Annotated in this window: 51 protein-coding genes (1 of these 51 running past the window's edge); 18 read left to right on the top strand and 33 right to left on the bottom strand. The window is 70.2% G+C overall.

The features are described 5' to 3' along the window. Positions 1–57: 57 nt before the first annotated feature. From ACFQ9V_RS05590 to melA, 8 genes are all read right to left on the bottom strand, one after another. A complete protein-coding gene (locus ACFQ9V_RS05590; RefSeq protein WP_382458176.1) occupies positions 58–2,178 on the bottom strand; it encodes an acyl-CoA dehydrogenase in 2,121 nt (706 codons plus the stop codon). A 200-nt stretch (positions 2,179–2,378) separates the two neighbouring features. After that, complete coding sequence (locus ACFQ9V_RS05585) at positions 2,379–2,831, bottom strand: DapH/DapD/GlmU-related protein (RefSeq protein ID WP_382458175.1); 453 nt, start codon at positions 2,829–2,831, stop codon at positions 2,379–2,381. Positions 2,832–2,978: 147 nt separating this feature from the next. Further along, complete coding sequence (locus ACFQ9V_RS05580) at positions 2,979–4,769, bottom strand: glycoside hydrolase family 3 protein (RefSeq protein WP_382458174.1); 1,791 nt, start codon at positions 4,767–4,769, stop codon at positions 2,979–2,981. 103 nt (positions 4,770–4,872) lie between these two features. Then, complete coding sequence (locus ACFQ9V_RS05575; RefSeq protein ID WP_382458173.1) at positions 4,873–5,751, bottom strand: carbohydrate ABC transporter permease; 879 nt, start codon at positions 5,749–5,751, stop codon at positions 4,873–4,875. Positions 5,752–5,759: 8 nt separating this feature from the next. Beyond that, on the bottom strand, positions 5,760–6,719 hold the full coding sequence (locus tag ACFQ9V_RS05570; RefSeq protein ID WP_382458172.1) for a carbohydrate ABC transporter permease: 960 nt from the start codon (positions 6,717–6,719) through the stop codon (positions 5,760–5,762). Between the two features lie 19 nt (positions 6,720–6,738). Beyond that, positions 6,739–8,091 carry an ABC transporter substrate-binding protein gene (locus tag ACFQ9V_RS05565; protein ID WP_382458171.1) on the bottom strand — a complete coding sequence of 451 codons (1,353 nt, stop codon included), beginning with the start codon at positions 8,089–8,091 and terminating at the stop codon, positions 6,739–6,741. Positions 8,092–8,125: 34 nt separating this feature from the next. Then, positions 8,126–9,025 carry an SIS domain-containing protein gene (locus ACFQ9V_RS05560; RefSeq protein WP_382458170.1) on the bottom strand — a complete coding sequence of 300 codons (900 nt, stop codon included), beginning with the start codon at positions 9,023–9,025 and terminating at the stop codon, positions 8,126–8,128. 125 nt (positions 9,026–9,150) lie between these two features. Beyond that, positions 9,151–10,479 (bottom strand): alpha-galactosidase, encoded by a 1,329-nt coding sequence (gene melA, locus ACFQ9V_RS05555; RefSeq protein ID WP_382458169.1) that lies wholly within the window; start codon positions 10,477–10,479, stop codon positions 9,151–9,153. A 114-nt stretch (positions 10,480–10,593) separates the two neighbouring features. On the opposite strand from melA, the gene ACFQ9V_RS05550 reads away from it, so the two are divergent. After that, complete coding sequence (locus ACFQ9V_RS05550) at positions 10,594–11,406, top strand: DeoR/GlpR family DNA-binding transcription regulator (protein WP_382458168.1); 813 nt, start codon at positions 10,594–10,596, stop codon at positions 11,404–11,406. Between the two features lie 30 nt (positions 11,407–11,436). Here the strand turns inward: ACFQ9V_RS05550 and recQ are convergent, their stop codons facing one another. Next, positions 11,437–13,437: a DNA helicase RecQ gene (gene recQ / locus ACFQ9V_RS05545; RefSeq protein ID WP_382458167.1), complete on the bottom strand. Its 2,001-nt coding sequence runs from the start codon at positions 13,435–13,437 to the stop codon at positions 11,437–11,439. A gap of 185 nt (positions 13,438–13,622) precedes the next feature. Here recQ and ACFQ9V_RS05540 point away from each other — a divergent pair, with 185 nt between their 5' ends. Together ACFQ9V_RS05540 and ACFQ9V_RS05535 are read left to right on the top strand one after the other, a co-directional pair. Beyond that, positions 13,623–14,468, top strand: coding sequence for an EamA family transporter (locus ACFQ9V_RS05540; RefSeq protein WP_382458166.1), 846 nt, complete (start codon positions 13,623–13,625; stop codon positions 14,466–14,468). Positions 14,469–14,526: 58 nt separating this feature from the next. Continuing rightward, a complete protein-coding gene (locus ACFQ9V_RS05535; RefSeq protein ID WP_382458165.1) occupies positions 14,527–16,080 on the top strand; it encodes an amino acid permease in 1,554 nt (517 codons plus the stop codon). 104 nt (positions 16,081–16,184) lie between these two features. On the opposite strand, the gene ACFQ9V_RS05530 is transcribed toward ACFQ9V_RS05535, so the two are convergent. Next, a complete protein-coding gene (locus ACFQ9V_RS05530; protein WP_382458164.1) occupies positions 16,185–16,646 on the bottom strand; it encodes a MarR family winged helix-turn-helix transcriptional regulator in 462 nt (153 codons plus the stop codon). After that, the gene (locus tag ACFQ9V_RS05525) at positions 16,630–18,372 is read right to left on the bottom strand and encodes an MFS transporter (RefSeq protein ID WP_382458163.1); all 1,743 of its coding nucleotides are present in this window, start codon (positions 18,370–18,372) and stop codon (positions 16,630–16,632) included. Before ACFQ9V_RS05525 ends, ACFQ9V_RS05530 begins: the two co-directional genes overlap by 17 nt. A gap of 279 nt (positions 18,373–18,651) precedes the next feature. Between ACFQ9V_RS05525 and ACFQ9V_RS05520 the strand changes: the two genes are divergently transcribed. Next, positions 18,652–20,775, top strand: coding sequence for an NPCBM/NEW2 domain-containing protein (locus tag ACFQ9V_RS05520; protein ID WP_382458162.1), 2,124 nt, complete (start codon positions 18,652–18,654; stop codon positions 20,773–20,775). 77 nt (positions 20,776–20,852) lie between these two features. Here the strand turns inward: ACFQ9V_RS05520 and ACFQ9V_RS05515 are convergent, their stop codons facing one another. The 4 genes from ACFQ9V_RS05515 to ACFQ9V_RS05500 are packed head-to-tail and all read right to left on the bottom strand — an operon-like array spanning position 20,853 to position 26,078. Continuing rightward, complete coding sequence (locus ACFQ9V_RS05515; protein ID WP_382458161.1) at positions 20,853–22,991, bottom strand: alpha-galactosidase; 2,139 nt, start codon at positions 22,989–22,991, stop codon at positions 20,853–20,855. Positions 22,992–22,996: 5 nt separating this feature from the next. After that, entirely contained in the window at positions 22,997–23,890 is an 894-nt protein-coding gene (locus ACFQ9V_RS05510) for a carbohydrate ABC transporter permease (RefSeq protein ID WP_382458160.1), read from the bottom strand. Continuing rightward, positions 23,887–24,792, bottom strand: coding sequence for a carbohydrate ABC transporter permease (locus ACFQ9V_RS05505; protein ID WP_382458159.1), 906 nt, complete (start codon positions 24,790–24,792; stop codon positions 23,887–23,889). Before ACFQ9V_RS05505 ends, ACFQ9V_RS05510 begins: the two co-directional genes overlap by 4 nt. Further along, positions 24,789–26,078 (bottom strand): ABC transporter substrate-binding protein, encoded by a 1,290-nt coding sequence (locus tag ACFQ9V_RS05500; protein WP_382458158.1) that lies wholly within the window; start codon positions 26,076–26,078, stop codon positions 24,789–24,791. Before ACFQ9V_RS05500 ends, ACFQ9V_RS05505 begins: the two co-directional genes overlap by 4 nt. Before the next feature lie 155 nt (positions 26,079–26,233). Here ACFQ9V_RS05500 and ACFQ9V_RS05495 point away from each other — a divergent pair, with 155 nt between their 5' ends. Beyond that, positions 26,234–27,100, top strand: a complete 867-nt coding sequence (locus ACFQ9V_RS05495) for an AraC family transcriptional regulator (protein WP_382458157.1) — start codon at positions 26,234–26,236, stop codon at positions 27,098–27,100. Between the two features lie 34 nt (positions 27,101–27,134). Here the strand turns inward: ACFQ9V_RS05495 and ACFQ9V_RS05490 are convergent, their stop codons facing one another. After that, the gene (locus ACFQ9V_RS05490; protein WP_382458156.1) at positions 27,135–30,521 is read right to left on the bottom strand and encodes a DUF5107 domain-containing protein; all 3,387 of its coding nucleotides are present in this window, start codon (positions 30,519–30,521) and stop codon (positions 27,135–27,137) included. A 278-nt stretch (positions 30,522–30,799) separates the two neighbouring features. Between ACFQ9V_RS05490 and ACFQ9V_RS05485 the strand changes: the two genes are divergently transcribed. Both ACFQ9V_RS05485 and ACFQ9V_RS05480 read left to right on the top strand, forming a co-directional pair. Further along, a complete protein-coding gene (locus ACFQ9V_RS05485) occupies positions 30,800–31,411 on the top strand; it encodes a hypothetical protein (RefSeq protein WP_382458155.1) in 612 nt (203 codons plus the stop codon). Beyond that, positions 31,408–32,163 (top strand): PspA/IM30 family protein, encoded by a 756-nt coding sequence (locus ACFQ9V_RS05480; RefSeq protein ID WP_382458154.1) that lies wholly within the window; start codon positions 31,408–31,410, stop codon positions 32,161–32,163. The genes ACFQ9V_RS05485 and ACFQ9V_RS05480 overlap by 4 nt, the downstream gene beginning before the upstream one ends. A gap of 286 nt (positions 32,164–32,449) precedes the next feature. Here ACFQ9V_RS05480 and ACFQ9V_RS05475 read toward each other — a convergent pair whose 3' ends face one another. From ACFQ9V_RS05475 to ACFQ9V_RS05455, 5 genes are all read right to left on the bottom strand, one after another. After that, positions 32,450–33,064 carry a hypothetical protein gene (locus tag ACFQ9V_RS05475; protein ID WP_382458153.1) on the bottom strand — a complete coding sequence of 205 codons (615 nt, stop codon included), beginning with the start codon at positions 33,062–33,064 and terminating at the stop codon, positions 32,450–32,452. 5 nt (positions 33,065–33,069) lie between these two features. Beyond that, a complete protein-coding gene (locus ACFQ9V_RS05470) occupies positions 33,070–33,648 on the bottom strand; it encodes a helix-turn-helix domain-containing protein (RefSeq protein WP_382458152.1) in 579 nt (192 codons plus the stop codon). 188 nt (positions 33,649–33,836) lie between these two features. After that, positions 33,837–34,691 (bottom strand): toll/interleukin-1 receptor domain-containing protein, encoded by an 855-nt coding sequence (locus ACFQ9V_RS05465; RefSeq protein ID WP_382458151.1) that lies wholly within the window; start codon positions 34,689–34,691, stop codon positions 33,837–33,839. A 28-nt stretch (positions 34,692–34,719) separates the two neighbouring features. Beyond that, positions 34,720–35,580 carry a hypothetical protein gene (locus ACFQ9V_RS05460; protein WP_382458150.1) on the bottom strand — a complete coding sequence of 287 codons (861 nt, stop codon included), beginning with the start codon at positions 35,578–35,580 and terminating at the stop codon, positions 34,720–34,722. A 77-nt stretch (positions 35,581–35,657) separates the two neighbouring features. Continuing rightward, positions 35,658–36,287, bottom strand: coding sequence for a hypothetical protein (locus tag ACFQ9V_RS05455; protein ID WP_382458149.1), 630 nt, complete (start codon positions 36,285–36,287; stop codon positions 35,658–35,660). A 103-nt stretch (positions 36,288–36,390) separates the two neighbouring features. On the opposite strand from ACFQ9V_RS05455, the gene ACFQ9V_RS05450 reads away from it, so the two are divergent. Next, the gene (locus ACFQ9V_RS05450; RefSeq protein ID WP_382458148.1) at positions 36,391–36,663 is read left to right on the top strand and encodes a hypothetical protein; all 273 of its coding nucleotides are present in this window, start codon (positions 36,391–36,393) and stop codon (positions 36,661–36,663) included. Between the two features lie 57 nt (positions 36,664–36,720). Here ACFQ9V_RS05450 and ACFQ9V_RS05445 read toward each other — a convergent pair whose 3' ends face one another. After that, on the bottom strand, positions 36,721–37,239 hold the full coding sequence (locus ACFQ9V_RS05445; protein ID WP_382458147.1) for a hypothetical protein: 519 nt from the start codon (positions 37,237–37,239) through the stop codon (positions 36,721–36,723). A gap of 60 nt (positions 37,240–37,299) precedes the next feature. On the opposite strand from ACFQ9V_RS05445, the gene ACFQ9V_RS05440 reads away from it, so the two are divergent. From ACFQ9V_RS05440 to ACFQ9V_RS05425, 4 genes are read left to right on the top strand one after another with little or no spacing between them, the layout of a single operon-like run. Beyond that, positions 37,300–37,650: a hypothetical protein gene (locus ACFQ9V_RS05440; RefSeq protein WP_382458146.1), complete on the top strand. Its 351-nt coding sequence runs from the start codon at positions 37,300–37,302 to the stop codon at positions 37,648–37,650. Further along, entirely contained in the window at positions 37,647–38,048 is a 402-nt protein-coding gene (locus ACFQ9V_RS05435; protein WP_382458145.1) for a nuclear transport factor 2 family protein, read from the top strand. Before ACFQ9V_RS05440 ends, ACFQ9V_RS05435 begins: the two co-directional genes overlap by 4 nt. A gap of 3 nt (positions 38,049–38,051) precedes the next feature. Beyond that, a complete protein-coding gene (locus ACFQ9V_RS05430; protein WP_382458144.1) occupies positions 38,052–38,702 on the top strand; it encodes a cyclase family protein in 651 nt (216 codons plus the stop codon). A 29-nt stretch (positions 38,703–38,731) separates the two neighbouring features. Beyond that, positions 38,732–39,295 (top strand): Chromate resistance protein ChrB, encoded by a 564-nt coding sequence (locus ACFQ9V_RS05425; RefSeq protein ID WP_382458143.1) that lies wholly within the window; start codon positions 38,732–38,734, stop codon positions 39,293–39,295. A 27-nt stretch (positions 39,296–39,322) separates the two neighbouring features. Here ACFQ9V_RS05425 and ACFQ9V_RS05420 read toward each other — a convergent pair whose 3' ends face one another. The 5 genes from ACFQ9V_RS05420 to ACFQ9V_RS05400 form a co-directional block, all read right to left on the bottom strand. Then, on the bottom strand, positions 39,323–40,372 hold the full coding sequence (locus ACFQ9V_RS05420) for a COG4280 domain-containing protein (RefSeq protein WP_382458142.1): 1,050 nt from the start codon (positions 40,370–40,372) through the stop codon (positions 39,323–39,325). A gap of 128 nt (positions 40,373–40,500) precedes the next feature. Then, on the bottom strand, positions 40,501–41,169 hold the full coding sequence (locus tag ACFQ9V_RS05415; RefSeq protein WP_382458141.1) for a phosphatase PAP2 family protein: 669 nt from the start codon (positions 41,167–41,169) through the stop codon (positions 40,501–40,503). Between the two features lie 90 nt (positions 41,170–41,259). After that, positions 41,260–41,736: a hypothetical protein gene (locus tag ACFQ9V_RS05410; RefSeq protein ID WP_382458140.1), complete on the bottom strand. Its 477-nt coding sequence runs from the start codon at positions 41,734–41,736 to the stop codon at positions 41,260–41,262. A gap of 119 nt (positions 41,737–41,855) precedes the next feature. Beyond that, positions 41,856–42,320, bottom strand: coding sequence for a hypothetical protein (locus tag ACFQ9V_RS05405; RefSeq protein WP_382458139.1), 465 nt, complete (start codon positions 42,318–42,320; stop codon positions 41,856–41,858). A 173-nt stretch (positions 42,321–42,493) separates the two neighbouring features. After that, positions 42,494–43,471, bottom strand: coding sequence for a zinc-binding dehydrogenase (locus ACFQ9V_RS05400; RefSeq protein WP_382458138.1), 978 nt, complete (start codon positions 43,469–43,471; stop codon positions 42,494–42,496). Positions 43,472–43,661: 190 nt separating this feature from the next. On the opposite strand from ACFQ9V_RS05400, the gene ACFQ9V_RS05395 reads away from it, so the two are divergent. After that, entirely contained in the window at positions 43,662–44,402 is a 741-nt protein-coding gene (locus ACFQ9V_RS05395) for an MgtC/SapB family protein (RefSeq protein WP_382458137.1), read from the top strand. A gap of 19 nt (positions 44,403–44,421) precedes the next feature. On the opposite strand, the gene ACFQ9V_RS05390 is transcribed toward ACFQ9V_RS05395, so the two are convergent. Together ACFQ9V_RS05390 and ACFQ9V_RS05385 are read right to left on the bottom strand one after the other, a co-directional pair. Further along, positions 44,422–45,429 carry a LacI family DNA-binding transcriptional regulator gene (locus ACFQ9V_RS05390; RefSeq protein ID WP_382458136.1) on the bottom strand — a complete coding sequence of 336 codons (1,008 nt, stop codon included), beginning with the start codon at positions 45,427–45,429 and terminating at the stop codon, positions 44,422–44,424. A 43-nt stretch (positions 45,430–45,472) separates the two neighbouring features. Continuing rightward, positions 45,473–46,549 (bottom strand): glycerophosphodiester phosphodiesterase family protein, encoded by a 1,077-nt coding sequence (locus ACFQ9V_RS05385; protein ID WP_382458135.1) that lies wholly within the window; start codon positions 46,547–46,549, stop codon positions 45,473–45,475. A gap of 192 nt (positions 46,550–46,741) precedes the next feature. On the opposite strand from ACFQ9V_RS05385, the gene ACFQ9V_RS05380 reads away from it, so the two are divergent. From ACFQ9V_RS05380 to ACFQ9V_RS05370, 3 genes are read left to right on the top strand one after another with little or no spacing between them, the layout of a single operon-like run. Then, positions 46,742–47,650, top strand: coding sequence for a carbohydrate ABC transporter permease (locus ACFQ9V_RS05380; RefSeq protein WP_382458134.1), 909 nt, complete (start codon positions 46,742–46,744; stop codon positions 47,648–47,650). After that, positions 47,647–48,549 carry a carbohydrate ABC transporter permease gene (locus ACFQ9V_RS05375; RefSeq protein ID WP_382458133.1) on the top strand — a complete coding sequence of 301 codons (903 nt, stop codon included), beginning with the start codon at positions 47,647–47,649 and terminating at the stop codon, positions 48,547–48,549. Before ACFQ9V_RS05380 ends, ACFQ9V_RS05375 begins: the two co-directional genes overlap by 4 nt. 37 nt (positions 48,550–48,586) lie before the next feature. After that, entirely contained in the window at positions 48,587–49,966 is a 1,380-nt protein-coding gene (locus ACFQ9V_RS05370; RefSeq protein WP_382458132.1) for an ABC transporter substrate-binding protein, read from the top strand. Positions 49,967–50,020: 54 nt separating this feature from the next. Here ACFQ9V_RS05370 and ACFQ9V_RS05365 read toward each other — a convergent pair whose 3' ends face one another. After that, on the bottom strand, positions 50,021–50,410 hold the full coding sequence (locus ACFQ9V_RS05365) for a MarR family winged helix-turn-helix transcriptional regulator (protein ID WP_382458131.1): 390 nt from the start codon (positions 50,408–50,410) through the stop codon (positions 50,021–50,023). Between the two features lie 89 nt (positions 50,411–50,499). Here ACFQ9V_RS05365 and ACFQ9V_RS05360 point away from each other — a divergent pair, with 89 nt between their 5' ends. Then, positions 50,500–51,981, top strand: coding sequence for an MFS transporter (locus ACFQ9V_RS05360; RefSeq protein ID WP_382458130.1), 1,482 nt, complete (start codon positions 50,500–50,502; stop codon positions 51,979–51,981). A gap of 90 nt (positions 51,982–52,071) precedes the next feature. Here the strand turns inward: ACFQ9V_RS05360 and ACFQ9V_RS05355 are convergent, their stop codons facing one another. Then, positions 52,072–53,463 carry an APC family permease gene (locus ACFQ9V_RS05355; protein ID WP_382458129.1) on the bottom strand — a complete coding sequence of 464 codons (1,392 nt, stop codon included), beginning with the start codon at positions 53,461–53,463 and terminating at the stop codon, positions 52,072–52,074. A 56-nt stretch (positions 53,464–53,519) separates the two neighbouring features. Next, positions 53,520–55,208, bottom strand: a complete 1,689-nt coding sequence (locus tag ACFQ9V_RS05350) for an amidohydrolase (RefSeq protein ID WP_382458128.1) — start codon at positions 55,206–55,208, stop codon at positions 53,520–53,522. Positions 55,209–55,331: 123 nt separating this feature from the next. On the opposite strand from ACFQ9V_RS05350, the gene ACFQ9V_RS05345 reads away from it, so the two are divergent. Further along, complete coding sequence (locus ACFQ9V_RS05345; protein ID WP_382458127.1) at positions 55,332–55,952, top strand: TetR/AcrR family transcriptional regulator; 621 nt, start codon at positions 55,332–55,334, stop codon at positions 55,950–55,952. A gap of 6 nt (positions 55,953–55,958) precedes the next feature. Here ACFQ9V_RS05345 and ACFQ9V_RS05340 read toward each other — a convergent pair whose 3' ends face one another. Beyond that, on the bottom strand, positions 55,959–56,193 hold the 3' portion of the coding sequence (locus ACFQ9V_RS05340) for a hypothetical protein (RefSeq protein WP_382458185.1). The gene runs 674 nt beyond the window's last position; only the last 235 of its 909 coding nucleotides appear in the window; the start codon falls outside the window, past its right edge — the gene reads right to left on this strand; the stop codon is at positions 55,959–55,961.

The following is a 56,193-nucleotide window of genomic DNA, read 5'->3' as shown; positions in this document are numbered from 1 at the left end:
TGACAGGACACGCCGCCTCGCGAGCTCGCGAGGCGGCGTGTCCTGTCAGTTCGTTGGTCAGCGGTGCTTCGTCGGCGCCTTCTCGGGAGTCGGGAGGGTGCCGTCGGCGCGGCGGGCGGCGTAGTACGCCCGCGCCTCGGCCTGGCGCTCGGCCTCCGCGCCGCTCGCGATCTTCGCGCGCACAAGTTCAGGGCCGTACCCGAAGGCGTCGACCAGGTCGACCGCGTGCGGGCGGATGCGGGTCAGCAGCCGGTCGATGTACGCCGACACGGCCTGCGCGCGCTGCGGCGAGAGGCGGCCGTGGATGAGGTACCAGGCCAGGTGCTTCTCGATCAGCCCGAAGCCGAACAGATCGCGCAGCCAGGTCAGCACCTGCTTGGTGCCGGCGTCGGGAGCCTGCTCAAGAGCCTCGGTGAAGGCCTCCCACTGCAGCAGCTCGCCGTGGGCGCGGGCCGCCTCGATGAGCTCGTTCTGCTGCGAGTTGAACAGGTCGGCCGCGGCCTTCTTGCCCAGCTTGGAGGCCGGGCGCAGCCGTCCGCCGATCTCCGAGATCATCGTCTCGACGCGGTCGGTGAGCAGCTCGCGCTGGGTCGCGGACTCCTGCAGCCAGTTGACCGCACGCGCCGTGGAGCCGAAGTCGCGCACGGTCTGGCCGACGCTGCGCAGGCCCGAGCCGTGGTACGCCTTACCGGCCGCCTGCACCACGACGTACCGCGCGAGCGCCCCGGCGTCGGCCTTCGCGAACTTGCGGCTGAAGTCGGTCAGCAGGCGCTTGGCGACGAGCTGCAGGAGGACGTTGTTGTCGCCCTCGAAGGTCACCCAGATGTCGAGGTCCTGGCGCAGCGAGGTGATCCGGTTCTCGGTCAGGAAGCCCGCGCCGCCGCAGGCCTCGCGCGCTTCCTGGAGGGTCTCCAGCGCATGCCAGGTGCTGAGCGGCTTGAGCGCCGCCGCGATGGTCTCCAGGTCCTGGCGGTCCGCGTCGGTGTCGGTCTTGCCGCTGAACACGTCGTCGAACTTGTGCAGGAACATCTCGTGCGCGAAGCTCCCCGCGTACGTGGTGGCCAGCAGCGGGAGCAGCCGGCGCTGGTGGCGCTGGTAGTCGAGCACGACCTCCTCGTCGGTGTCGCTGCCCGCGGTGAACTGGCGGCGCTGGTCGCCGTAGGTCAGCGCGATCTTCAGGCCGATCTTGGCCGCGATGGTCGCCGAGCCGTCGAGCGAGACGCGGCCCTGGACGAGCGTGCCGAGCATGGTGAAGAAGCGGCGGCCCGGGCTGGAGATCGAGGAGCTGTAGGTGCCGTCCTCCGCGACGTCGCCGTAGCGGTTGAGGAGGTCGGTGCGCGGGATGCGGACGCCGGTGAAGTGCAGCCGGCCGTTGTCGATGCCGTTGAGGCCGCCCTTCTGGCCGTCGTCCTCGCCGCCGATCCCGGCCAGGAAGTCGCCGTTCGCGTCGCGGATCGGCACGTAGAAGGCGTGCACGCCGTGGTTGACGCCCTTGGTGACGAGCTGTGCGAACACGACCGCGGCGGTGGCGTCGACCGCCGCGTTGCCGAGGTAGTCCTTCCACGCCCCGCGGAACGGGGTGTCGAGGACGAAGTCCTTCGTCTCCGGGTCGTAGGTCGCGGTGGTCGCGATCGCGGCGACGTCCGAGCCGTGGCCGGTCTCCGTCATGGCGAAGGCGCCGGGGACGTCGAGCGACATGATCGCCGGGAGGTAGGTCGTGTGGTGGTACTCCGTGCCGAGGTGCAGCACGGCCGCTCCGAACAGGCCCCACTGCACGCCGGACTTGATCTGGAGCGACGGGTCGGCCGCGACGAGCTCCTCGAACGCGGCGATGTTGCCGCCGTGGTCCTCCATGCCGCCGACCGCCTTCGGGAAGGCGCGGTGCACCTGGCCGTGGTCGACCAGCAGCTTGAGCTGCCCGAAGACGCGCGTGCGGTGGTCGGCGACGGACAGGCCCTCCACCTTCTGCATCTCGGGCTGCGAGGAGAGCGCGCGGGAGGCCAGGCGGACCTCCGCCCAGGTGCCGAGGAGCTGGCGGCCCAGCGCCTCCACGTCGACGTGCGGCGCGGCGCCGGCCGGAGCGGTCGCGGCTGCTGCTGCGGCCGCTTCGTTCTCGGCCGCGTCGACGACGGGGGTGGTGCGGGGCTTCTCGGGTGCGCGCTCTGCGGTGTCAACCATGAGTGTCCTCTTCGATGTCTCGGGGTCATCGTCACGCTACGACCGGGCGGCGACCAGGAGAAACCGTCGGTGCGGAGGCGACAAAAACGGCCCGCGAGGTCCGCGGGCCGTTTGTGGGAAGCTCCAAATCGCCGTCCCGAACGTCATCGGGTATGGACAAGACGGGCCGGTGGTTGTTACGGGCTCACGCCGGTAACGCCTCAGGCGGCCCGGCGGGTCGGGCGCGCCTCGCGGGGCAGCGACGCGAGGGCCGCGCGCGCGGCGGACGCCCCGCGCAGCTCGATGACGGTCCCCGGCGCGAGCTGGTCGTCGCGGTCGACGCGGGCGCCGTTGCCGATCATGGCGTTCTCGCCCACCTTCACGTTGCTGCCGATGCGCACGCCGCTGCCGATGACGCAGCCCTTGCCGATGTGGACGTTGGCGCCGACGAAGGTGCGGTCGCCGATCGTCGCGCCGGAGTCGATCCAGCTCCCTGCGCCGATGTAGGCGTCCAGCCCGACGCGGGCGTCGGCCTCCACGTAGGCGGTCGGCTCGATGCGGGCCGAGTCGGCCACGCGAGCTGTGGGAGAGACGAGTCCCTTGCCGTTCGCGTGCCGCCTGTACTTGATGATTGCGCCGGTCTCGTCCTCGAGTTCTTCTATCCTGCGTGCCACTTCATCCCTCCTTCGAGATCGTCGCGAGATTATGCCACCTGACATAACCGTGAACGGGGGTGAAAGATTCCCTGATCGCCCCACGGAACGGGGACTGTACGCCTGTGATCCGGGGGCGACCAGGGGGGATGCTTGGAACTTGCCGAGCTAGTAGCTCAGGCCGTGGCCGAAGCGGAACAGCGGGTCGGCGGTGTCGAACGGCACATCCGGGCGGTTCTCGAGCACGGCGGCCATCGACGACGGCAGGTCCATCGGGAGGCGGCCCTGCGGCGCGGCCTCCCCGAACAGCACATCGAGCAGGGCCGCGGAGCTCGCACCGAAGTCGGCCGCGAGGGCGCGCACCTCGCCCGCGAACGGCGTGAGGATGGCCGGGCGGTCGAGGAACACCTCCAGCACGGTCGGCACCGCGCGGGCGATGGCGAGCACCTCGTCCACCGTCTCCTGCGCGAAGTCGAGCGATCCGGCGTGGAAGAAGTTCTCGAACATCGTGGAGCGCTGCTCGTACGGCGCGTGCAGGCGCACCAGCGCGACGTCGGCCTCCTCCGGGGTGGCGACGACCGTCGCGTAGCCGGCAACGGCCTCCGGGTCGAAGCCGTGCACGAACACCTTCGCACCGCGGGCGAGCGGGAGGACGCCCTCGTTCTTCAGCAGGGTCACCGAGGCGCGCTGCGCGGCCTCCCCCGCCGCGACGAAGGCCGCGCTGCCGACCACCGCGGCCGCGCGGGCCGGGTCGACGGTCGGCGCGTCGAAGAGGCCGAGGCGGAACTTCTCGCGCAGCAGGCGGCGCGCCGAGACGTCCAGGCGCTCCTCCGCCAGGTCGCCGCTGCGCACGAGCTCGATGAGGAGGCCGGGGATGGCCTCCCCGCCGAACTGGTCGGCCCCGGCGTCCAGGATCTTCTGCATCCGCTCGCGCGTCGACAGGTGCTCGACGCCCCAGGCGCGGGCCGGGAACAGCTGGCCGCCGATCTCCGCGTCGGTGAGCAGCCCCCAGTCGGTGCACACGATGCCGTCGAAGCCGTAGCGCTCGCGCAGCAGACCGGTGACGACGGACTTGTTGAAGCCGAAGCCGACCTCCTCGTACTCGGTGCCGACCGGCATCCCGTAGTACGGCATGATCTGGCTGGTGCCGGCCTCGAACGCGGCCTCGAACGGCTTCAGGTGCGTCTCGAACGCGCCGCCCGGATAGACCTGCTCGCGCCCGTACGGGAAGTGCGGGTCCTCGCCGTCCTTCTGCGGACCGCCGCCGGGGAAGTGCTTGGTCATCGTCGCCACGGAGTCCGGGCCGAGCTCCGCGCCCTGGAAACCGCGGATGTACGCGGCGCCGAGCCGGGAGGTGAGGTCCGGGTCCTCGCCGAAGGTGGCGACCTGGCGCGCCCAGCGCGGCTCGGTCGCGAGGTCGATCTGCGGGTGCAGGGCGACCCGGATGCCGACCGCGGTGTACTCCTGACGAGCGATGTCGGCGAAGCGCTCCACGAGCTCCTCGTCGCCGATCGCGGCGAGCCCGAGCGTCTCCGGCCACTGCGAGAACGGGCCGGCCATGATCGCGGCGCCGGGGTTGTCGCTGAACGAGTGACGCGGGTCGGTGGAGAGCGTGACCGGGATGCCGAGGCGGGTGCCCGCCGCGACCTCCTGGATGCGGTTGTGCCACTCGGCCATCTCGGCGGCCGAGCTGGCGGCGCCGAAGACGTTGAAGTGCGACATGTGCCGGTCGCGGATCATCTCGGCGCTGTCCGCGATCCCGAACAGCGGGTTCGGGCCGGCGACCGTGCCGCCCTCGCCGATGGTGATCATGGTCTGGAAGAACAGGCCGGCCTTCTCCTCCAGGGTCATCTGACCGAGCAGGTTCTCGACGCGCTCGTCGAGCGGGAGGCCCGCGTCGCGGTAGCGCGGGTCGACGGGGAGGTCGGCGGCGGTCTCGGTGGTGGTCGTGTCGGTCATTCGCACTCCTTCGGGCGTCACGGGTTGACGGTTCCGATCATAAACCGACTGCTGCTTGGTTTTTCCCGTGAGTCTCGCGTGCCGCCCCCTCCAGCGCGCGCGCTCAGCCCTTGAGTCCGGAGAACGTCATGGTTGCGATGAAGTGCCGCTGCGCGAACAGGAAGAACAGGATGAGCGGCAATGTGGCGACGACGTTGCCCGCCATGATCAGACTCCAGTCGGTCTGGTGCGTGCCCTGGAAGTTCGCGATGCCGAGCTGGAGGGTGAACGCCTGCTGGTTGTTGATCGCGATGAGCGGCCAGACCAGGTCGTTCCAGGCGCCCAGCAGGGTGAAGATCGCGAGCGTCGCGAGGGCCGGCCTGGCCAACGGGAGCACGATCCGGAAGAAGATCTGCCAGCGGTTGCAGCCGTCGATCGCCCCGGCCTCCTCCAGCTCCACCGGGAGGGAGAGGAAGAACTGCCGCATGAGGAAGATGCCGAACGCAGTCGCCAGCCACGGCACGATCGCCGCTCCCAGCCCGTTGAGCAGGCCGAGGGTCGCGAACAGGATGTACGTGGGGATCATCAGCAACTGCGTCGGGATCATGATCGTCGCGAGGATCATCAGGAACCCGAAGTTGCGTCCGGCGAACTTCAGTCGGGCGAAGCCGTAGCCGGCGAGCGAGCAGAGCACCACGTTGGACACGATCGCGGTCGTCGAGACGATGACGGTGTTGCCGAGCCACAGCATGATGTCGGTCGTGCCGAACAGCTTGGTGTAGCCGTCCAGGGTGAAGTGCGACGGGAAGAACGGCGGCGGGAAGGCCACCAGCTCCTTCGCCGGCGAGAACGACGCCAGCGTCATCTGCAGGAAGGGCACCAGGAACAGGATCGCGATCGGGAAGAGCACGAAGTGCCAGCCGCTGAGCCGGCGCCTCCTCCGTCCGCGGTCGCCGGTCTGCGCGGCCACCCGCTCGGTCGCCGAGGAAACCTGGTCGAGCACGCTGACCATCAGATGGCCTCCGATCCCCGGCGCCGCGAGTACAGCACGACGCCGATCGTGATGACCAAGGTGACCGCGAACAGCACGTAGGCGGCGGCCGAGCCGTAGCCGAACTGCAGCGCGTGGAACGCCTTGTCGTAGAGGAAGTACACGATCGTCTCCGTCGCGTTCAGTGGGCCGCCCTTCGTCGTCGTGTAGACGAGGTCGAAGAGCTGGATGGCCTCGATGGTCTGCCAGATCGTCACGAACACGGTCACCGGCGCCAGCTGCGGCCAGACGATCCGCCAGAAGGTCTGCCAGCGGTTCGCGCCGTCGATGCGGGCGGCCTCGATCAGGTCGGCCGGCACATCCTGCAGCGCGGCGAGGTAGATCACCGTCGTGAACGCCGCGGCGCCCCACAGCGACATGATCGCGATGACCAGCATCGCCTGGTGCGGGTCGTCCAGCCAGCCCTGCTGCGGCAGGCCCAGCACGCGGAGCACGTTGTTGACGAGTCCGAACTGCGCGCTGAACAGGTACGTCGACAGGATGCCGGTCGATGCAGCGGAGGCCACGAACGGGACGAAGATGGCGGTCCGGTAGAAGCCCATCCAGCGGATCCGCCGGTTGAGCGCGACGGCGAGGAACAGTCCGAGCAGCACGGAGGCCGGCACGAACAGGAGGGTGAAGCCGACCGTGTTGAGCACGGCGTTCCCGAATTCGGCGTCGCTCATCAGGTTCGCGTAGTTCTGGCCTCCCACCCAGGTCGCCGGGCTGAAACCGTTCCAGTTCTGGAACGACAGCACGAACGCCCACAGCGCCGGGAAGATCGAGAGCCCCAGGATGATGACGGTCGCCGGGGCGACGAAGCCCCAGCCGGTGAGGGCTCGCGTCAGGCCCTGCCTGCGACGGTAGCGACGACTGCGCTGCGCGCCGTCCGGAGTCCGCCGCGCCGGGATCCCGGAGCGGGGGACGGTGGTGTCTGCCATGACCAGATCCTCGGCGTTCCTACTTCTTCGCCTGGGCGTCGGCCGTCTTGGCGGCCTCGTCGAGCGCCGCGGCCGGCTCGCCCTGGCCCTGCAGGACCTCCGAGATCGCCTTGCCGATCGCGACCGAGAGGGAGGCGTAGCTCTGGGTGGTCGGGCGCGTCTCCTTCACGTTCTTCGAGTTGGCGACGAAGACGTCGTAACCGGGGTACTGCGCGGTCTGCTGCTGCACCGCGGTCGACGACGCCTCGGACGACCGCAGCGGGAGGTTGCCCTGCGCCACGTTGAAGCGCTCGTCCTGCGCTGCGGACGTCAGCCACTGCGCGAACTGGGTGGCCCAGTAGGCGCGGTTCTTGTCGTGGTGGTCGAACAGCGCCCAGATGTCCGGGCCGGACACGGTCTGGTGGTCGCCCTTCGTGCCGGGGAGCTGGACGACGCCGTACTTGGTGCCGCCGGTCTTCAGGTCGGAGAGCTCCCACGGGCCGGAGGTGATCATCCCGATGCGGTTGCTGACGAACAGCTGGCCGAACTTCTCATCGGTCTGGTCGAGGTAGACGCTCTTGTCGTCGACGGCCATCGACCGCAGGAAGGTCAGGGCGTCGTCGCCGGCGGTCGAGTGGAACGCCGCTGTGCCGTCGCTGTTGAGGATGGAGCCGCCGTTCTGCCAGAGGTGCGGCCAGAACTGCCAGGTGGTCTCCTCGCTGCCCGACACCGAGTAGCCGTAGCCGTAGATGTGGTTCGCGGTGTCCGTGAGCTTCTTCGCTGCGGCCCGGAAGTCGTCCCAGGTCCAGTCGGCGGTCGGATAGGCGAGCCCGGCCTTGTCGAACAGGGTCTTGTTGTAGATGAGGCCGATGTTGTCCACGACGGCCGGGAAGCCGATGATCTTCGACCCGGACGGCTGAGCGGTGCCGCGTGCGGCGGCCGTGAACTCGTCCCAGTTCACGCCCGGCTTCTTCACGTCGGCGGAGATGTCGAGCGTGCGGCCCGACGCCTCCAGCTGTCCGGCCCAGGACCCGAACGCGTACGACATGTCGGGATACTGGTTGCCGGCGAACCCGGCGGAGAGCTTCTGCAGGAGGCCGTCGGTGGAGGACGCGCCAGGCGACATGTCGATGGTGACGTTGGGGTGCGCCTTCTCGAACTCCTTCGCGAGCCCTTCGATCGTCTTCTCTGCGGCGTCGGCCTGGCCCGACCAGACCTGGATGGTGACCTTGGCGGACGGGTCAAGGGTGGTCGCGCCCTGGGTGCCGCTGCAGCCGGCCAGCGCGACGAGCGCCGCGGTGGCGGTGAGGGCGACGGCGGTGCGGACGGCGGCGGTGCGGACGGTGCGGGCGGGGGCGGTGCGGTGGGGGTGCTTGCCAAATCGAGGTAGCATCATCGGTTCCTCTCGGGTTCTCTTCGGTCGCTGCTCAGCCGAGCACGATCGAGCGGGTCAGGTGTCGGGGTGAGTCGGGGTCGAGCCCGCGTCGCTCGGCGATCGCGACGGCCAGCCGTTGCGCGTTCGCGAGCTCGATGAGCGGGTCGGAGATGCTGGTCCGGACGGTCGCGCCTGTGTGCTCGATGTCCTCGACGAGGCTCGGCTCGCTGCGGCCGATGAGCCAGACCAGGGAGCGGTCGTCGGCGACGGCGAGCGGGCCGTGACGGTAGTCGAGGAGCGGATACGACTCCGCCCACGCCTGCGCGGCCTCGCGGATCTTGAGTGCGGCCTCCTGGGCGAGCCCGTAGGTCCAGCCGCTGCCGAGGTAGACGAAGTGTTCGAGAGCCGTCGTGTCGATGCCGAGCGGGCGGGCGAGCGCGGCCTCGGCCTCGTCGGGGAGGCCGCTGACGTCCTCCCCGAACGCGGAGCGCGCCAGCACGAGGAACGTGGTCGGGAACCGGGTCTGGACGACGGACTCCTCATCGGCGAAGTCCAGCAGCAGCACGTCGTCGGCGCGCTCGGCGACGGGCGAGTCGGCGACCCCGGTGACGGCGATGGTGCGCACGCCCTCCGGGAGGCCGTCCATCGCCTCGATCGCCTCGGTGGTGGTTCCCGAACGGCTCAGGATCACGACGGCGTCGTAGTCGCGCCACGGCCAGGGCTCCGACGCGTACGCCGCGTCGGTGATCCCGAATCCTGACTGCTCGCGCAGCGCCGCGAACGACTCGGCGACGAAGGCGGAGGTGCCGCAGCCGAGCACGAGCACACGCGCTCCGGGGAGGGTCAGGAGCTCTCGGGCCCTGTCGGCGTGCCGCTCGAGGGCTTCGCGCCAGACGGCGGGCTGGCTGGCGATCTCACGGGAGGTCAGGGTCTCGCGGGGGGTCGGTGTCACTGGGTACTCCTGGTCGGGTATCGCGGGACGAGCAGCATCGCTCGTCACGCTGGGATTCATCTTTGGTTGCCAGTGAGCGTTTGACAACGAGATTGCTCGAATCGCTCACTCATAGTGATCGTTATTTACAGATTCCTAGAAAGCGTGTCCGACGCCAGCGTGCCGCCGAGGGCGACGGGCAGGCGGGAGGCATGGCGTGCGGTGAGCTCGTCGCAGAGCGCCCAGAGCTGCTCGGGCGTCAGGGACGAGCTCGCGTTCGGATCGGCCAGCACGGCGCGGCGGACGAGCGCGGGGTCGCCGGTCCGTGCGGCCTCCACTGCGAGCTCGGCGACCGAGAGATAGCTGCGGTTCAGCGCCGCGCCCTGGCTCGGGATGTCGCCGAAGGGAAGCGGGTGCACGCCGTCGGCGTCGACGCGGCTCGGCACCTCGACGATGGCACCCTCCGGCAGGTTGCCGATCAGTCCCCGGTTGACGACGTTGGCGTGGATGACGCGCTCGGTGCCGGTGAGGATCGAATGGATGACCTGCGGCGCGTACTCGGCCGCGCCCTCCTCGAGTTCCAGGGGCTCGCCTGCGGCGAGCGCGGCCTTCGCGTGCTCGAACTCGGCGACGTTCTCCTCCGAGATCCCGAGATACTCCAGCGGTCGCAGCCGGAACCGTTCGATCTGCTCAGGCGAGCGGAGGAACCAGGAGAGGTACTCGGAGGAGTGCTCGCTGGTCTCCGTCGGGAAGAAGCCGATCCGCTCGAAGATCTCGACGCGCACCCGGCGGCGCAGCTCGGGGTCGCGCTCGATCGCCTCCCGCAGCAGCGGGTAGAGGTCTTCGCCATCGCGGGACCACTCGACGAGCCACGCCTGGTGGTTGACCCCCGCTGCGCGGTAGTGGGTGCCCTCCAGGGGGACGCCGATGAGCTCGCAGAGGTCGTGCACCGTCCAGTACACGCTGTGGCAGAGGCCGACGGTGTTGATGGAGGGAGCGACGACCGACATCCACCAGACGTTCATCGCCATCGGGTTGGTGTAGTTGAGGAACCAGGCATCGGGGCAGAGGTCGAGCATGTCCGCGGCGATTCCGGAGAGCACGGGGAAGGTGCGCAGCCCGCGGAAGACCCCGCCGACACCCGTCGTGTCGCCGATCGTCTGGAGCAGACCGGCGGCGGCCGGGACCTCCAGGTCGATGCGGGTGGCGTCGATCCCGCCGACCTGGATCATGTTGATGACGAAGTCGGCGCCGGCGAGCGCCTCGCGGCGATCGAGGGTGGCGACGACCTCGGCCGTCCTCCCGAACCGCGCCGCCACCTGTTCGGCGGTGCCGCTCGCCACGGCGAGGCGTTCGGCGTCGATGTCGTGGAGCACGATGCGGAGGGGCGGGAGGTCGTCGAAGCGGAAGAGGTCGGCGAGCAGCTGGCGGGTGAAGACGACGCTGCCCGCACCGAGGAAGACAATCTGTGGCATGGGCCGATTTTGCGATAGCGTGTTCGTTCTGTGCAAGAAACTGAGCGAATTACCGCTAAAGTGCTCATCAGTACTGATCACATTGCCCACGAACCGCTGGAAAGGACACCCGCAATGGTCGCTCCGTCCGCCGAATCCGTGATCGCCCGCGTCAGCTCCGGCCGCCGCGCCCGGCGCATGCTGGAGATCCTCGAGCTCGTGTCGGAGCGCGGATCGATCAGTCTCTCCGAGCTCGCGGACACGCTGGACATCTCCGCGCCGACCGCCCGGCGCGACCTCGCCGACCTGGCCGACCAGCAACTGCTGCTGCGCACGCACGGCGGCGCGACCGTCCTGGAGCGTGGCCAGGAGCTCCCGGTCGCCTTGCGGGACACCCGGTTCCAGGAGGCCAAACGCGCCATCGCGAAGGCCATGGTCGCGCGCCTCCCCTCGGAACGCCACGTCGTCGCGCTCAGCGGCGGCACCACCACAGCGAGTGTTGCCCGCGCGCTGGCGAACCATCGCGACATCGCGGTCGTCACCAACTCGCTGACGATCGCCAACCTCCTCTCGGGCTTCGCCGGCGTGCGGGTCGTGATGACCGGCGGCTTCCTGCGCCCGCAATCGCTCGAACTGGTCGGCGCGATCGCCGAGAACACCTTCAGCGCGGTCAACGTCGGCACGGCGATCCTCGGCGCCGACGGGATCAGCGTCTCGTCGGGAGTCACCACCTACGACGAGACCGAGGCGCGCACCAATCGTGCGATGGTGGCGAAGGCCCAGCGCACCGTCGTCGTCGCCGACGGCTCCAAGATCGGCAACGTCGCCCTCGCCCCGATCGCCGACCTCCAGCAGGTCGCGCTGATCATCACTGACAGCTCGGCCGACCCGGAGGAGCTGGGCCGGCTGCGGGCCGCGGGCGTGGAGGTCGTGGTCGCGGACGCCTGAGGTGGCCTTCGGAGCGTTTGACCGGCCGGCTCAGGCGCCCGCCACGACCTCCAGCAGCGCCTCCCCGTAGGTCTCCTTCTTCTTCGCGCCGATGCCGCTGATGCCGTCGAGGTCGGCGAGCGTCGCGGGCCGGGCGGACGCGACCGCGCGCAGCGTTGCGTCGCCGAAGACGATGTAGGCGGGGACGCCCTGCGTCTTCGCCTCGCCTGCACGCCAGGCGCGCAGCGCCTCGAAGAGGCCGGCGTCGGCCGGTGCCAGGTCCGAGGGCGCCGCCGACCGGCCGCCGCGGGAGGAGCGGGCCGGGCGCTCGGGTTCGCGGCGCAGGACGACCTCCCGGCCGCCCGACAGCACTTCGGCGCTGGCGGGGGTCAGCGCGAGGACGCCGTACTCCCCCTCGGGCTTCAGCAGTTCCTGGGCGATGAGCTGGCGCACCACGCCGCGCCATTGGCTCTCGCCGAGGTCGTCGCCGATGCCCCAGGTGGCCAGCCCGTCGTGGCCGTACTGGTCGACGCGCGGGGTGCGCTTGGCGCGCAGGATGTCGATGAGGTGCCCTGCACCGAAGCGCTGGTTGCGCTCGCGCTGCAGCCGGACCACTGTCGAGAGCAGCTTCTGGGCCGGCACGGTGCCGTCCCAGGTCTCGGGCGGCGTGAGGCAGGTGTCGCAGTTGCCGCAGGGCGTCGCGCGCTGGCCGAAGTAGTTCAGCAGGTTCACGCGACGGCACTGCACCGTCTCGCAGAGCGCGAGCATCGCGTCCAGGTGCTGCGTGAGGCGCCGGCGGTGCGCGAGGTCGCCGGGGGAGTCGTCGATCATGCGGCGCTGCTGCACGACGTCCTGCAGGCCGTACGCGAGCCAGGTGGTCGACGGGAGGCCGTCGCGACCCGCGCGGCCGGTCTCCTGGTAGTACCCCTCGACCGACTTCGGGAGGTCGATGTGCGCGACGAACCGCACATCCGGCTTGTCGATGCCCATGCCGAACGCGATCGTGGCGACCACGATCACGCCGTCCTCGCGCAGGAACCGCGACTGGGTGCGGGCGCGGGTCTGGGCGTCGAGACCGGCGTGATATGGAAGCGCGGTGAGACCGCGGCCTGCCAGGAACTCGGCGGTGCGCTCCACGGAGTTGCGGGACAGCGCGTAGACGATGCCCGCCTCGCCGGGGTGCTCGCCGGTGATGAAGTCGAGGAGCTGCTTGCGCACCTCGACCTTGGGGACGATGCGGTACTGGATGTTCGGCCGGTCGAAGTCGGCGACGAAGTGCTCTGCGCTGTCGAGGCGCAGGCGCTCGGTGAGCTCGCGGTGGGTCGCCTCGGTCGCGGTGGCCGTCAGCGCGATGCGCGGGACGCCGGGCCAGCGGTCCGCCAACTCGGAGAGCGCCAGGTAGTCCGGCCGGAAGTCGTGGCCCCACTGCGAGACGCAGTGCGCCTCGTCGATGGCGAACAGCGCGACGCGGCCGCGCTCGAGGAAGCGCTTGGTCGCCTCGCTCGAGAGCCGCTCAGGCGCGACGTAGAGGATGTCGAGCTGACCGGTGAGGTAGGCCTGCTCGACCGCCGCACGCTGGCCGGCGTCCTGCGTCGAGTTGAGGAAGGCGGCACGCACGCCGACGGCGGTCAGCGCGTCGACCTGGTCCTGCATGAGCGCGATGAGCGGCGACACGACGACGCCCGTCCCCTCGCGCACCAGCGAGGGGATCTGGTAGCAGAGCGACTTGCCGCCGCCGGTCGGCATGAGCACGACGGCGTCGCCGCCCGCCACCACGCGGTCGATGATCTCCGCCTGCTGCCCGCGGAACGAGTCGTAGCCGAACACGGTGCGCAGGGCCTCCGCGGGTGAGGCGAAGCGCGCGGGCGTCGCCTGCGGGGTCCGCGGCGCGGCGACGGACCGGCCCTCCGAAGGAGCAGCCGGCGCGTCCGAGAACGGCACGTCCCCATACGGGTCGTCGCCGAAGTCGGGCAGCGGGGGCTCGGCGTCGAACGGCGGCTCGTCGAAGGGCGGCGCCTCCCGGTCGTCGGGCTCCCACGTGTTGCTGCTCATCCCTCGATCGTAACGACCGCCGCTGACCGCGCGTCCCGCTCCGCGAATCTGTGGAGAACTCACGCCGGCAACGCAGCAGTGGAGGACTAATCGGCCCGCAGAAGCGCCCTCCGCTACGATCGGCCCATGCGGACGCACCCACAGCCCGGCACCGCGTCCCTCCCCCACCCGGCGACGGCGGCCTGATGCCGGCCGCGATCCTCGGCCTGCTCAGCGCTCTCGTCTACGGCTCGGCCGACTTCGTCGGGGGCGTCGCCGCGCGCGCGATCGGCCCGCTGCGCACCACCGCCCTCGGCGCGGTCGGCGGCCTCGCGCTCCTCCTCGCCGCGCTGCCGTTCGTCGGCGGCGTCTGGTCGGCCGCCGCCCTCGGCTGGGGCGCGGCCTCCGGGGTCGTCGGCGCCGCCGCTGTCGCCCTGCTCTACGCCTGCCTCGCGATCGGGCCGATGAGCATCCTGTCGCCGTTGACGGCGCTGGTGTCCGCTGTCGTGCCGATGGTGTGGGGCCTCGCCGGCGGCGACCGGTTCGCCCCGATCGGCTACGTCGCGCTCGGCCTCGCTCTGGTCGCGGTCGTGCTGGTCGGCTTCGTCCCGGAGCGCGGCGCCGTGCGTCCCAGCGGCCGCGCGCTCGGGATGGCCGTCGCCGCCGGCGCGCTGATCGGCGTGTTCCTCATCATGCTCAACCAGACCCCCGCCGACTCGGGGCTCGTCCCGCTGGTCGCCAACCGCACGGTCAACGCGGCGATCATGTGGACCATCGTCGGCATCCTGGCCGTGCGCGGCTCCACCCGGCGGCTCACCCGGCCCGGCGTGCTGCTCGCGCTCGGCTCCGGGCTGCTGGACGCCTCCGCGAACGTGCTCATCCTGCTCGGGCTGCGGGCGGGCGACCTGACCACGATGGCCGTGCTCGTGGCCCTCTACCCGGCCGGCACGATCGTGCTGGCGGCGCTGGTGCTGCGCGAGCGGATCGCGCCCGTGCAGTGGGTCGGGCTGGTCCTCGCCGTGGCCGCCGCCGCCCTCCTCGCCGTCGCCTGAGGCCTGGCGGCTCCGCGGGCACACGGTACTGTGGGTCGCCGGACCACGGGAGGCGCCGATGACGCAGAACACACCGCACGACCCCGCAGACGACCTGGAGAACCGCCGCGAGCACCTGGGCGACCTGTCTCAGGCTGTGCAGGACTTCTCCAGCGAGCAGGAGGGCTACCACAAGGCGCTGTCGGCGCGGCAGCTCCAGATGATCGCGATCGGCGGGGCCATCGGCACCGGCCTCTTCCTCGGCGCGGGAGGCCGGCTCCAGCAGGGCGGCCCGCTGCTCGTCCTCGTCTACGCCGTCTGCGGATTCTTCGCGTTCCTGGTGCTGCGCGCGCTCGGCGAGCTTGTGCTGCACCGGCCGTCGTCCGGCTCGTTCGTCTCCTACGCGCGCGAGTTCTACGGCGAGAAGATGGCGTACGTCGCCGGCTGGATGTACTTCCTCAACTGGGCGATGACCGCGATCGTGGACTCCACGGCGGTCGCGCTCTACGTGAAGTACTGGCAGCTGTTCTCGTCGGTGCCGCAGTGGCTGCTCGCGCTGATCGCGCTGGTCGTGGTCGTGAGCCTCAACCTCATCTCGGTGAAGGTGTTCGGCGAGATGGAGTTCTGGTTCGCGATCATCAAGGTGGGAGCGCTGGTCGCCTTCCTCGTCGTCGGCATCATCGTGCTCTCCGCCGGCTGGCCGACCGACCAGGGACCGACCGGGCTCGCGATGCTCGCGCAGAATGGCTGGCTGCTCCCGCACGGCGTCGCCACGATCGGGATGGCGATCGTGCTCGTGCAGGGCGTCGTCTTCGCCTATGCGGGGGTGGAGCTGGTCGGCATCGCGGCCGGCGAGACCGAGAACCCGGAGAAGATCATGCCGCGCGCGATCAACAGCGTGGTCTTCCGCATCGCGGTGTTCTACTGCGGGTCGGTGCTCCTCCTCGCGCTGCTGCTCCCGGCGAGCGTCTACAGCGCCAACGAGAGCCCGTTCGTCACGTTCTTCAGCCACCTCGGCGGCCCGCAGCTCAGCGCGATCATCGGCTCGGTGATGAACTTCGTCGTGCTCACGGCCGCGCTGTCGAGCCTGAACGCCGGGATGTACTCGACCGGCCGCATCCTGCACTCGATGGCGCAGACCGGCGCGGCCCCCGCCTTCACGTCGCGGATGAATGCGCGCGGCGTGCCGTACGGCGGCATCCTGCTGACCGCGTCGATCGGCGTGCTTGGCGTCTTCCTCAACCTCATCGTGCCGGCGGAGGCGTTCAACATCGTGCTGAACGTCGCCTCACTCGGCATCGTGACGAGCTGGGCGATGATCATCCTCTGCCAGATGCAGCTCCGGCGCTGGTCGCTGCAGGGCAAGCTGGCGCGGCCGTCGTTCCGGCTGTTCGGGGCGCCGTTCACCGCGTACCTGACGCTGGCGTTCCTGGTGTCGGTGATCGTGCTGATGGCGTTCGACTATCCGACGGGCACGTACACGGTCGCGTCGCTGGTGATCATCATCCCGCTGCTGATCCTGGGCTGGTACGCGCAGCGCTCGCGCATCCTCGCCATCGCGCAGGCCCGCGAGGGCTACACCGGCGCCCACCCCGTCGTCGCCGCGCGCCGCCCCCGCCGCCCGCGCCCCTGACCCACCCGCCCCCTTCCGCGAGGGGCACGTTGTTGTCACTTCTGGGCGCGAAAAGTGACAACAACGTGCCCCTCGGCGGATGTAGGAGAAGGGAAGTGCGCGGGTCAGATGGTGAGGCGGGTGTGGGCGGCCTGCTCGAGGGCCGGGAGGGCGGCGCGGAGGGCGGCGACGTCCTCCGGGGCGAGCTCGGCGAGGATGGCCGCGACGGCTTGCGCGCGGTCGTAGCGCGCGGCGAGCAGGAGGTCGTTCCCGGCCTGCGTGCCCGACACGAAGAAGGACCGCCCGTCCGCCGGGTCGGGCGTGCGCTCGACGAGCCCGCGGGCCTCCAGGTCGGAGACCACGCGCGTGATGGTCGGCGCCGCCACGACCTCGATCGCGGCGATCTCGCTCGGCCGCAGCGGCCCGCGGCGCACGATCGTGGAGAGCGCCGAGAGCTGGCCGTGGCTGAGGCCTCCCGTGGCCGAGCGGATGCGGCGGTTCAGCCGTCCGACAGCCAGGGCCAGGCGGCCGGGGACGTCGTCGTCACCGGTCGTCGGCCGTCCGGAATGCTCACGCTCGTCCTGCACCGACTTCCTCGCCTTCCACAGCGACCGGCCGTGCGACTGCGACGGCCTCCTCATGAACATACTTGGATCCGCCGAGGAACGACGCGATCGCGCCGATGACCGACATCACGGCGGCGGCGATGAACACCACCACGAGCCCGTCGTGGAACGGTCCGGAGATGAGCTGAGGGAAGAACTCCTTGCCCGTCAGCGTCGCCGCGTCCACGTGCGGAGACTGCAGGAGGCCGGTCGGCCCGAGCAGGCTCGCGATCGGGTTGTAGCCGAGGAACGCCGCGAACAGGCTGCCGACCGGCGGGGTCGCGCCGACCTGCGCCGCGACGCTCTGCGGCACACCGTGCGAGGTCAGCCCGCTGGTGAGCGCGCCGGGCAGCGCAACGGACAGGCCCGCGATCATCAGCGAGAAGAAGATGCCGATGGAGAGCGAGCTTCCGGCGTTGAGGGCGACGCCCGCCATCCCGGAGGCGGCGCCGCGCTCGTTCGGCGGCACGCTGTTCATGATCGCCGTGCGGTTGGGCGACGAGAACAGGCCGGAGCCGATCCCATTCAGGCCGGTCAGCAGCGCGAACTGCCAGTACTCGAAGTTCACCGGGATGAGCAGGAGGCCGATGAAGGTGGCCGCCACGAGCAGCAGCCCGACCGTCGCGAACGCCCGCGACCCGTACCGGTCGGAGAGCGCGCCCGAGATCGGCCCGGCGATGAGGAAGCCGATCGTGATCGGCAGCATGTAGATGCCGGCCCAGAGCGGCGTGGACTCGTAGCTGTAGCCGTGCAGCGGCAGCCAGATCCCCTGCAGCCAGATGATCAGCATGAACTGGAGGCCGCCTCGCCCGATCGCCGCGAGGAAGCCGGAGAAGATGCCCGACGAGAACGCGCGGATCTTGAACAGCCGCATGTCGAACATCGGCGACGGCACCTTCAGCTCGATGACCACGAACGCGATCAGCAGCAGGATGCCTCCCACGATGGCGCCGAGCACCCACGGGTTGCCCCAGCCCTGCGTGCTGCCGCCGTAGGGCTGGATGCCGTAGGTGATCCCGGCGAGGAGGGCGGTCAGGCCGATGGCAAAGGTGACGTTGCCGAGCCAGTCGATGCGGCCGGGGTTCTTCTGGCCGACCTCGTGCAGCGACTTGAACGACCAGATGGTGCCGATGATCCCGAACGGGACCGAGACGAAGAAGACCGCGCGCCAGTCGATCTCGGCGAGCACGCCGCCGAGGATGAGGCCGATGAAGGAGCCGGCGATCGCGGCGACCTGGTTGAGGCCGAGCGCGAACCCGCGCTTGTTGGCCGGGAAGGCGTCGGTGAGGATCGCGGTCGAGTTGGCGAACAGCATCGCGCCGCCGACGCCTTGCACGAACCGCCAGGCGATCAGCCACATGGCGCCGGGCCCGCCCGAGAACGGGTCGAGGCAGAGCGCGATCGCGGCGACCGTGAAGATCACGAAGCCGAGGTTGTAGATCCGCACGCGCCCGTACTGGTCACCCATCCGGCCGAACATGACGACGAGGACGGCGGTGACGAGCATGTAGCCCATCAGCATCCAGAGCAGGTACGAGACGTTGCCCGGCTCCAGCGGGTTCAGCTTGACGCCGGTGAAGATGGCGGGCAGCGAGATGATGACGATCGAGGAGTTGATCGTCGCCATGAGCATGCCGAGCGTGGTGTTGGAGAGCGCCACCCAGCGATAGTGCGGGTGATCTTTGGTGAAGATGCCGGTGCGGGCCAAGAGAGTCCTTCGTGCGTTTCGTGTCGTGTGTCGTGGGTCGCCGGCCCAGGCAGGAGGTGCGCGCCGGAGCAGGGAGCGCGTCGGCGCGCTGATGATTTATATGCGTTAACTATATATCCGGTGGGGATGTTCCCCAACCTCCCGACCAGTCGGATCGTCGACTTGTCCAGGTATTCAGACGTCCGCTGCCTTCCGGCCTCCCCTCGCCGCGCGGTCTCATGGGGACAGCCCGGCGCTCGCCCGGGCGACGACGATCTGACGAAGAAGTCTGGAGCTTTCATGTTGACCAAACGCTTACTGGGGCTCGGCGTCGCGGCGCTGCTCGGCCTCACGGCGCTGACCACCACGGCGCTGCCGGCCGCCGCCGCGCCGAAGGCCGCCTCCGCACCGCGCGTGGCCGCCGCGGCGACGCCCGCGACCACCCCGGCGACCGCTCCGCTGGCCGCCACCCCGTACGCCGGCTGGAACACCTACTTCGGCCTCGGCGGCGACTACACCGCCACGCAGGTGCTCGACGTCGCCGACCACCTGGTCTCCAGCGGGCTCGCCAAGGCCGGGTACGACATCGTCTGGCTGGACGGCGGCTGGCAGGCCTCCACCCCGCGCGGCGCCGACGGCCTGCTGCAGGGTGACCCGGCGCGCTTCCCCCAGGGGATGGCCGCCCTCGCCGCCGCCATCCACGCCAAAGGGCTGAAGGCGGGCATCTACACCGACGCCGGTCCGTACATCCCCGGCTCGTGCGGTCTCGGCAGCTACGGCCACTACCAGACCGACGCCGACACGTTCGCCACGTGGGGCTTCGACGCGGTGAAGGCCGACTTCCTCTGCGGGATCACCGCGAACCTCGACCCGAAGACCGTCTACACGCAGTTCGCGGACGCGATCCGGCACAACAGCAGCGGGCGTCCGATGATCCTCAACATCTGCAACCCGGTGACCTCGCCCGACTGGGGCAACTACCCGCAGTCGCAGCAGTCGACGAACACGTGGAGCTACGCTCCGGCGATCGCGCAGTCGTGGCGCACCTACACCGACGTGGGCTTCGTGAACTCGATCAAGTACACCGACGTGCTCCGCAACTTCGACGCGAACGCGCGGCATCCGGAGGCCGCAGGCCCGGGCCACTGGAACGACCCGGACTACCTGGGCCCGCAGCTCGGGATGACGGACGAGGAGTTCCGCTCGCAGATGGCGCTGTGGTCGATGTCGGCCGCTCCGCTCGTCGTCGGCAGCGACCCGCGGACGTTCACGCCGACCACCGTCGCGACGCTCACGAACCCCGACCTCCTCGCGATCGACCGCGACCCGCTCGGCAAGCAGGCCGTGCGCGTCGGGGCGGCCGGCACGACCGAGACCTGGACCAAGCCGCTCGCCGACGGCTCGACCGCCGTCGCGCTGGTCAACCGGGGCGACACCCCCGCTGACATCGCGACGACCCCCTCCGCCATCGGCGTCGACGCGACCCGCGTGACCATCACGGACGCCTGGACCCACGCGCTCAGCGAGGCGAAGGGCAGCATCCGCTCCAGCGTCCCTGCGCACGGCGTGTCCGTGCTGATCGTGAAGAAGGGCACCGGTCAGCCGCAGAGCCCGCGGGTCCTGGCCGACGCACCGTCGTTCACCGCGGTGAACGGGACCGCGATCACGCCCACGGGCGACCTCCTCGCCGCGGCGGGGTCGAAGCTCGCGGTGACGGTCGCCGTGCGCAACGACGGCACCACCCCTGCCCAGTCGGCGACGGTGTCGCTCACGACACCGGCGGGTTGGACGAGCTCGGCGGACGGCGGACAGCAGCAGGTGATCGTCCCGGGCGGGACGACGACGGCCGGGTTCACCGTGACGGTCCCGGCCGGCACCCCGGTCGGAGCGTCCTCGATCGGCGCGGCCGTCTCGTTCTCCGGCATCCGGGGCGCGGTCACGGTCTCCTCGCCGGTCGCCACCGTGACCGTCGCGCCCGCGCCGCCGTCCGGCGCCGACCAGCCGCTCTCCCACCAGCCGTGGGTCTCGGCCACGAGCGGCTGGATGACCCCGGCGGTCGACCAGAGCGTCGGCGGCGGCAACCCGATCCGCGTCGCGGGCACCACGTACGCGACCGGGCTCGGCGTGGCCAGCCCGTCGGACATCCGCTATTACGTCGGCGGGGTCTGCACGCGACTGACCGGAACGGTCGGGATCGACGACGTGGTGAACAACGTCGGCCCGGGAGGCGGCACGGCGACGTTCTCGCTGGTCGCGGACGGCAAGACCGTCTGGGACAGCGGGGTCGTCACGCGCGGCCACGCGGTCGCCTTCGACGTGAACCTCACCGGCGCACGTGAGCTGGTGCTCCACGTCGGGGACGCCGGCGACGGCGGGTACAACGACCGCGCCGACTGGGCGGCTCCGTTGATCAGCTGCAGCTGATCGCCTGACAAGGAAGTAGGGGGCGTGCCGACGGCACGCCCCCTCTTCCTGTCAGTCCCGCCTGTCAGTCCCGCCTGTCAGACCGCGCGGACGTGCAGCAGCACGGACCGGTCGGGGTCGAGCGACGGCAGCTCGATGCCCACCAGCCGCAGCACGCGCCCGCTGAGCACCGCTCCGTCCGCCAGCCACGGCGGCTGGTCGCCGCCTGGGCGCTCCCCGGCGGGGTACACCGCGCTCACGTCATACATCAGCGAATCGTCCAGACCGGGGAGTCCGGCGCGACCGACCGGCCAGGTGCGCGGGCGCTCCGTCAGCGAGTACGCGTAGAGCGCCTCCGACCCGTCGGCAGCGACCACGCCCTCCAGTCGTGCGGCGGCCTCGGACAGGTCGGCGTGCACGACGACGCCCGAGTGCAGCAGGGCGCGGTGCGCCTTGTGGAACGCGATCCAGTCGGCCAGCGCCCGCTTCGTGTCGTCGGAGGCCGTGAGGAGGTCGATCTCGACGCCGAGGTGGCCCCAGAGCGCCTTCTCGCCGCGGTACGACAGCGGGTGGCTGCGATGCGTGGTGTGCGACTCCTCCGCCCCGATGTGGGTGCCCTGCAGCTCCGGCGGCACGAGCAGCCCGGTCCAGCGCTGGACCTCCAGCCGCTCGTGCGGGTCGTTGCAGTCGCTCGGCCAGACGCGCTGGGTGCGCTCCAGCACGCCCAGGTCGATCCGGCCGCCACCGCTCGCGCACGACTCGATCTCCAGCCCGGGATGGCGGGAGTGCAGCTCGTCCATGAGCCGGTACGCGGCGAGCGTCTGCTCGCGGAGCCCGGGCCGGCCGGTCGGGGTGTGGCCGGCGTCGAGCAGGTAGCGGTTGTGGTCCCACTTCACGTAGGCGATGCCGAGCTCGGCGATGAGGGAGCTCATCTTCTCCAGCACGTACGCGTACGCCTTGGGATGGCCGAGGTCGAGGACGTGCTGCTGGCGCGACGGGAGGCCGGGGCCGTGACCGGCGTCGAAGACCCACTCGGGGTGCTCGGCGGCGAGTCGCGAGTCGAGGTTGATCATCTCCGGCTCGAACCAGAGCCCGAAGTCCATGCCCAGCGCGCGGACGCGGTCGGCGATCGGGCCGAGGCCGTCGGGCCAGCGCTCGGGGTCGACGTCCCAGTCGCCGAGCGAGGTGGTGTCGTCGCGGCGACCGGTGAACCAGCCGTCGTCGATCACGAAGCGTTCGGCGCCGATCGCGGCGGCCTCCTCGGCGAACCGGGTGAGCGCGGCGGGGTCGTGGTCGAAGTAGACCGCCTCCCACGTGTTGACGAGCACCGGGCGCGGCCCCGCCGGGTACGAGGCGGCGGCGCGCAGGTGCCGGTGGAAGCGCGCGGCGAGCTCGTCGAGCCCGTCGCCCCACGAGCCGTACTGCCACGGCGTGACGTACTCGTCGCCCTGGGCGAGCTCGACCTCGGCGGCGGCGAGGCCCTCCACTGCGGAGAGGCGGCGGATGTTCGCAGGAGTCCGCTCGGCGGCGAGGGTCTGGTTGCCGCTCCAGCCCAGGTGCGTGGCCCACACGCGCCCCGAGCGGAAGCCGAAGCCGCGCTCGCCCGCCGCGAGCAGGAGGGTGTGCTCCAGCCCGGGCTTGCCGCCGCGGGAGGTGCGGACCCACTCCCCGACGTCGAAGGCGCGGCGCTGCGGCACGCGCTCCAGCGCCCACCGTCCGGTGAGGTCGAGCACCTCGTCCGCCTCCGCCGGAACCGGCAGGGCGAGTTCGAGGCCGTCCACCCGGAAGGCGCCGGCGTCGTCGTTGCGGAGGCGCGCCCGCTGGCGCACGAGACCGCTCGCCTCCAGCACCTCGATGTCGAGGGAGAGCGACAGCCCGTACTCGGCGTCCGTCGCGTCGACGCTCAGCGTCACGCCCGCGGACGAGCGGACGACCTCCGCTGTCGTGACCAGGAAGCGCGGAGCCCAGCGCCGACCGGCGGAGTCGCCGGCCAGCCCGGGGCGGCCCAGCCAGCCTTCCGGGAGCTGCGCGAGCACCGGAACCGGCTGCGGGTAGGTGACGAGGCTGTCGCCGACCGCGGGCCGGGCCGTGCGCGCGATCGCGTCCAGCTCCGACGCCCTGAGCTCGCCGAGGTCCTCGCCCCAGTGCAGGATGCGCGGCAGGCGTCCGTCGTCGAGGAGGACGACGACGCTCGTCCCTCCCGCGCGCAGGTGGGCGAGATCCGTGTCGACGTGCATGTGTCCTATTTCACCGATCCGAGGGCGAGGCCCCCGATGAAGCTGCGCTGGAAGAGCAGGAAGACGATCGTGGAGGGGATGGCGGCGACGACGGTCGCCGCCGCGATGACGGACCAGCTCGACACGTACTCGCCCTGCAGCGAGAGGACCGCCGCCGTGATCGGGAGCTTCTCGGACGTCTGCAGCAGCGTGATCGACCACAGCAGGTCGTTGAAGACCCAGGTGAACGACAGCGCGCCGAGCGCGGCGAGCGCCGGCCGGGTCAGCGGCAGGATCACCTGCAGGAAGATCCGGGTCGCGCTCGCGCCGTCGAGCGTCGCGGCCTCCTGCAGCTCGTGCGGGATGGTGCGCATGAAGCCGTAGAGCACGAACGTGTAGAAGCCGATGCCGAACGCGACCTGCACGGCCACCAGTGCGCCGAGGGTGTCGTAGACGTTGAGCTGCTGGGTCAGGCGTGCCACCGGGATGAGCAGCATCTGGACCGGCAGGAGGTTGCCCGCGAGCATCATCAACAGGATCGTCCGGCGGAACGGCACCCGGTACCGGCTGAGTGCGAACGCGGCCGCCGCCGAGAAGAGCAGGGTGAGGATCACGGTCGGGATGGTCACGATCATGCTGTTGACCAAGGCCTGGAAGAGGCCGCCCTGGTTCCACGCCTGCACGTAGGTGCTGAGCGTGAAGCTGTGCGGGAGGCCGGCGATGCCGTTGGCGGAGATGTCGTCGAACGTGCGGAACGACGTGATGAGCACGACGAGGATCGGCGCGAACCACGCCAGCGAGATCAGGATGCCGCTGGTGTGGAAGCCGACGGTCGCGGCGGTCTTGCGGCGGCTGCGCCGGCGGACCGTGGTCACGGGCCGGGCGGCTGTGGTGCGGGTCTGGGCGGCGGTCGCGGTCATGCTTCCTTCTCCTCGGACAGTGCGCGGACGAGATAGGACACGATGACGGCGATCGCGAGGACGAAGATGACGACCGCGATGGCGGAGGCGTAGCCCAGGGCGTGCGAGCCGAACGCCGTCGAGAACATGTACGTGCTCAGCAGCTCCGTGGAGTGGTACGGGCCGCCTCTGGTCATGGCCCAGACGATGTCGAAGGAACGCAGCGAGTCGATGATGAGCACGGACATCACCACGAGGTTGACGCTGCGGAGCTGCGGCATGGTGACGTGCCAGAAGCGCTGCCAGGCGCTGGCGCCGTCGACGCGCGCAGCCTCCTGGACCGCGGGGTCGATCGCCTTGAGCCCGGCGATGAACAGCACCATGACGTAGCCGATCTCGCGCCACAGGGCGGCGACGATCGCAGCGTAGAGGGCCGTGCTCGAGTCGCCGAGCCAGACGTGCGTCCAGCTGTGCAGCCCGACCGCGTCGAGGAAGTTGTTCAGGACGCCGTTCGGCTGGAAGAACGCTCCCCAGATCAGCGCGGTGACGACCAGCGAGAACACGATCGGGAGGAAGAGCGCCGTGCGGTAGATGCCGACGCCGCGGCGCTCCGACTGGAACAGCAGTGCGACGCCGAGACCGGCGGCGAAGGAGATGCCGCCGAAGAGCACGATCCAGATCGCGGTGTTCTTGAGCGCGGTGAGGAAGATCGGGTCGGAGAACAGGTCGACGTAGTTCTGCACGCCGACCGGGGTGGCCGGCCCGATGCCGTTCCAGTGCAGGAACGAGAGGCTGATCCCCTGGAAGGCAGGCCAGAAGACTCCGACCGCCTCCACCAGGAACGGGATGAGGACGAGGGCGAACACGATCGGCGGCGGAATGGAGATCCGCCGCCGACCGCGAACAGAGGTGAGAGAGGTCACGAAGTCGCCCGGATCTTGGCGGACGCCGCGTCCCAGTCCTTCAGGATCTGGTCCAGGTTCTCCGGGTGGGCGATGAAGCTGGTCAGCGCGGTGTCGGCCGGCGTCTGCTGGGCGTCACCCGCGTCCCTGTTGTAGAACTGCGTGACCTGCTTGGCGGACTGCAGCATGTCCTTGCCCTGCTTGGAGAGCGCGTCGAGGTTCAGCGACGCCTTCGTGTTGGCCGGCAGGTAGGTGCCCTGCTGGCTCGCCGCGAGGTCCGTCTGGGCCTGCGGGCTGGCGACGTAGTCGAGGAACTTCTTCGTCAGGTTCGGCTTGTCCGTCTTCACGCTGGCGATGAACCCGTCGGTCGGGCCCTCCTCGGCGACCGGCACAGAGGGGTCGACCGTCGGGAACTGGAAGAACCCGAGGTCGCTCTGCTTGTCGGCAGGGACCGACGGCTGCGCCCACGCGCCGAGCAGGTACATGGCGACCTTGCCCTGCGAGAAGTCGCTCATCGCCTGGTTCTGCGTGGTGCCGAGCACCGCGGGGTCGAAGTACGGGAGCACCTGCTTGAACGCGGCCATCACCTTGCGCACCTGCGGGCTGTCGTACTTCTCCTTGCCGGAGAGCAGCTTCAGGTGGAAGTCCGCGCCGTTGATGCGCAGATCCAGGTAGTCGAACCACGCCGAGGCGAGCCACGCGTTGTCGCTGAGCCCTGCCGTGATCGGCGTCACGCCCTGGCCCTTGATCTTCGCGGAGTCCGCGAGGAACTCGTCCCAGGTCTTGGGAGGGGTGATGCCGAGCTTCTGGAAGTCGCTCTTGAAGTAGTAGACGCCCCACCAGTAGTAGCCGGTCGGGACGAAGACCTGCTTGCCGGAGGAGTCCTGGCTGAGGCTCTTGAGCGAGGACGGGAAGTCGCTGCCGTGGTCCTTCCACACGCTCGACAGGTCGAGCAGGAGGTTCTGGTCGGCGAAGTCACGCGTGGCCTGACCGGCGTACCAGGTGTAGACGTCCGGCGGGTTCTTGGCGGTGAGGTAGGACGGGAGCTGCTGGTTGAAGGTGGTGGTCGGGATGGTGTTGACCTTGACCTGGCCTTCGCCCTTGGCGTTGAAGTCCTTCACCAGCTTGTCGAGGCCGCCCTTCTCCGCGTCGGTGAAGCGGGACTGCAGGATCAGGGGTCCGGAGGCGTCCGGCCCGCTCTTGGCCTGCTGCGCTTGGCCCGACGTGGAGACGCAGCCCGCGAGCAGCGCCGTCGCGGCGACGGCGCTGCCGAGCGCCATCAGCCATCGGGTGTTCTTTCGGGTCATCTTCGACTCCATTTCGTGGGGGTGATCGCGAGGGGGTCGGCTGAAGGAGAATCCTACGTCCGACGACATCAACGGTAGGTCCGTCCGCGCTGGCGCCGTAGCAGAATCCGGCGGCGTATCTGGACATTTCGACGACTGTGGCGCAGAATCGTGCGGTGCTCATCCCCGACGGATTCCCCGGCCAGCGCATGCTGGTCCTCCCCCGTCCGCGCGTCCGCGAGTTCCTCCAGCAGCCGGGAACGACGCGCCTCGTCGTGACGGACAGCGGGTATTTCCCGAAAGCGGACTCCCACGGACGCCGCCGGACCACGCCGATCGCGCAGGCCATCGTGATCGCCTGCGTCGAGGGATCGGGCTGGTGCGAGACCGAAGCTGGACGATTCCCCGTGCACCAGGGTCAGGTCGTCGTGATCCCGCCTCGGCACCCGCACGCGTACGGCGCCGACGTGGACAATCCGTGGACACTGTGGTGGTTCCACGCCGCCGGACCCGATGTGGAGACTTTCCTGGCAGCCGCGGGCATGACCGTGGAGAACCCCGTCCGCCGGCCCAGGGACCTCTATCCGGTCGTCTCGCTGATGTCGGAGGTGCTGGCCTGGACGGAGCGCGACAGCACCACGACGAGCCTCAACGCCGCCGCCGGCGCGGCCTGGCACGCGCTCACGCTGCTGGCCTCCGAGCGGTCGCGCACCGACGAGGCGGGCGATGTGATCGACCACGCCACCGACTACCTGCGGGCGCACATCGCCGACCGGGTGACCGTTCCGGAGCTCGCGGCGATGGCCTCCCTCAGCACGTCGCACTTCAGCGCGCTGTTCAAGCGGCATGTCGGCTACCCGGTGCTGCAGTACCAGACCATGCTGCGGATGTCGCGCGCCCGCGAGCTGCTCGACACCACGTCCGCGACGGTGGCGGCGATAGCGGCGGAGGTCGGCTACCCCGACTCGTTCTACTTCGCCCGGCAGTTCAAGAAGGTGCACGGCATGACGGCGCGGGAGTACCGGGAGCAGCACAAGGGCTGATCCCGGTCGCCCGGCCGTCCGCTCGCGCGAGCGGTCAGTTGACGTACGCGCTCTCCGCCTCCGCGAGCAGCTCGCGCACGCGCGGCGCCGCCGGGTCGCGCTCGGCGAGCCCGGTCAGCGTCGCGGCGGCGCGGGCGGCGTCGCCGTCGAGGAGGGCGAGCTCGGCGTCCATGACCGCGACCAGCTCCCGGTGGGTCTGCTCGACGTCCTCCGTGAAGATCAGCATCGTCGGCAGGGAGGTCGCGAAGTAGTCGATCGTGGCGTGCTGCCGGCGGGCGGCCTCCACGTAGTTCGCGAACTCCGCCGTGAGCCTGGCCGCGCGGTCGAGGTCGCCGAGGCGTCGTGCGGCGAGCACCGAGTAGTACGTCATCGGGGAGTGCGGGACGGCCGACATCGTGGTGAAGTCGCCCGCGCTGCTCGCCGCCGCCCGCCAGGCGTCCTCGGCAGCGGAGGTCAGCCCCGCGGCCTGACTCGCGTCGCCGAACGCCAGCAGGAGGTCGGACCGGTTGGCCAGCGGATGCGGCGCCTCGCCGAGATGCTGCGGGACGTCGACGGCCGTCGCCAGCGCCGCGACCGCGCGGCCGGGGTCGCCCAGCCCGAGCGCCTCGCCCGCGACCGCGCGCTGGGCCAGCGTCCACACCCGGATGGTCTCTCCTTCGCCGCCCTCCCAGGGGCTGAACCGCCGCGCCGAAAGCAGGGCGGCCGCCTCGTCGTGCCGGCCGACGAGCACGAGCAGCTCGGCGTACGCGAGCGCCAGGTCGTCGCGCTCGGCGATGAGATCGGCCGCGTCGGCCAGTGCGTCGAGCCGGTCCTGCGGGGACGCGCCCACCCGGCGCGCGAGCTGGTCGGCCTCGTACCGCAGTTTGGGGTCGCCCGGCGCGGCCTGCACCGCCTGCCGGTAGCGGCGGACGGCCTCGTCGGGCCGGCCCTGAACGTTGTAGGCGGCGAGGCCGAGGCCCCGCAGCGACACCGCGTCGCCGGAGTCCTGCTCGACTGCGCGCTCCAGGTGGTCGATCGCCTCCTCGTAGCGGTGGTGGAAGTACAGCCAGTGGCCGAGGAGCGCGTGCGCCCGGCCGTCGCCGGTGCGCTCGATGCGCCGTTCGAGCAGGAGGGCGTCGTCCCGGCCGCCGGCGAAGCAGCGATCGGCGGAGACCTCGCGGGCGGCCTGGAGGGCGGCAGCTGCCTCCTCCGGCCGCGCGAGTTCGTCGAGCAGCTCGGCGCGGGCGTAGTGGACGAGGGCGAGCGGGTCCCCGGCGCCGGGGACGGGTCGGCTCACCGCCGCCTCGGCTGCCGCGTCGAGGATGCGGAGCGCGTCGATGGGGAGGCCGAGCGAGCGGTACTCCGACGCGAGGTCGCACAGCGTCCCTGCGTCGGTGTCGGAGTGTGCCCCGGTGAGGTCGTTCAGCCAGGCGTCGAGCGGGTCGAGGGCGCGTGCGGCCGCGAGCGCGCGCTCCGCCTCCGACCCCCGGCCCAGCGCGCGCAGCGCGATGACGCGCACGGCGACCGCCTGGAGCTGGTCCGGGTCGAGCCGCGCGGCCTGCTCGGCGAGGCCGAGGGCGTCCTCCCAGCGACCGGCCCGCGCAGCGATGCGCGCCCGGGCGAGGGCCGAGGCCGCGCGCCAGGCGTAGGTCCAGGCGGCCTTCGCGAACGCGTCGTCGGCGTCCCGGTCGCGGCCAGTCTCGGCCAGCACCACACCCAGGAGGTACGACGCCTCGCCGTCGGCGGGGTTGGGGTTCCTGCGGGTCTGCCGGCGGAGCGCCGAGCGCAGGTGCGCCTCCGCCTCGGCCAGGCGTCCGGCGGAGAGGCGGGCGGACGCGACGGCGATGTTGGAGCGCGAGTCCCCAGGGTCGCGGCGCAGCGCCTCTTCCCAGTACGGCTCCGGCGAGCGCGTCGCGTGCCGGTACTGCGCGAGGTGCACGCCCGTCAGGTAGAGCTCGTCGATCGAGTCGATCTCCGCCGGGGCGGGCGGCTCGGTCGCGGTCTCGAAGCCGTCGGCGGCGGCGTCCCGGTAGCGCGTGGTGGAGCGCAGGCGCTCGACGCCGTCGACCTCGGCGACCAGGTCGAGGTCTCCGGCGACGGCGACCGGCACCGTCGCCCGGACCGGCTGTCCCGGCGCGGCCGCGACGGTCTGCGACCAGATGGTCGCGCCCTCCGCGTCGAGCAGCCGGAGCCCGACCTCCGCGAACACCCGGGTGGCCGCGAGCCCGACGCTCGCCGTCCGCTCCGCGCCGTCGCCCGCGACGACCAGGCTCAGCGCGAGCTCGGTCGACGCCTGCGTGAGCGGGCCGATGCCGTGGTACGGGAACCAGTACTGGCTGAAGGTCTTCGTCTCGCCGGGTGCGAGATACGAGAAGTCGGGCTGGTTGTCGGTGTAGACGCCGGCCATCAGTTCGACGTAGGCGCTGCCGTCGTCGCCGAGGTTCGCGTCCCACGCCCAGCCGAACGGCGCGTTGCCCCAGGTCCACTGCTTCTTGCCTGGAGCGATGTGGTGGTCCGCGACGTGGGCGAAGCCGAGCGCGGTTGAATGGTCGTAGCCGCCGAAGAAGTCGTCCTCGCTCGCGACGCACATGTACGAGGTGGGCACCGGGATGTTGCGGTACCAGTCGATGCGGTCGGCATCGTCGGCGACGTACGCCGGGTCGTCCCTGTCGGCGCGCGCCGCGTAGTCGATCCCGTAGTAGGGCCGGTCGGCCGCGGGGAACGCTGTCGCCGCGCGCTTCGCGTGATCGGCGACGATGTGCACGTCCGTCGGGAAGAACGACTGGTACTCGTCGTGCACCCGCACGGCGACGTTCGCCCACCAGAGGAAGGTCTGGGTGGTCTCAGTGCGGTTGAACAGCCGCACCCGGGCCTCCAGCACCGCGCTGCCCGGCCGCACCCGGATGCCGTGCATGCCCTTCATGCGCGAGAACGGGTCATGGTCGGAGCACCACACGGTCGCCGAGCCGTCCGCCTCCCGTTCGATCGTCCAGTCCATCGGGAGGAAGGTCGCCGGGCGGTGGTGCTGCGGCCAGTTGAACTCGATGCCGCCGGAGATCCACGGGCCGGCCAGGCCGACCAGCGCCGGCTTGATGACGTCGTTGCGGTAGAAGAAGTCCTGACCGGTCGTCTTGTCCACGGCGATGTGGACGCGGCCGCCCAGCTCCGGCAGGATCACCAGGCGCAGGTACTCGTTCTCGAGGTGCACCGCCTGCCAGCTGCGCTCCGTGGCGTCGTGACTGACCGACTCGACGAACGGCAGCGGGTACACCCGGCCGGACGAGCCCTGATACACGCGGGACTCCAGGAAGGCCGGCAGGCGCCCGGGTTCACCTGGCTCGTAGGTGCGGAGTGCGACGGGCTCGCTCCACGCGGCGACGGCGTCGTCGCGCTGGCTCTCCGGAACGGGAGGGAGGGGGAACGACGGGGGAAGAACGGACATAATCAGGACCCTATTGGCCCGGCATCCGGCGGAGAATATGCGTTCCCACGCATCATCTGGACATTTCGATTGCCCGGTTCGGCGACCTGGGGAAACTTCCCCGAAACCTGAACCTTCACTGGATGCACTTCCGCCGCAATGGGCGTACCGTGTCGCAAACGCGATACATCGCGTTTGGAACCACGACCCACCGACGAAGGCGGACAGATGGATGTGAACACGACAGACGGCCTCCGAGTCCATCCCCGCCCGGGAGCGCCGAGAGGGTGGCGACTGTCATGGGAGTGATCGCCGGCATCCTCCTCGGCTTCCTGCTGATCGCGCTGGCGGGCATCGTGACCGGTGTGCTCATCGTTCGGGCGCTCTTCCGGAGCATCCGGCGCAATCGCACCGTCAGGGGCGTCGCGCTCCGGACGCGCGTCGCCGTCACCCGCGGCCCGCAGCACCAGGTGCTGAAGCTGCGGCTCCGGCTCGCCGACATCCTCGAGAGCGGCAGGGCGGCCGTCGAGGTCGCGCAGCACGGTGCTGGGCCGCAGGGGGAGGTTGCACGGCTGTTCCGGAGGATCCAGGCGGAGGGCGCGACCGTCGAGACCCAGCTCCGCCTGCTCCAGAGCGAGACCGATGCGACGGTTCTCGCGACGGAGGTCCCCATCGTCCGCGACCGGGTCCGACAGCTCGAGGGCCTCGTCCGCAGTCTGCGGTCGGCCGTGGCCTCCGGGCTCGGCGCGCCGAGCGACGACACGCTCGCCGCGCTCCAGGCGGACGTCGACCGCGAGGTCGCCGCCCTCCATGCCGGGGTGCAGGAGCTCCACACCCTCCACTCCTTCGACGCGGGTCAGGAGCCGCGCCCGCAGAACACCACCCATCTCACCAGGGGGAACGAATCATGAGCGACAACACCGCGCGCATGCGCAACATCTTCCGCATCAAGACCTCGCGCGCACTCGACCGGATGGAGGACCCGCGCGAGGCCCTCGACGACAGCTACGACCAGCAGGTCCGGATGCTCCAGGAGGTGCGCCGGGGCCTCGCCGAGGTGGCGACGGCGCGCAAGCGCATCGAGCTGCAGGGCCAGGAGCTGGGCGCGCGCTACCAGCGGCTCACCCAGCACGCCCAGGAGGCCCTGAACCAGGGCCGCGAGGACCTCGCCCGCACCGCGCTGGAGCGCCGCGCGCTGCTCGAGAACCGGGTGACGACGCTGCGCGACCAGCATGCCGCCCTGCAGAAGCAGCAGTCGCAGCTGGAGGACAACGAGCGTCGCCTCGCGGAACGGATCGAGAGCTTCCGCGTCGAGAAGGAGACGATGAAGGCGACCTACACCGCCTCGCAGGCGCAGGCGCGCGCCAACGAGGTCGCGGCCGGCATCAGCACGCAGATGAACGACGCCGGGGCCAGCCTCAACCGGGCGAAAGACAAGATCGCCCAGATGCAGGCCAGGGCGGCGGCCACCGAGGAGCTGATCGCCACCGGCGCCCTCCACGACCAGTCGGCGCCGGCGGACTCCGACCTCGAACGTCAGCTCTCGGCCGGAATGACCCGGGCGGACATCGAGCGTCAGCTCCAGTCGATGAAAGACGCGGACGCGACCACGCACGACTCGGTGGCCCGCGACGAGGACGCCTGGCTCAGCATCGGAACCTAGCGCGCCGCGGCCGGGGGAGCCGCTCCCTGTACCCGCCACTTCCCGTACCCGGCGCTCCCCCACTGCGCGGATCAGGCGCCGAGAAGCGCGAGCGGCACGACGGCCGCCTTCCTGTCGCCTGTAAGCGGTCTGCTCGGAGGTGATGACGACCATGTGCCTATGTTCCGTTTAGCGGCATTTCTACGATACGAATAGCGGCATTTCTGCGATACGTCTGGCGGACATCGCCCAGCGCATCCATCGACGCGCGAAGGTCGCGGGTGGCGACCACTGCGATTTCCGAGCCCTACAGCGCCCCCGCGTCCACCTGCACCGGATACCCCGCCCGCAGCACGGCGAGCGTCGACGGCGGGGTCAGGACCGTCGCGGTCCCGCGGCGCGGCCGCACGAGCCGCTCCCCGTAGCCTGCGCTCCCCCACACGCTGAGCTGGTCGCCCAGCACCAGCGCGGGCCGACCCTCCACCACTGCGAACGCGCCGTCCGGCAGCGACGACCAGGCCACCTCGTGGAGGCGCCGCCGGTGGGTGCGCGGATACAGCCGCTCGCCATGAAGCTGCCGGTTCATCTCCCCCGCGGACGGCAGCGCCGTCCCGGCCCCCGACGCCCAGGCCGACTGGTACTGCTTGTACGCGGTCCAGCGGCACTCCGCGCACGGCCGGTGCCCGGCGGCGAAGGCGACCGCCTCGTCGTGGAAGAACAGGAAGGTGTAGCGTCCCGGCCGCCACAGCGGGTGGTGGCGACCGCGGAACTTCAGCGCGCAGGTGATCCAGAGGTTCCCGCCGTGGAAGCGGACGACCTCCTCGCCGTCGTGCAGGCGGCCGCGGTTGCCCGTCCACGCTCCCCGGAGCGGGATCGCGACGATCTCGCCGGTGGGGGTGACGCGGTTCCGGTAGGGGGACACGGCGGTCAGGCACTCCAGAGCGCCGGGACGAGCACCCAGAGCACCTCGGCGCCGTCGTCGGTGAGCACGCGCCAGCTGTGCGGCTCGTGGCCGCTGAAGGTCAGGCTGTCGCCGGGGCCGAGCTGCCATTCCCGATCGGAGAAGCGGACCTCGATCTCGCCGCGGAGGACGTGCAGCACGTCGACGTCCGCGGCCACCGCGTAGAGCTCCTCGCCGCCGTGACCGCCGGTCTGGATGACGGAGCGGATCACCTGGACGCGCGACTCCGTGCGCGGCGAGAGCAGGCGCTCCTCGGTGTCCACGCCGCCGAGGTTGACCTTGGCGCCCGTGCCCGCGGGGACGAGCTGGACCTCGGGCTCCTCGAACAGCGAGCCGACCGGGATGGAGAGGACGTCGCACAGGCTGATCAGCGACGAGACGCTCGGGGAGGTCATGTCGCGTTCGACCCGGGAGAGGAAGCCTTTCGTCAGGCCGGTGATCTGCGCGACCTCGTCGATCGTGAGCTGCTGCGCCCGGCGCGCCGCACGGAGCCGCGGGCCGATGGCCACGCGGCGGTCGGCGGGTTCGAGGGGCACCGGGCGCATGGGACAACGGTAACCGGTCGGTGGACTTCCGCCGCCGAATCGGGTGAGCGCGTTGACGGCGGCAGGATCACGTTGTAGCCTCTCATGCAACAAATGTTCCGTAACAGGCAACCCGCACCACGACCAGCACCGCACCAAGGAGGTTGTATGCCGCAGAACGTCGCGGCACAATTGCGCATCACAGAGGTCTACTCAGGATCGGACTCGTCATCGTCGTCTTCGATTGCCGCAGTCGGTTCGCCTGAAGCCTCCCTCAAGCGCTCTTCTTTTTCCTCAATTTCACGGAGCAACCTAACGGCGATGTCCACCTCTTGGAGCTTGGAGACGGCTTCTGCCACCGACCCCCCAGGCAAGCTCCAGTGGCGGAGAGAAGCGATGCGGCTATTGAGATCCGCAAGACTTCGCAGGCTGGAGTCATCTCCAACTATTCCGTTGATGGCGTTCAATCGCGCTTCACGCACACGTCTTTCGTGACCGACCGCCTTGATTTCATGCGAGATGCCGCGCACTATCCCGAGAATCTCTGCCAGTTGTTCGGCGGGGTCTGGTGGCTCAGGCAACGCAACACTGTCGCCTGCATCCGGAATCGCCTCGATCTCGGCTTCGAGCCTGGGCCACCACAAGTCAAACGTCAGGTCCAGGTCGATCTGGGTTTTTGCAGCCTCAGCAATTGAAGCGATGAGCTTCTTCATCCCGGCCTGGTTGGCTTCAACGCCGTTGAACTGCTTCAAGGGGTCTTCGAGGCGCGACGGCGAGAAGCCAAGAGTGATCGGAACAACCCGACTTTCATCCACCTTCTTTGACAGCGCGCCGGCCTCGAAGTTCAGCCACGGCGCGCTGATGTTTTCCGGCGTCACACACAACAGGCCGAAGTCAGTGGAAGCAAGTTGAGTGTTGATTTCCGTGTTCCACCGCTGACCTGCACGGATGTCGTCGCTCGAATAGAAGCACTCAACTGACTGGATGACGTTGTGGATCCACTCTTGAAGCGCCTCGGCAAGCTGCTTGCTACGCGGCCCCGACCAACTGATAAAGACCTTCATGCGGTCAGCCTATTGGTCGCCCGACGAACTAATGCGGGAGCATGCCAATCAGCACGGGGATCACGACGACCGATAAGACCCAGGCCGCGCCGGAGAGTGCGATCGCTCGCCCTGACTTGAGCACGTGAGTTGATGGATAGAGGCGGAACCGCGGAGTTAGGAACTGGGCCAGTTTGAACGCCCCGATGGTAACGAAGAACGCCACGAGCACTACGAACACCGATGCAGTGACGATATTTATCTTGAGCGAGGTCAAGTAGAGGTTGAGCGCAAGACTCAAGACCCCGATAGGGACGCCGAGAACGATCATCACGCCCCAGGGGTTGCGAGTCCACGCATACCAAGGCTTGGTTCGCTTGAACTCTTCGTTGAACTTTCCGCTTGCCAGCGCGATCCAATTGCTCTCGTGCCCGCTGAGTTCCGCCACTGCGCCATACTTATTGACGCGAACAAGAAGCGAGTTCCGATCTCTAAGCCGCCAGTTCGGTGTAGTTCCAACCGATAGCGTGATCGTCTTCACGTCTTCGGGATCGTCGATTTCTCTGATCACGTCCTCGGGGTCCCCGCTAAGCCTCGCCTCCCACTTCCCACTCTCCACCGACATCTGAAGCCGCGCGGACTCCAGCAACTCCGCGCGCAGGTGGGTTTCCTCCTTCTCCCAGCGAGCTTCGTGTTCGTCATCCTCATGGAATTGGTAGCGCTCGGCATCGAATTTCGCGCGCCGTGTTGCGGATTCCGCGTTGAAGCGAGTGACAATCCCGTCCTCGATGTGAGAACGAAGCTCACGACAGACCCGCACGAGGTGCTCGACGTCGCTGATTGTGCCAACCCAGCACTCAGCCTCGACCTTGCCAGCGGTGGTGAAGCGAACGGGACGCACGTCGGACATGGGGATAAACCTATAGTCAGCAGCATCGCTCGCGCTCACCCGTTTCCGCGGGGCGCGTCAGTCCCCCGAAGAAACTCTCAGTCAGGTAGATACCTGAGCGTCCAGTCGCTGTCATATTGCTTCGGGGTGCCGAGTTCCGTGCGCCACGTGACTCGGAGGCGGAATCGATACCGCCTGGGAGTCCAAGGAATGACGAGCCTCGCAGGGTTGGAGGCATGGCTTTCGCGGTCTGCCCTCTCCTTTTGGATGGCCTCGGCCAGCGTAGGTATTTGGAAACGGATAGTCTCGCGTCCGACTACGACCATCGGAAGCTTGTTGGCTTCGGTGACCTCGCGGAACATGAACTGCACGACGGTTTCGTGTGCTGTGTTCTTGCCAATGTTCTGAATCTTGACCATATCTTCGTGGTCCGAATCAAAGCGCCAATCCCAGTCGACGTCGTGTTGTTCGTCACTTCTCGCCGCAACTCGACCGGAGATTTCATTTGCTTCGCGAGCGATGCCGTTGGATTCCTCCGACAGGGTGTTCGCTTGCTTTGAGATGCTGTTGGCGTCTTTCGCGATCAAGTTGGCGGCCGCCGCGGCTTCCTTGGCCTGTCGTGCGTGGCGCAGTCCGACAAGCCCGACCACAAAGCCGGTGATCCCAAAGAGCGCGGCGACACCCGCGGCCGCCCAGGCAGCGAGGGCGGAGGAATCAGCAGGCGACATGGGTCGAATATATCGACGCATCCCTTCTGGCGAATAAGCCGAGGGAATGTCAGCAGGTGCCCATACTGTCTAGTCGCAATCACATTCGGCATCGGAGGATTCCATGGCAGTCCATTGGGTGAACTACGACCTGAACAAGTCCGGCCAGGACTACTCAAAGCTCATCGACTATCTAAAGTCGCACCAATCCTGGGCGAAGCCGCTAAAGAGCAGCTTCTTCGTCAGGACATCGTTCACGGCAGCACAGCTTCGAGACGGCGTAATGAGCCGCGTCGACTCGAACGACTCGGTGGTCGTGGTTGACGTGACCTCGGACAACTGGGCCGCATTCAACATCCCCGACGACGTGGCGAAGTGGCTACAGGCCAACATGTAGGCAGTGGTAACCGCTCACGCGCGAGCGGTAACCAGAAACCGCCCCGCGGAAGCGCGTCTATGCGAGCGACCGCACTCGGGCCAGTGTTTCGTCCGTCCTTGTGTAGAGTTCGCGCTCGCGTACGGTCCCGCTCGCTGAGTCATGAATGCTCAACGCTTCTCGCAGCAGGTTCAGACCCACTAGGCGCTTGTCTGGACCTGGTGAGCCTGCGGGGTACTCCAGAAAGAGCACAGCGCCGTTGTAGAGGCATATGGATTCATGTACGCGGTTTTGATCCTTGAGTACTGCGCTCCCAGGATGTGACGGTGCGAAGAGGCGCAGCAGGTTGAGCGCCTCAGCCAGGGTCTTGCCCGCTTCGCTGAACCGTTGCTCCTCAATCAGGATTGCGCCCAGGTGGATTAGCGTGCCGACCAGTGCGTCATAGCGGAACCAGTCCCATGAATTCTCGCTTGCTTCATCTCGCCGCATTGCGACCATGAAGGCTTGCTCTCGGGAGTTGTTCACGTCGTCGCGGCCTCTGATCAAATAGGGCCGATCGCGATTTGAGTTGTATCCAAGCGGGCCGGGCGTCTGCATGCGCGTAATCCTATTTGGGCGGGACCTCTCGCTGTGGGCAGGCCTCGCGGACTCTGAATCGTGCGTGGCGCGTCAGCTCGGGCTTGCGAGGGCGGGTCCTACGACGATCAAGCCTCCGATGAGGCCGCAGGCGAGCGAGCTGATGAGTTCGCGGACCTCGCCGGCGGCATCGACCTGAGCCTGCTGTCGAGCGTGGTCGTGGCCGGCGTCCTGTACGGGACGCTGCTCGCGATCTTCCCGGAGCCGCGCTACGTGTTCGGCCCGGAGGGCCCCCGCGGCGTGCGCTCGGCCGACGCGGTCGTGCCGCCCATCCACCTGGACGAGCGGTCGGCGGCGGCCCGTGCGCACGCGCGCCGGGCGAAGGGCCGGCCGCTGGATGGGCACACCTTCGAGCAGGAGGCCGGAGCATGAGCGAGCAGGACGTCCTCGCCGCGGTCGACCGGATCGTCGACGACTTCGGCAGCCACCGCCGCGACGCCTACTTCTCCGGCTTCGCCGACGACGCCAGCTTCGTCCTGCACACCCACCCCGTCCGGCTGGAGTCGCGCGCCGAGTACGAGGCGGCGTGGGACGGCTGGGAGCGCGACGGCTTCCAGGTGCTCGGCTGCCGCTCGACGGCACGGCGCGTGCAGTTCGCCGGCGAGGACGTCGCCGTCTTCACGCACGACGTGGAGACCGAACTCGCCGACGGCGACGGTCGCACGACCGTGCGGGAGCGCGAGACCATCGTCATGCAGCGCCGCGACGGCGCGTGGATCTGCGTGCACGAGCACCTGTCGCCGCGGGAGGACCCCGATGCAGAGGAGTGACGGATGAGGGTGATCGACCTGAGCCACCCGATCCGCAGCGGCATGACGGTCTTCCCCGGCGACCTGGACGTGCGCGTGGAACCGGCCGTGACGATCGCGGAGGCCGGGGTGAGCGTGCTGCGCCTGGAGCTCGGCAGCCACACCGGCACGCACATCGACGCGCCCTCCCACACGGTCCAGGGCGGCGCGACCATCGACGCCGTCGACCTCGGCCGGCTGGTCGGGCCGGCGCGCGTCGTCGACGTGAGCGGCCTCGCGCCGCGCACGCGGATCGGCGTGGAGGACGTGCGCGAGGCGCTGCGGGAGGCCGAGCCGGGCGACATCGTGCTGTTCCGCACGGGCTGGTCGGCGCAGTTCGACGAACCCGGCTACCTCGACCACCCGTTCCTGGACGCCGGGATCGCCTCCGCGCTGCTCGACGCCGGCGTGACCGTGGTCGGCGTCGACGCGCTCAACCCGGACGAGACCGTGGCCGATGACCCTGCCCCTGCCCTGCCGTTCCACGACGTGTTCCTCGGCGCGGGCGGGCTCATCATCGAGAACCTCACCCGACTCGACCTGGTCACGGCGCGCGCACCGCGGTTCGTGGGGCTGCCGCTGCCGATCGCGGGAGGCGACGGGGCGCCGTTGCGGGCGGTCGTGATCGAGGAGTAGCGCTCGGCCGGGCCTCCTAGGATTGGTGGATGACCGACGACGCCGAGTCCGCCGAACGCACCGCGACGGGGTGGATCGTGCTCGTCTACCGGGTGCCGTCCGAGCCCACCCGGCTGCGGGCCACGGTGTGGCGGCGGCTGAAGGCGCTCGGCGCGATCTACCTCCAGAACTCGGTCGCCGCGCTCCCCGACGACGTCGCGAGCGAGCGGGCGCTGCGCAAGCTGCGGCACGAGATCCTGGAGCTCGGCGGCACGGCGGCGCTGCTGCGGTCGGAGGTCCTCGCGGGCGAGGCCGGCATCGTCTTGGCGTTCCAGGACGCCCGCACCGACGAGTACGAGGAGATCATCGACCGGTGCCAGGGCTTCCTCCGCGAGCTCGAGAAGGAGTACACCGAGTCGCACTTCAGCTACGCCGAGCTGGAGGAGAACGAGGTCGACCACACCAAGCTGGTCAACTGGCTGGAGAAGGTGCAGACCCGCGACCGCTTCGGAGCGCCGAAGCGCGCCGAGGCGGAGGAGGCTGTGGCGTCGTGCGCCGCGGCCCTGGAGGAGTACGCCGCACGCGTGTATGCGGAGGAGCCGGAGGGGCACTGACCTCTCAGCGCAGCTCCGGCTCAGAACTCAGCGCAGCGCGCGCCGGATGCCGTACGGGATGAGGATCAGCACGGCGAGCGGCATGACCACCCAGGCGCCCGGCCAGCCGCTGACCGCGAACGTGATCGCGAGCGCGACCGCCGTGCCCGCGGCGATCTGCCAGTCGTCGCCCACAATGAAGTCCCACCAGAACATCCCGAACGAGCGCAGTCCGCGGACGACCGCGTTCTGCCGCTGCGGCTGAGCGGCGGGAGCGGGGGCGGGCGTCGCAGCAGCCTCCGTCTCGTGTCCGTGGCCGTCGACGGTCGTCGCGACGAGCACCGGCGCCGGCTCGTCGCGACGGAGCTGTGCTGCCTTGCGGCGGCGCAGGACGCCGACGAGCAGCAGCGCGAACACCGCGACGGCCGGGATGAGCACCAGCAGTGCGAGGTCGGATCCCGGCCAGACCGCTCCGGCGCCCTCCGCGCCCCAGAACAGTCCGAACGAGGTCAGCATGACGCCGACGACGAACTTCAGGGTGTTCTCCGGTACGCGTGACAGCGGTGCACGCACCGCCGCGCCGATGAGGACCACCACGACGATCGCCGCGGCGGCGCCGAGGGAGGCCAGCCCGATCTGCTTCTGGTTCGCGCCGAAGGTGAGGACGATGAAGACGACCTCCAGTCCCTCCAGCAGCACCGCTTTGAACGACAGCGTGAAGGCGTACCAGTCGCTCACACCGAGGCGGCTCTCCTTGCGAGCCGCGCGCGCCTCCTCCACCTCCCGCTGGTAGATGAGCGTCTCGTCGTGCAGGGCCTTGAAGCCGCTGGCGCGCAGCACGGCCTTGCGGATCCACTGCATGCCGAAGACCAGCAGCAGGCCGCCGACGACCAGCCGGAGGAAGCCGAGTGGGATGAGCGTGATCGCCGGGCCGACGATGGCGACGATGACGGCGAGCACGAGCACGCCGACCACCGTCCCCGTCAGCGCGGAACGCCAGTTGCGGGTGGCGCCGGCGGCGAGCACGATCGTGGTCGCCTCGACGGCTTCGACCAGGCACGCCAGGAAGACGGCGATGAACAACGCGAGTGAGTTCACGGGTGTCCTTCCGAGGGAGTCATCAGGAAGTGTAACCGCTGTTAGCTCGAACGTGTGACGAACGGTGCGTGAACGACGAAGCCCCGCGGCGATCGGATCGCTGCGGGGCTTCGGTGGAGGTGTCGGCGCTAGGCCGCGACGCGGCGCCCGCTCCCGGCGAACACGCGCGCGGCGACGAGGTTCCAGAGCCCGGCGAACAGCAGGACTCCGGCGACGCCGTTGAGCACGCCGCCGATCACGTCGGTCCCGTAGTGGACGCCGACGTACAGGCGCGACCACATCACGACGGCGACGAAGACCGCGCCCACCACGATCACGATCGTGCGGGCGAGCGTGCCCCGGCACACCATCGCGAGTGCCGTCACTAGCGCAGCGGCGAACACCACGTGCCCGCTCGGGTAGCTGAGCGTCGCCGGGTTCACGTGCAGCAGGTGGGTCAGGCCGGCGGTCGTCGGGCGCGGCTGGGCGACGACGGCCTTCACGATCAGCGTGGTGAGCCAGCCGAGGCCGGTGACGAGGACGGCGCCGAGGGCGAGCCTCCAGCCCTTCACGAACAACAGGATCACGAACGTGATCACCAGGATGACCGCGACGATCGTCGGCCTGTCGAGCTGGTCCAGCAGCAGGGCGACCTTGTCGAGCAGCGAGGAGTTCACTTTGTTGACCGCGGCGTCCAGCGACTCGAAGCGGAGGGCGACGACCCACTTTGCGGCGAAGCCGAGCGCGAAGGTCAGGACGAACAGGACGACGGTCCAGACGATCCAGTGTCGGGGGATGCGGAGCTGGGCGGGCTTCACGAGACGGGTCTCCTTTCGGGGGGACGTCTCAGTCAAGCACTTTTCGGCTCAGCAACCTCTAAGAGACCACGGAGAATCGTGGCGCGTCTCTCAGGCGACCTTCGCCGGGCGGGTGTTGACGACCTCCACGTGAGCGTCGATGAACGTGTGGACGCTCTCGTTGATGTGGTACTGCGTGTGCGACAGGCGGGCGTCGTGCGAGTGCACCAGGTCGCGTGCGGCTGCGCGGCGGGCGCGGAGGCCCGCCAGCGCGACCGTCGCGCAGATCAGCACGGCCACCGCGACCGCGACCGCCACCGCGTCCGCGAGGAGCAGCCAGCCGGCCGGGAGGTGCGCCGCCACCGCGAAGCCCGCGGCCACGGCGACCGCCGCCAGCAGTGAGCCCGAGACCAGCACGGTGCGGCGGGCGAGCGCCCACGGGCTCGAGGCGAGCAGCGCGGAGGCCGCGACGATCTCCCGCTCCTGCTGGCGGCGGCGTTCCTTGGCCCAGTGCAGGTCGCGTTCGTGGCGGCGGGCGAGCCGCTGCGCGTCGTCGTGGGCGCGGTTGTAGGAGGTGTGCTGGTTCACAGACGTGTCCTTCGGGTAGACGTGGCTGTCCCGGGTCTGGGCGGAGCCATGTGCTGTGGTGCGGTGTGCTGTGTAGCGGTGTGCTGAGGTGCTGCGCGGCGCGAGCTGCCGCGCGCGGCTCAGTGCGAAGGCGTGGTGACGACCGACGAGGAGCCGGTCGGCAGCGACGACACCGAGCCGAGCGTCGGCGACTGGCCGAAGGCCGGGGCCGAGACGACGGGCGACGGCACGTGCGCGGGCGGCGGGGTCAGAGCGACGACCGGGGCGAGCGCGGGCGAGGAGGACGTGGCCGGGGCGGCGGGTGCGCCGGCCTCAGCGGAGTCCACGGAGCGTCGTCCGCTCGGGGCGGGCAGCGACTCGGGGGCGCGGAGGCCGATGTCGGAGAGCGTGCCCTCCGTCCAGCCCGCGCGCTGCGCGGTCTGCCAGGCGGCGAGGTAGTCGGCGATGGCGGTGTCCAGGTCGTTCAGCCGCTTGGCGAGGTCGCGGACCGCGTCGAGGCGGGCGGTGATCTCGGACTCGAGGAGCACGTGCGCGCGCTCCGCGGCCTTTTCGGGGTCAACAGTGGTACCGAATGTCGGGTTCATGGTACGTCCTTCAGCTTGCGTCGGGTCGGTGCGAAAGGCTGTAACTGCGACGCTGCGATGCGTCACGCCGAGCATAACCAGAAAGACCGTTCTGTGGGTCATTTGGAGGACACGAATCTGTCCCCCAATCCGGGCGACACGATCACGGCGTGTCGCGACGTCCGCGGCGCGTCTCAGGGGCGCAGCAGCACCTTGCCGGTGCGGCCGGAGCGGGTGGCGACCTCCACGGCCTCCCGCACCTGGTCGAACCCGAACACGGCCTCCACCGGCAGCGTGATCGCTCCCGTCGCGGCGGCGCGGATCAGCTCGCCGAAGAGTTCCGCGCGCTTGCCCGGCTCCATCGAGGAGCTCACCTTGCTGCCCCAGAAGCCCTTGACCACGGCCTGCTTGAAGATGAGGTCACCGGACGACAGCCGCATCGGCTCGCCCCCGGTGGAGCCGAACGACACCAGCGTGCCGCCCTCCGAGACGAGCGCCAGGAGGTCGCCGCTCGCCTCGCCGCCGATCGAGTCGACCGCCACCGCGATCGGCGCGCCGTCCGCGAGGGCGCGCACGCGCTCGCGCCAGCCGTCGGCGCCGGTCGCGACCAGGTTCGGGATGCCCTGCGCCGCCAGTGCGTCGGCATCGTGCTGCCGGCGCACGAGCCCGATGACCTTCTCGTCGCGGGTCGCCGCGAACTGCGCGAGCAGCCGCCCGACCGCGCCGTTCGCCGCGTTCTGCAGGATGACCTCCCCCGGCTTCACGTCGAGGTAGTCGAGCAGGCTGAGCGCGCTGAACGGCATTGCGACGAGCTGGGAGGCCACCTCGTCGCTCAGCCCGTCCGGCACGGGGATGAGCGCCCCGGCCGGCGCGACGAAGGCCTCCGCCCAGACGCCGAACGTGCCGCCGGTGACGACGCGCTGCCCGACGGCGAGCGCCGTGACACCATCGCCGACCGCGTCCACGACGCCGACGGCCTCCGTCCCGGAGCCGGCGGGGAGGGCCGGTTTGAAACCGTACGTGCCGCGGATGGTCCACAGGTCGTGGTTGTGGATGGGCGAGAGGACCGTGCGCACGCGCACCTGGCCGGCTCCCGGTTCTGGGAGCGGCCGCTCCTCCACCTTGAGGACCCGTGCCGGGTCGCCGAACTCGTCCTGGACGATCGCGCGCATGGGGTCCATGCTATTCGCGCCCCCGCCCCACCCACCAGCCACCGCCGAAGGGCACGTTAACGCCCCTAAAACGCGCTTTTAGGGGCGTTTACGTGCCCCTCGGCGTTCGACGGTGTGGGTGAGGAGTGCGTATAGTGGGCCGGGAACGTTCCCGGCATGCGCGGGAGCGCCGTGATCGAAGGAGCTGACGATGGACGATCCTGCGCTGGTCCTCGGGCTCGCGGTGCGCGTCGCGGTCGCGATCGCACTCGGCGCGGCCATCGGGCTCGAGCGGCAGTGGCGGCTGCGGACGGCCGGCATCCGCACCAACGCCCTCGTCGCCGCGGGCGCCGCGCTGTTCGTCATCGTCGGCTCCGTCGGACTGACCGGGCCGGACGCCGACCCGACCAGGGTGGCGGCGCAGGTGGTCTCGGGCATCGGCTTCCTCGGCGCGGGAGTGATCCTGCGCGACGGCTTCAACATCCGCGGGCTGACCACCGCCGCGACGCTCTGGTGCGCCGCCGCTGTCGGCTCGCTCGCCGGAGCGGGCAGCCTGCTCATGGCCGTGGTCGGCGCGGCCGGCATCGTGGGGACGAACATCCTGCTGCGCCCGGTCAGCTCCTTCGTCAACCGCCGCACCCGGCGCTGGGCCGAAGACCCGGCGGACACCGAGGATGCCGAGGAGCTCGGCGACTTCACGCTGGAGGCCGAGACGACCGAGAAGAGCGAGTCCCGCGTCCGGGCGCTCGTCCTCCACGCCGTCGACCGGCCCGACCTGGTGCTGCACTCGGTGGACAGCGCCCCCGGGCCGCACTCGCGCGTGACCGTCATCGCCCGGGTCAGCTCGGCCGATCCGGGATTGCCGGGCGTGCTCGAGCGCGCGGTGCAGCGGCTCAGCCTCGATCCGAAGGTGGTCGGCAGCCGCTGGTGGCCGACCGAGTCCGAGGACTAGACAGTGCTCGAGAACGCGCTCAGCGCGCGGCGGCGACCGTCGCGCCCGGCACGAGCTCCCCGCGCATCAGGATCTGGCCCGGCTCCCCCGCGCCCTCCTCGATCGCGTCGATCATCAGCTCCACCGCGGCGCGGCCGATCTTCTCGATGGGCTGGCGGAACGTCGTCAGCTCCAGCAGGGAGGTCGTGAGAGGGCCGATCCCGTCGAACCCGGTCACCGAGAGCCGGCCCGGCACGTCCACGTCCGCCGCCCGGCAGTACTCCATGACGGCGACCTGGGTGCGGTCGTTCGGGCACATGATGGCGGTGAGGTCCGGCAGGCCGACGAGGTCCGGCAGCACGGCCCGCACGTCGGCGTTGGTGGCGACCTCCCGCACGATCACGGTCGCGCCGCCCTCGCGGAGCCGGGCGATCATGGCCACGCCGCGCAGGTGCTGGCTGTACGAGTAGGCGCCGTCCACGAGGATCACCGCGACCGTGCGGTGGCCGAGCCCCAGGAGGTGGCCGGCGAGGCGTTCGCCGCCGTCGCGGTCGTCCACACAGACGCTGGAGAGCGCGGTCTCGCGACGACCGGCCGCGACCACGGGGAGGCGGTCGACGAACGGAAGCACCTGCTCGGACGGGAACCGCGCCGAGCAGACCAGGAGGCCGTCGACCTGCAGCGAGATCAGCGTCCGCAGCGCCGTGAGCGCGTTGTCGAGGGTCAGGTCGCCCGGGTTGGTCGCCGTGACGACGGAGTAGCCGAGCTCGGTCGCGCGAGTCTGCATCGCCACGTGCAGGTAGCCCGCGAACGGGTCGGTCACATCGTGCAGGACGACGCCGAGTGTCTTGGTGCGCTCGGAGACGAGGCCGCGCGCCATCGCGTTGGCGACGTAGCCGAGCTGGTCGGCCGCCTCGACGACGCGCTGCCGCACGCTCTCGCTCACCTCGCCCTGGCCGAGCAGGGCACGGGAGACCGCGGACTTCGAGACGCCGGCCGCCTTCGCCACGTCGATGATCGTGGGTGGTCTGGTGCGCTCGCGTGGCACGTGGGCTCCCTGGGCGGCGAGGAGGGACGGGGTCGGCGCCAGCCTATTCGCCGAGCGCCGCCTCCCGCACGCTCGCCGCGAGGTCGGGATGGTCGGCGAAGACCGCGGCGACCCCGCTGCGCATGACCGGCTCGAAGACGCGCCGCCAATCGCCGGGTGTGCCGGGCGCCGCGCCCAGGCGTGCGGACGGCGGCAGGAACTCGTTCTCGGGACGCAGCGTCCAGCAGTACGTCTGCAGCCCCGCGGCACCGGCCCGGCGCGCGATGTCGGTCGCGGCCAGGGCGCCCTCCCGGTTCGTCCGGAGCATCCGTGACAGGTCGACGCTGACGCCGGTGAGCCCGGAGGCGGCGAGCTCGACGAGCCCCGCGTCGGTCACGTCGTCGTCGTAGCTGCGCGCCAGCGACCCGGACCGGGCGACCCGGTCGGCGGGAGCCCCGTGCGCCTCCACGAGGTAGACCAGGTCGGCGTCGAGCCCGCGCGCGGCGAGCGAGAGCAGGACGTCCTGCTCGAAGCTCTCGACGGCCAGCGGCGCCCCCCGGTCCCAGTCGGCCGCGGCCAGCTCGGCGAGGAACAGCTCGTCCAGCGGAAGCCCGAGCGACTCGAAGTAAGTGGCGTGCTTGAGCTCCGCGACGATCCCGAGCTCGCGCCCGTGCCGTTCGGAGGCGGCCGAGACGAGGCCGAGCAGGTCGCGCAGACGCAGGATGCCGTGCAGGGAGTCGAACGTTGCGCTGAGCGGCCGCAGCGCGTCCAGCCGCTCGACGCAGCGCAGCGTGGCGAGTTGGCGCCACGTGAAGTCCTCGGTGAACCAGCCGTCGAGCACGGCGCCGTCGATCTCCTTCGTGGTGCGCAGCGCGGCGAACTCCGGCCGGGAGGCGACGTCGGTGGTGGTCGAGATCTCGGCGTCGTGGCGGAGGACGAGCACACCGTCGCGGGTGGCGACGATGTCGGGCTCCACGGCGTCCGCGCCGAGGGCGAAGGCAAGCTCGTAGGCGGCCGTGGTGTGCTCGGGCCGGTAGCCGCTGGCGCCGCGGTGGCCGATGATCGCCGGGGATGTCGCATCGGGCGGCGCGATGCGGGGACGCGCGATCGACGCCGGAGTTCCACTCGCCTCGGTCCGCATTGCACCCTCCCTGATCGCACGATTTGTTCACCCAGGCGTTACCCCGCGTCACCGGGAACGTTCCCGAATGCTCTGTAGATTAGCAAACACCACCAGGGTCGCGCCGACCGCCTCCGCGTTGCGGAGCATCGCTCCCTCTGGTACTTTCCATCAAACCGGGAACGTTCCCGTAATGACGCGGGCAGGAGTGAGATGACACAGACGACAGCACCGGGGCGCCGCGCCCGCAGCGGCATCCGGGCCGGCATCGGCCCGTGGATGCTGCTCCCCGCGGCGGTCCTCATCGCCGTCTTCCTCTACGGCCCGCTGGTCACCGGGGTGCGGCTCAGCCTGTTCGGCACCGACCTGTTCGGCGACCCGACCCGCTTCGTCGGGCTCCAGAACTACGCGAGGCTGCTCGGGCAGCCGTCGTTCTGGCAGGTCGTCGGCACCACGATCCTGATCGCCGGACTGTCGATGGCCATGTCCGTCGGCGTCGCGCTCTCCGCGGTCATCCTGCTCCGCAAATGGATTCCGGGCCGCGGCGTCTTCCGCGTGGTCTTCTCGCTCCCGTTCGCGTTCTCCGCCGCGTCCGCATCGGCGATCTTCTCCGGGATGTTCGCCCCGGCGGCCGGCGTGGTCAACCAGATCCTCGCGCACGCCGGGATCGGCGCCGTCCCCTGGCTGCAGCAACCGGGCTGGGCGATCTTCACGATCGCCCTGACCACGGCCTGGTACGAGCTCGGCTTCGCCTTCCTCGTGCTCGCGGCCGCCATGCGCACCCTCCCGCCGGAGGTCATCGAGGCCGCGGAGCTCGACGGGGCCTCCGGGATGCGGTTCGTGCGCTCGCTCCTCATCCCGCTGCTCAGCCCGAGCCTGTTCTTCCTGCTGGTCACCCAGACCATCTCGGGCCTGCAGACGTTCACCCAGGTGCGCATCCTCACGGGAGGCGGCCCCGCGGGCGGCACCACGACGCTCGTCTACCAGCTCTACATGTACGCGTTCGGCCAGGGGACGCCCGACTACGGCCGGGCCTCCGTGGTCGCCGTCGTCCTGGTGCTGATCGTCGCGCTGATCACCTGGCTCCAGTTCCGCTTCGTCAACAGGAGGGTCACCGCATGAGCGCCACCGGCTCCGTCACCCGCACCGCGCCTCCGGGCCCGCGAACCGCCGACCTTCCGCGTCCGCGCCGCCCCCGCCGTCCGCGCCTGCGCGCCGCCGACCTCCCGCGCCTGCTCCTCCTGCTCGTGCTCGCGGTGTTGATCGCGTTCCCGATCTATCTCACGTTCGTGAGCGGCTTCTTCCGCACCGGCGCGTTCGTCCGCAGCGGGCTCTTCCCGCCGCCCAGCGACTTCACGCTGGACAACTTCACCGCGGCGCTCACTGCGATCCCGCTCGGGCAGCAGTACCTGACCAGCATCGTCGTGATGGTGCTGCAGACGCTGGGGCAGCTCGTCACGTCCGCCCTCGCGGCCTACGCGCTGGTGTTCCCGAAGTGGCGGGGACGCGGGATCGCCTTCGCGCTCGTGATCGCGACGCTCGCCATCCCCGGCGAGAGCCTGGTGGTGCCGAACTACCAGCTCGTCAGCAGCCTGGGCCTGCGGGACACAGTCTTCGGCATCATCATCCCGTACCTCGCGTTCGGCTACCCGATCTTCCTGCTCCGTCAGGCGTTCGCCTCGCTGCCGCGGGAGATCTGGGAGGCCAGCCGGCTGGACGGCTGCGGCGACTTCCGCACGCTGCTTCTCGTCGTGCTGCCCGCCTGCCGCACCCAGGTCACCACCGCGATCATGTGGAGCGCGCTGTTCGCCTGGAACGGCTTCTTCTGGCCGCTGCTCATCACCGACAGCCCGGTCAACCGCACCGTGCAGGTCGGGCTCTCCCAGCTCGTGTCCTCGGAGTCCACGGCGCCGGCGGCCGTCTTCGCCGGCACCGCACTCGTGCTCCTGCCGACCGTCATCCTCGTCATCGTCAGCCAGAGGTTCCTCCTCTCGGGCATGTCGCGTGGCGTCCTCCGCTGAACCCACCACCACCCAGAGAGAAAGTGAACGCACCGCAATGAAGAGATCCGTCACCCTGGGAGCCGCCGCGCTCCTCCTGCTCTCGCTGGCCGGCTGCAGCGCCGGCGCCGACGCGCCCTCCACGCCGTCCGCCTCCGGCGCTCCCGGCCCCTCCGCACTGGCGAACGCCAAGGGCATCACCGAGATCAGCTTCTGGCACGGCCTCGGCGGCATCAACGCACAGGCCCTCCAGTCGCTCATCGACGAGTTCAACACCGAGAACGCCGGCAAGATCAAGGTCGACACGAGCGCGCAGGGCTCCTACGCCGACCTCCTGGCCAAGTACACGGCGTCGCTGCGCGACAAGTCGACCCCGACCGTCACCCTCAGCAACGACATCTCCTCCGGCTTCCTCTACGACGTCAAACGCAGCGTGTCCCCCGAGGCGATGGCCGCGGCCAACCCGGGCGACCTCAAGCTCAGCCAGCTCGCCCCCGCCGGCAAGCGCTACTACAGCGTGGACGGCAAGCTGGTCGCCGTCCCGATGAACATGTCCACGCCGCTGCTGTTCGTCAACACCGACCTGCTGCAGAAGGCGGGCGTGGAGACCTCCTCGCTGAAGACGCTCGACGGCCTCGCCGCCGCCGCGACGAAGATCAAGGACGCCACCGGCGTCCCCGGCATCGCGGAGGCGTTCGACGACTGGTGGTTCGAGCAGCTCACCGCCACCAGCGGCAACCTGTACTGCACGCCGGAGAACGGCCGCGGGACGAAGAGCGCCGACAAGGTCAGCTTCCAGCAGCCGTCGCAGGTGAAGGCGTTCTCCACGATGGCCGGCATCTACAAGGCGGGCGCCGGACTCGACGTCGGCACGGACAACAACAACGCCGTCACCGCGTTCGCGGCCGGCAAGACCGCGATGATGTTCAACTCGTCGGCCGTCGCCGCCTCGGTCGCGAACAGCACGACGTTCCCGTACGTCGCCCTGCCGTTCCCGCTGTCCGCGCCCGCCTCGAAGGCAGGCACCGTCGTCGGCGGCTCGGCCATGTGGCTGAGCAACCAGGCCACCCCGGCGCAGCAGGTCGCCGGATGGAAGCTGATCTCCTTCCTCGCCTCCCCGGCCTCGCAGGCGACGTTCAGCGAGGCGACCGGCTACGTCCCGGCGAACACCGCGCTGGAGAACTCGTCGGCGCGCAAGGACTACCTGGCCTCCCACCCGGTCGCCCAGGTCGCGATCGACGAGGTCAAGAACGTCGCCGACGTGCCGGCCAGCAACGGCTGCTTCACGGGAGCCTTCAGCGCCATCCGCACGGCGATGATCCCGCAGATGCAGGCAGCGTTCTCCGGCTCGAAGAGCATGCAGGAGGCACTCACCGACGCGACGACTGCCGCGAACCAGGCGATCTCCGACTACAAGGCGCAGCTCGCCGGCGACTGACGGCGAGTCGGCAGACGCGGGGCGGAGTCCGGACGGGCTCCGCCTTTCGTCGTCTCAGGCGCCGGACGCCGCTCCTGCGAACGCCCGCTCCAGCAGCCCGTCGTACTCGCGCTTGGCGTTGTCGTGCACGCGCGCGCCGTCGGCGGTGATGCCGACGAACAGGGCGCGCCGGTCGTAGTCGCAGGTGTTGCGCTCGACCAGCCCGGCCTTGACCAGGCGCTCCACGATCCGGGAGAGCGCGCTCTGGGTCATCGGGGTGAGGTCGACCAGGTTGCGCATGGTGCACGACTCGTTCGCGTAGCCGGCGACGAGGTCGAGCACCTCGTACTCGCTCAGGCCGAGCTGGTGGCTCTGCTGGAGGGTGCGCTCCAGCTCCGCGGCGGTGCTCAGGTAGAGGCCCTGCAGCTCGCGCCAGCGGGCCGAGACGTCGACCGGTTCGTTCACGGGTGCAATGATACGCTCGCTTTCTTGCGAGCTACATGAATGTGCATACTTTGCTGAGACAATCTATTCCGTGTCATAGACTTGCCCTCGTGCTGAACTCCGACACCACCTCCCGCCCCGCCGTCCGGCCGTCGCCGCCCTCGAAGTCCACCCCGGCCATCCGCTGGAGCCGCGCCCGCTGGCTGCTGCTCTTCGCGACCTGCATCGTCATCGCCCTCGACGGCCTCGACGTGTCGATGGTGGGCGTCGCCCTCCCCTCGATCGGCAAAGAGCTCGGCCTGCAGCCGGGCGCGCTGCAGTGGATCGTGTCGGGCTACGTGCTCGGCTACGGCAGCCTCCTGCTGCTCGGCGGGCGCCTGGCCGACCTCCTCGGCCGCCGCACGGTGCTCCTCGTCGCGCTGAGCGTGTTCACCGTTGCCTCCCTCGCCGGTGGCCTCTCGATGGACGCGGGCCTCCTCATCGCCAGCCGGTTCGTCAAGGGCGTCGCGGCCGCCTTCACCGCTCCCGCCGCGTTCTCGCTGATCACGACCAACTTCGAGGAGGGGCCGCAGCGCAACAAGGCCATCTCCATCTTTACGACGTTCGCGGCGAGCGGCTTCTCGCTCGGCCTGATCATGAGCGGCCTGATGACGTCGCTGAGCTGGCGCTGGACCTTCCTCTTCTCCGTTCCGCTCGCCGTTCTCGCCCTGGTGCTCGGCTTCCTGTTCGTTCCCAAGGACGCCAGGGAGCGGGGCGCCGGCCACGACGTGCTCGGCGCGATCCTGCTGGCGGCCGGGATGCTGCTCCTCGTCTACACGGTGGTCTCCGCGCCCGGCGCCGGGTGGGGCTCGCTGCCGACCGTGCTCGGCTTCGTCATTGCAGGAGCGCTGCTCGCCGCGTTCGTGATCCTGGAGCTGCGGGTGCGGCATCCGCTCGTCCGGTTCGGGATCTTCCGGGTCGCGTCGGTGCTGCGGGCGAACCTCACCGCCATCACCCTGTTCGGCTCGTACGTGTCGTTCCAGTTCGTGCTCACGCTCTACCTGCAGGACGTCCTCGGCTGGTCACCGCTCGGCATGGCGCTCGCGCTGCTGCCGACCGGGCTGGTGGTCGTCGCGAGCGCTCCGTTCACGGACCGCCTGATCGACCGCTTCGGGCCGACCGTGCTGATCATCGTCGGCCTGGGGTCGCTCTCCGCCGGCTACCTGCTGTTCCTCCGGCTCGGCACCACCCCGGTCTACTGGCTGGACGTGCTGCCGCCCGTCGTGCTGCTCGGCGTCGGCTTCGGGATCGGCTTCCCTGCGATCCAGGTGCAGGCGACGACGGGTGTCCACAACGACGAGCAGGGCCTCGCGGCCGGGCTCGTGCAGACCAGCTCCCAGGTGGGCGGCGCGCTCGCGCTGGCGGTCACGACAGCGCTGATCGCGGGAGGCTCCGCGCCGGCGACGGGAGGCGCGGCGGGGCTCGCTGAGCAGCTCGCGCACTACCGCCCGGGCCTGTACCTGAGCGCGGGGCTCGCGCTCGCCGGGCTCGTGATCGCCGCGCTCCCGCGGCGCCGGCGCCGCCTCGTCCCCCAGCCCGCCCCCGAGGCCTGACCGCCGCGCCCCACTCCCACCACGCGCGAGGGGCACGTCGTTGTCACTTTCGGGCCTCCGAAACGACAACGACGTGCCCCTCGATGCTGATCAGGGCTGGTCGACGGGGCCGGAGAGCGCGGGAGGCGCGACGCGGAAGAGCCGCGTCCGCCACAGCAGGTAGCCCAGCCCGAGCGCGACCCAGACCCCGCCGACGACCATCGCGCTCGGCTCCAGGCTGAACCAGAGGGCGACGTTGACCGCCACCCCGAGCGCCGGCAGCACCACGAAGCCGAGGGCCGGGCGCCAGCCGCGCTGCTTCACGAACCGGATGTAGGTGAAGATCACCGACAGGTTGACGAAGACGAACGCCACGAACGCGCCGAAGTTGATGAGGGAGGCCGCGCGGCTGAGGTCGAGGAAGACGGCCGAGCACGCCAGCGCCGCGATGAGCAGCACGTTGCCGGCCGGGACGCCCGCCGTGTTGAGCCGCCCGAAGAACCGTCGCGGCAGCGCGCCGTCGCGGCCCATCGCGAACAGGAGGCGCGCCGCGCTCATCTGCTGCGTGATCCCGCAGCCGAGCACCGCCACCATGTAGCCGCCGATGAAGAGCGCCTGGAACGCCGCGCCGCCGATGTACTTCGCGATCTCCGGGGACGCTCCGACGATGTTGCCGACCGTCGACACGTCCGGGAACAGCACCTGCATCACGTAGGTGACGCTCACGAAGAACAGGCCGGCGACCCCGACGATGATCAGGATGGCGCGCGGGATGTCCCGCCGCGGGTGCTCGGCCTCCTCCGCGAGCGTGCTCACCGCGTCGAAGCCGAGGAACGACAGCGCCAGGATCGCCGCGCCCGACGCGATGGCGCCCGCGTCGATCCCGGGCGAGAAGAACGGCGCGACCGAGAAGTGCGCGCCGTTCGCGCCCTCCACGATGTTCTTGATCGTCAGCCCGACGAAGGCGACGGCCACGACCACCTGGATGACGACCAGGATCACGTTGACCTTGGCCGCGATCCGCACGCCGGTCAGGTTCAGCGCGGTGCAGACGGCGATGGTGGAGAGGATCCACACCCACGACGGCACCTCGGGGAACGCCGCCGTCATATAGATGGCGGAGAGCAGCGCGTTGATCATCGGCAGCAGCAGGTAGTCGAGCGTCGCCGCCCAGCCGACCAGGAAACCGAGGTGCGGGTTGATCGCCTCGCGGGTGTATGTGTACGCCGAGCCGGCGCGCGGGTAGAAGCGGACCATCTTGGCGTAGCTGAGCGCGGTGATGAGCACGGCGACCAGCACCAGCAGGTACGACAGCGGGACGTGCCCGTGCGTGATGTCGGCGACGATCCCGAAGGTGTCGAAGACCGCGAGCGGCGCCATGTAGGCGAGGCCGAGGAAGACGATGTGGCGCAGGGTGAGGCTGCGTCGGAGGCCGGCGGCCTGGAGGTCGTCGACGGTCTCGGCGGAGCGGGCGGGGGAGATGGCTGGATCGAGCTGGGACATCGGGTGGATCCTTTCGCTGCAGTGGGAGAGGAACGGGTGGGTGTAAGCGGCCGGGCCTAGTGCCCTGCCGCCGAGCAGTGCGCGAGCGCCCCGAACTGCTCCGGCGCCGCCGCGTCCCGGTCGGCGTCGTGCACGACCTCGCCCCCGACCACCGTCAGCGCCGCCTGCTGCTCCAGCAGCGCGGCCGGGTCGCCCTCGTGCTCGTAGAGGTCCGCAGACCACGCGACGACATCGGCGCGCGCGCCCACGCGCAGGACACCGAGGTCGCCCTCCGCGTGCCACGCCCACGCCCCCTCGCGGGTGTAGCCGCGGATCGCGTCGTCCAGGCCGATCCGCTCGGCAGGAGTCCAGGCGTCCCGACCATCGAGCCCCGCGCGGGTGAGGGCCGAGTAGAACCCGACGAGCGGGTCCATCTCGCCCACCTGCCAGTCGCTGGACAGCGCCACGTGCGCGCCCGACTCCATGAGCGAGCGCAGACGCCAGGCGCGGTCCCAGCGCTGCTCGCCGACGTTCTCCATCCAGGTGCCCGCGACGAGGTCGGGCGAGCAGTGCCGCGGCTGCATCGCGGCCGTGACGCCGAGGGCGGCGAAGCGGGGGAGGTCGTCGGGGTGCAGGCATTCGACGTGCACGATCCCGTGCCGGCGGTCGCGGGTGCCGTTGGTGCGCGCGGCGGCCTCGATCGCGTCGAGGGCGAGGCGGATGCCGCCGTCGCCGGTCGCATGGGTGTGGGTCTGGAAGCCGAGCCGGTCGAGCTCGGTGACGATGCGGGTCAGCTCGCCGATCGGGGCGCTGGGGTGGCCGCGGTGGCCGGGGCGGTTCGCGTAGTCGTCGAGCATCCATGCGGTGTGCGGCTCGATCACGTCGTCCGCGTAGAGCTTGACCGGGCCGAAGCGCAGCCGCTCGTCGGTCGTCGCGCCGTCGACGGCCTCCCGCAGCTCGCGCCGGAACGCGGCGTCCGCGTCGATCGGGTGGAACAGCGCCGCGATCACCCGCGAGCTGAGCAGCCCGCGCTCGCGCGCCCGGTCGAGGAGGCCGACCTCCGCGAGCGGGACCTGCGGCTCGACCACGGTGGTGATCCCCGACGCCGTGGCGAGCGCGAGGCTGCCGAGCAGACGGCGGTAGCGGCGCTCGGGCGAGTACAGCGGGATGTCGCGCTGCAGACCGGCGAGCCCCGCGGTCGTCATGGCGCTCGTGTAGAAGTCGGTGACCCAGCCGGTCGGCCGGCCGTCGTCGTCCCGCTCCGGACGGCCCCACGGGATGTCGCCGCCGCCCGCGATGCCGAGCGCGCGCAGGGCCGCGTCGTTGAGCCAGACCGAGTGCTGGTCGTAGGTGGTGACGAACACCGGGCGGTCGGTGAGCCCCGCCAGGTCGGCGGCGTTCGGGCGGCGGCCCGGCACGATCGAGTAGACGGCGTTCTCGGCGCAGATCCAGTCGAGGTCCGGGCGGCGCCCGGCGAGCTCGCGGATGCGGCGGCGCACCTCCTCGAGGGTCTCGGCGCCTTCCAGGCTCACCGCGTCCGGGTCGAAGCCGAGCAGGAGGTGGTTGTGGCTGTCGATGATGCCTGGCGTGACGAGGGCGCCGCCGAGGTCGCGGGTCTCGCGGGCGGCGGGGGCGTCCGCGACCGGCCCAACATAGCTGATCCGGCCCTCCGTCACACCCACGGCCTCGGCCCACGGCTGCGCGTCGTCGAAGGTCCTGACCCGGGCTCCGGTGAGGAGGAGGTCGGCGGTCTGAGCTGCGGTCACGGTGGTCCCATCGACGGTGAGGAGAATTCTTTGACACTTGCGTCAAAGAATTCCACGAGTGTGCCACGCCCCCGCGGAAGGTGTCAAGCGATCCCGTCCGCCGCGCGCCGGTAGGGTCGACTCATGGCACGGCCGAAGAAGCAGGATGAGCGTCGCGCCGACCTCATCGAGGCGGCGCTCAGCGCGGTCGGCGAGCGCGGCCTCCGCTCGCTCTCACTGGCCGACGTCGCGGCGAAGGCGGGGCTCACGCGCGGCGCGATCCTCTACTACTACGAGGACCTCGACCAGCTCCTGGTGGAGGCCCACCGCGCCGGCCTGGAACGGTTCTGCGACCACCGGGACGCCGTGGTCGCCGGCATCCCGGAGCCGCAACTGCAACTCGCCGCCGCCATCCGGGAGGGCCTGCCGAGCGGCCCGGACGACGCCCTCATGCGCCTGCTCTACGAGTTCGACGTGCTCGCCGGCACCTCCACGCTGCACGACGAGCTGGTCGAGCGGATGTACCTGCGCCAGCTCGCGACCTACACCGGCATCTTGGAGCGCGGCGCCGCGGCGGGCGTCTTCGCGCCGGCACTCCCCGTCGAGACGCTGGCCATGAACCTGGTCGCCCTGGAGGACGCCTACGGCCTCCACATCGTCGCGGGCAACAGCCTCATCACGGTCGCGAGCGCCGAGGCCGCCATGCGCGCCGCCGCCGCCGCCTTCGGCGCCCCCACCACCCTCCACCCGCCGAGGGGCACGTAAACGCCCCTAAAACCGCGTTGTAGGGGCGTTTACGTGCCCCTCGATCAGCCATCGGATGCGCTGGACCAGCTCTGCGGGTCTGTGGACGTCGTCCGCGGTGACGTGGATCATCCGCCAGCCGAGGTCCTCCACGCGTTCGCGTCGGCGGATATCCTTGCGCCAGGTCTGCCGGTCGACGCGGTGGATGTCACCCTCGTACTCCAGGGCGATGCGTTCACGTGGATAGGCCAGGTCGATCCGG

Source organism: Leifsonia sp. NPDC056665 (assembly GCF_042791795.1).
Taxonomy (GTDB): Bacteria; Actinomycetota; Actinomycetes; order Actinomycetales; family Microbacteriaceae; genus Leifsonia.
Note: the sequence above shows the minus strand (reverse complement) of the source record. Positions and strands in the feature narration are given on the sequence as shown.

Bases quoted from the DNA above. Each gene is read 5' to 3' on its own strand.
- ACFQ9V_RS05500 (WP_382458158.1), bottom strand. From the start codon at position 26,078: ATGACCCGAAAGAACACCCGATGGCTGATGGCGCTCGGCAGCGCCGTC.
- ACFQ9V_RS05375 (WP_382458133.1), top strand. From the start codon at position 47,647: ATGAGCGCCACCGGCTCCGTCACCCGCACCGCGCCTCCGGGCCCGCGA.
- ACFQ9V_RS05450 (WP_382458148.1), top strand. From the start codon at position 36,391: ATGGCAGTCCATTGGGTGAACTACGACCTGAACAAGTCCGGCCAGGAC.
- ACFQ9V_RS05435 (WP_382458145.1), top strand. From the start codon at position 37,647: ATGAGCGAGCAGGACGTCCTCGCCGCGGTCGACCGGATCGTCGACGAC.
- ACFQ9V_RS05510 (WP_382458160.1), bottom strand. From the start codon at position 23,890: ATGACCGCGACCGCCGCCCAGACCCGCACCACAGCCGCCCGGCCCGTG.
- ACFQ9V_RS05370 (WP_382458132.1), top strand. From the start codon at position 48,587: ATGAAGAGATCCGTCACCCTGGGAGCCGCCGCGCTCCTCCTGCTCTCG.
- ACFQ9V_RS05395 (WP_382458137.1), top strand. From the start codon at position 43,662: ATGGACGATCCTGCGCTGGTCCTCGGGCTCGCGGTGCGCGTCGCGGTC.
- ACFQ9V_RS05540 (WP_382458166.1), top strand. From the start codon at position 13,623: ATGCCGGCCGCGATCCTCGGCCTGCTCAGCGCTCTCGTCTACGGCTCG.
- ACFQ9V_RS05565 (WP_382458171.1), bottom strand. From the start codon at position 8,091: ATGCTACCTCGATTTGGCAAGCACCCCCACCGCACCGCCCCCGCCCGC.
- ACFQ9V_RS05465 (WP_382458151.1), bottom strand. From the start codon at position 34,691: ATGAAGGTCTTTATCAGTTGGTCGGGGCCGCGTAGCAAGCAGCTTGCC.
- ACFQ9V_RS05425 (WP_382458143.1), top strand. From the start codon at position 38,732: ATGACCGACGACGCCGAGTCCGCCGAACGCACCGCGACGGGGTGGATC.
- ACFQ9V_RS05385 (WP_382458135.1), bottom strand. From the start codon at position 46,549: ATGCGGACCGAGGCGAGTGGAACTCCGGCGTCGATCGCGCGTCCCCGC.
- ACFQ9V_RS05480 (WP_382458154.1), top strand. From the start codon at position 31,408: ATGAGCGACAACACCGCGCGCATGCGCAACATCTTCCGCATCAAGACC.
- ACFQ9V_RS05470 (WP_382458152.1), bottom strand. From the start codon at position 33,648: ATGCGCCCGGTGCCCCTCGAACCCGCCGACCGCCGCGTGGCCATCGGC.
- ACFQ9V_RS05490 (WP_382458156.1), bottom strand. From the start codon at position 30,521: ATGTCCGTTCTTCCCCCGTCGTTCCCCCTCCCTCCCGTTCCGGAGAGC.
- ACFQ9V_RS05460 (WP_382458150.1), bottom strand. From the start codon at position 35,580: ATGTCCGACGTGCGTCCCGTTCGCTTCACCACCGCTGGCAAGGTCGAG.
- ACFQ9V_RS05400 (WP_382458138.1), bottom strand. From the start codon at position 43,471: ATGCGCGCGATCGTCCAGGACGAGTTCGGCGACCCGGCACGGGTCCTC.
- melA (WP_382458169.1), bottom strand. From the start codon at position 10,479: ATGCCACAGATTGTCTTCCTCGGTGCGGGCAGCGTCGTCTTCACCCGC.
- ACFQ9V_RS05355 (WP_382458129.1), bottom strand. From the start codon at position 53,463: ATGTCCCAGCTCGATCCAGCCATCTCCCCCGCCCGCTCCGCCGAGACC.
- ACFQ9V_RS05515 (WP_382458161.1), bottom strand. From the start codon at position 22,991: ATGCACGTCGACACGGATCTCGCCCACCTGCGCGCGGGAGGGACGAGC.
- ACFQ9V_RS05590 (WP_382458176.1), bottom strand. From the start codon at position 2,178: ATGGTTGACACCGCAGAGCGCGCACCCGAGAAGCCCCGCACCACCCCC.
- ACFQ9V_RS05580 (WP_382458174.1), bottom strand. From the start codon at position 4,769: ATGACCGACACGACCACCACCGAGACCGCCGCCGACCTCCCCGTCGAC.
- ACFQ9V_RS05485 (WP_382458155.1), top strand. From the start codon at position 30,800: ATGGGAGTGATCGCCGGCATCCTCCTCGGCTTCCTGCTGATCGCGCTG.
- ACFQ9V_RS05535 (WP_382458165.1), top strand. From the start codon at position 14,527: ATGACGCAGAACACACCGCACGACCCCGCAGACGACCTGGAGAACCGC.
- recQ (WP_382458167.1), bottom strand. From the start codon at position 13,437: ATGAGCAGCAACACGTGGGAGCCCGACGACCGGGAGGCGCCGCCCTTC.
- ACFQ9V_RS05345 (WP_382458127.1), top strand. From the start codon at position 55,332: ATGGCACGGCCGAAGAAGCAGGATGAGCGTCGCGCCGACCTCATCGAG.
- ACFQ9V_RS05405 (WP_382458139.1), bottom strand. From the start codon at position 42,320: ATGAACCCGACATTCGGTACCACTGTTGACCCCGAAAAGGCCGCGGAG.
- ACFQ9V_RS05570 (WP_382458172.1), bottom strand. From the start codon at position 6,719: ATGGCAGACACCACCGTCCCCCGCTCCGGGATCCCGGCGCGGCGGACT.
- ACFQ9V_RS05550 (WP_382458168.1), top strand. From the start codon at position 10,594: ATGGTCGCTCCGTCCGCCGAATCCGTGATCGCCCGCGTCAGCTCCGGC.
- ACFQ9V_RS05520 (WP_382458162.1), top strand. From the start codon at position 18,652: ATGTTGACCAAACGCTTACTGGGGCTCGGCGTCGCGGCGCTGCTCGGC.
- ACFQ9V_RS05380 (WP_382458134.1), top strand. From the start codon at position 46,742: ATGACACAGACGACAGCACCGGGGCGCCGCGCCCGCAGCGGCATCCGG.
- ACFQ9V_RS05430 (WP_382458144.1), top strand. From the start codon at position 38,052: ATGAGGGTGATCGACCTGAGCCACCCGATCCGCAGCGGCATGACGGTC.
- ACFQ9V_RS05455 (WP_382458149.1), bottom strand. From the start codon at position 36,287: ATGTCGCCTGCTGATTCCTCCGCCCTCGCTGCCTGGGCGGCCGCGGGT.
- ACFQ9V_RS05445 (WP_382458147.1), bottom strand. From the start codon at position 37,239: ATGCAGACGCCCGGCCCGCTTGGATACAACTCAAATCGCGATCGGCCC.